The 56,365-nt window shown below is 67.4% G+C and carries 52 protein-coding genes and 1 pseudogene (2 of these 53 cut by a window edge); 22 read left to right on the top strand and 31 right to left on the bottom strand.

Annotated elements, in window-relative coordinates; translation table 11 throughout:
- From BUE42_RS22750 to BUE42_RS22735, 4 genes are all read left to right on the top strand, one after another.
- Positions 1–961, top strand: partial view of an FG-GAP-like repeat-containing protein gene (locus BUE42_RS22750; protein WP_083614427.1) — the final stretch only. Its footprint begins 2,444 nt before the window's first position; only the last 961 of its 3,405 coding nucleotides appear in the window; its start codon lies off the left edge, out of view; it ends in the stop codon at positions 959–961.
- Positions 962–1,049: 88 nt separating this feature from the next.
- A complete protein-coding gene (locus tag BUE42_RS22745) occupies positions 1,050–5,048 on the top strand; it encodes an RHS repeat-associated core domain-containing protein (protein ID WP_159445478.1) in 3,999 nt (1,332 codons plus the stop codon).
- Positions 5,045–5,299, top strand: coding sequence for a DUF3027 domain-containing protein (locus BUE42_RS34320; RefSeq protein WP_073467569.1), 255 nt, complete (start codon positions 5,045–5,047; stop codon positions 5,297–5,299). The genes BUE42_RS22745 and BUE42_RS34320 overlap by 4 nt, the downstream gene beginning before the upstream one ends.
- A 351-nt stretch (positions 5,300–5,650) precedes the next feature.
- Positions 5,651–7,966: a peptidase inhibitor family I36 protein gene (locus BUE42_RS22735; RefSeq protein ID WP_073467596.1), complete on the top strand. Its 2,316-nt coding sequence runs from the start codon at positions 5,651–5,653 to the stop codon at positions 7,964–7,966.
- Here the strand turns inward: BUE42_RS22735 and BUE42_RS22730 are convergent.
- A complete protein-coding gene (locus BUE42_RS22730) occupies positions 7,953–8,951 on the bottom strand; it encodes a LysR family transcriptional regulator (RefSeq protein WP_073467568.1) in 999 nt (332 codons plus the stop codon). The genes BUE42_RS22735 and BUE42_RS22730 overlap by 14 nt on opposite strands.
- Positions 8,952–9,040: 89 nt before the next feature.
- On the opposite strand from BUE42_RS22730, the gene BUE42_RS22725 reads away from it, so the two are divergent.
- The 12 genes from BUE42_RS22725 to BUE42_RS22670 all read left to right on the top strand — a co-directional run bounded on the left by BUE42_RS22725 (position 9,041) and on the right by BUE42_RS22670 (position 19,922).
- A complete protein-coding gene (locus BUE42_RS22725; protein ID WP_073467567.1) occupies positions 9,041–10,507 on the top strand; it encodes a form I ribulose bisphosphate carboxylase large subunit in 1,467 nt (488 codons plus the stop codon).
- Positions 10,508–10,531: 24 nt separating this feature from the next.
- A complete protein-coding gene (locus tag BUE42_RS22720; protein ID WP_073467566.1) occupies positions 10,532–10,966 on the top strand; it encodes a ribulose bisphosphate carboxylase small subunit in 435 nt (144 codons plus the stop codon).
- Between the two features lie 49 nt (positions 10,967–11,015).
- On the top strand, positions 11,016–11,876 hold the full coding sequence (gene cbbX, locus BUE42_RS22715) for a CbbX protein (protein ID WP_235002548.1): 861 nt from the start codon (positions 11,016–11,018) through the stop codon (positions 11,874–11,876).
- Positions 11,873–12,625 carry an HAD-IA family hydrolase gene (locus BUE42_RS22710; RefSeq protein WP_073467564.1) on the top strand — a complete coding sequence of 251 codons (753 nt, stop codon included), beginning with the start codon at positions 11,873–11,875 and terminating at the stop codon, positions 12,623–12,625. The genes cbbX and BUE42_RS22710 overlap by 4 nt, the downstream gene beginning before the upstream one ends.
- A complete protein-coding gene (gene rpe, locus BUE42_RS22705) occupies positions 12,622–13,323 on the top strand; it encodes a ribulose-phosphate 3-epimerase (RefSeq protein ID WP_073467563.1) in 702 nt (233 codons plus the stop codon). Before BUE42_RS22710 ends, rpe begins: the two co-directional genes overlap by 4 nt.
- Positions 13,323–13,994 carry an HAD-IA family hydrolase gene (locus tag BUE42_RS22700; protein WP_073467562.1) on the top strand — a complete coding sequence of 224 codons (672 nt, stop codon included), beginning with the start codon at positions 13,323–13,325 and terminating at the stop codon, positions 13,992–13,994. The genes rpe and BUE42_RS22700 overlap by 1 nt, the downstream gene beginning before the upstream one ends.
- Before the next feature lie 15 nt (positions 13,995–14,009).
- A complete protein-coding gene (locus BUE42_RS22695; protein WP_073467561.1) occupies positions 14,010–15,083 on the top strand; it encodes a class 1 fructose-bisphosphatase in 1,074 nt (357 codons plus the stop codon).
- Positions 15,084–15,093: 10 nt separating this feature from the next.
- Entirely contained in the window at positions 15,094–15,972 is an 879-nt protein-coding gene (locus BUE42_RS22690; protein ID WP_073467560.1) for a phosphoribulokinase, read from the top strand.
- Positions 15,973–16,236: 264 nt separating this feature from the next.
- Complete coding sequence (locus BUE42_RS22685; RefSeq protein ID WP_073467559.1) at positions 16,237–17,163, top strand: alpha/beta fold hydrolase; 927 nt, start codon at positions 16,237–16,239, stop codon at positions 17,161–17,163.
- Complete coding sequence (locus BUE42_RS22680) at positions 17,160–18,530, top strand: histidine kinase (protein ID WP_073467558.1); 1,371 nt, start codon at positions 17,160–17,162, stop codon at positions 18,528–18,530. The genes BUE42_RS22685 and BUE42_RS22680 overlap by 4 nt, the downstream gene beginning before the upstream one ends.
- Positions 18,527–19,156, top strand: a complete 630-nt coding sequence (locus BUE42_RS22675) for a response regulator (RefSeq protein WP_073467557.1) — start codon at positions 18,527–18,529, stop codon at positions 19,154–19,156. The genes BUE42_RS22680 and BUE42_RS22675 overlap by 4 nt, the downstream gene beginning before the upstream one ends.
- 154 nt (positions 19,157–19,310) lie before the next feature.
- The gene (locus BUE42_RS22670; RefSeq protein WP_159445477.1) at positions 19,311–19,922 is read left to right on the top strand and encodes a M48 family metalloprotease; all 612 of its coding nucleotides are present in this window, start codon (positions 19,311–19,313) and stop codon (positions 19,920–19,922) included.
- On the opposite strand, the gene BUE42_RS22665 is transcribed toward BUE42_RS22670, so the two are convergent.
- The 9 genes and pseudogenes from BUE42_RS22665 to BUE42_RS22625 form a co-directional block, all read right to left on the bottom strand.
- Positions 19,906–21,036 carry a methyl-accepting chemotaxis protein gene (locus BUE42_RS22665; RefSeq protein WP_073467555.1) on the bottom strand — a complete coding sequence of 377 codons (1,131 nt, stop codon included), beginning with the start codon at positions 21,034–21,036 and terminating at the stop codon, positions 19,906–19,908. The genes BUE42_RS22670 and BUE42_RS22665 overlap by 17 nt on opposite strands.
- A 36-nt stretch (positions 21,037–21,072) precedes the next feature.
- Complete coding sequence (locus tag BUE42_RS22660; RefSeq protein ID WP_073467554.1) at positions 21,073–21,741, bottom strand: HAD family hydrolase; 669 nt, start codon at positions 21,739–21,741, stop codon at positions 21,073–21,075.
- Positions 21,742–21,766: 25 nt separating this feature from the next.
- Positions 21,767–22,969: pseudogene (gene pabB / locus BUE42_RS22655) on the bottom strand (aminodeoxychorismate synthase component I); the annotation flags it as partial.
- 6 nt (positions 22,970–22,975) lie between these two features.
- The gene (fae, locus tag BUE42_RS22650; RefSeq protein WP_073467553.1) at positions 22,976–23,509 is read right to left on the bottom strand and encodes a formaldehyde-activating enzyme; all 534 of its coding nucleotides are present in this window, start codon (positions 23,507–23,509) and stop codon (positions 22,976–22,978) included.
- Positions 23,510–23,529: 20 nt separating this feature from the next.
- Complete coding sequence (locus tag BUE42_RS22645) at positions 23,530–24,342, bottom strand: formylmethanofuran dehydrogenase subunit C (protein WP_073467552.1); 813 nt, start codon at positions 24,340–24,342, stop codon at positions 23,530–23,532.
- Positions 24,339–25,253 (bottom strand): formylmethanofuran--tetrahydromethanopterin N-formyltransferase, encoded by a 915-nt coding sequence (gene fhcD / locus BUE42_RS22640; protein ID WP_073467551.1) that lies wholly within the window; start codon positions 25,251–25,253, stop codon positions 24,339–24,341. The genes BUE42_RS22645 and fhcD overlap by 4 nt, the downstream gene beginning before the upstream one ends.
- The gene (locus BUE42_RS22635) at positions 25,250–26,932 is read right to left on the bottom strand and encodes a formylmethanofuran dehydrogenase subunit A (protein ID WP_073467550.1); all 1,683 of its coding nucleotides are present in this window, start codon (positions 26,930–26,932) and stop codon (positions 25,250–25,252) included. Before BUE42_RS22635 ends, fhcD begins: the two co-directional genes overlap by 4 nt.
- Positions 26,929–28,194 carry a molybdopterin-binding domain-containing protein gene (locus BUE42_RS22630; RefSeq protein ID WP_073467549.1) on the bottom strand — a complete coding sequence of 422 codons (1,266 nt, stop codon included), beginning with the start codon at positions 28,192–28,194 and terminating at the stop codon, positions 26,929–26,931. The genes BUE42_RS22635 and BUE42_RS22630 overlap by 4 nt, the downstream gene beginning before the upstream one ends.
- Before the next feature lie 431 nt (positions 28,195–28,625).
- Positions 28,626–29,327 carry a HisA/HisF-related TIM barrel protein gene (locus tag BUE42_RS22625; protein ID WP_073467548.1) on the bottom strand — a complete coding sequence of 234 codons (702 nt, stop codon included), beginning with the start codon at positions 29,325–29,327 and terminating at the stop codon, positions 28,626–28,628.
- A gap of 22 nt (positions 29,328–29,349) precedes the next feature.
- Between BUE42_RS22625 and BUE42_RS22620 the strand changes: the two genes are divergently transcribed.
- Genes BUE42_RS22620 through BUE42_RS22610 form a run of 3 tightly spaced genes read left to right on the top strand, consistent with a single transcriptional unit; the run spans position 29,350 to position 32,007 of the window.
- Positions 29,350–30,336: an ATP-grasp domain-containing protein gene (locus BUE42_RS22620; RefSeq protein ID WP_073467547.1), complete on the top strand. Its 987-nt coding sequence runs from the start codon at positions 29,350–29,352 to the stop codon at positions 30,334–30,336.
- On the top strand, positions 30,329–31,399 hold the full coding sequence (locus BUE42_RS22615; protein WP_073467546.1) for a hydantoinase/oxoprolinase family protein: 1,071 nt from the start codon (positions 30,329–30,331) through the stop codon (positions 31,397–31,399). Before BUE42_RS22620 ends, BUE42_RS22615 begins: the two co-directional genes overlap by 8 nt.
- Entirely contained in the window at positions 31,399–32,007 is a 609-nt protein-coding gene (locus BUE42_RS22610) for an amino acid kinase family protein (RefSeq protein ID WP_073467545.1), read from the top strand. The genes BUE42_RS22615 and BUE42_RS22610 overlap by 1 nt, the downstream gene beginning before the upstream one ends.
- A 147-nt stretch (positions 32,008–32,154) precedes the next feature.
- On the opposite strand, the gene BUE42_RS22605 is transcribed toward BUE42_RS22610, so the two are convergent.
- Positions 32,155–32,871 (bottom strand): FadR/GntR family transcriptional regulator, encoded by a 717-nt coding sequence (locus BUE42_RS22605; protein ID WP_073467544.1) that lies wholly within the window; start codon positions 32,869–32,871, stop codon positions 32,155–32,157.
- Positions 32,872–33,112: 241 nt separating this feature from the next.
- Here BUE42_RS22605 and BUE42_RS22600 point away from each other — a divergent pair, with 241 nt between their 5' ends.
- Positions 33,113–35,671 carry a glycosyl hydrolase family 28 protein gene (locus tag BUE42_RS22600; RefSeq protein ID WP_073467543.1) on the top strand — a complete coding sequence of 853 codons (2,559 nt, stop codon included), beginning with the start codon at positions 33,113–33,115 and terminating at the stop codon, positions 35,669–35,671.
- A gap of 24 nt (positions 35,672–35,695) precedes the next feature.
- Here BUE42_RS22600 and BUE42_RS22595 read toward each other — a convergent pair whose 3' ends face one another.
- Positions 35,696–36,715, bottom strand: a complete 1,020-nt coding sequence (locus tag BUE42_RS22595; protein ID WP_083614415.1) for a tripartite tricarboxylate transporter substrate-binding protein — start codon at positions 36,713–36,715, stop codon at positions 35,696–35,698.
- Between the two features lie 7 nt (positions 36,716–36,722).
- Positions 36,723–37,586 (bottom strand): class I SAM-dependent methyltransferase, encoded by an 864-nt coding sequence (locus BUE42_RS22590; protein WP_073467541.1) that lies wholly within the window; start codon positions 37,584–37,586, stop codon positions 36,723–36,725.
- A gap of 64 nt (positions 37,587–37,650) precedes the next feature.
- On the opposite strand from BUE42_RS22590, the gene BUE42_RS22585 reads away from it, so the two are divergent.
- Positions 37,651–38,562, top strand: a complete 912-nt coding sequence (locus BUE42_RS22585; RefSeq protein WP_073467540.1) for a LysR family transcriptional regulator — start codon at positions 37,651–37,653, stop codon at positions 38,560–38,562.
- On the opposite strand, the gene BUE42_RS22580 is transcribed toward BUE42_RS22585, so the two are convergent.
- From BUE42_RS22580 to BUE42_RS22530, 11 genes are all read right to left on the bottom strand, one after another.
- The gene (locus BUE42_RS22580; RefSeq protein ID WP_073467539.1) at positions 38,559–38,996 is read right to left on the bottom strand and encodes a TA system VapC family ribonuclease toxin; all 438 of its coding nucleotides are present in this window, start codon (positions 38,994–38,996) and stop codon (positions 38,559–38,561) included. The genes BUE42_RS22585 and BUE42_RS22580 overlap by 4 nt on opposite strands.
- Positions 38,993–39,226 (bottom strand): CopG family transcriptional regulator, encoded by a 234-nt coding sequence (locus BUE42_RS22575; RefSeq protein ID WP_073467595.1) that lies wholly within the window; start codon positions 39,224–39,226, stop codon positions 38,993–38,995. Before BUE42_RS22575 ends, BUE42_RS22580 begins: the two co-directional genes overlap by 4 nt.
- 107 nt (positions 39,227–39,333) lie before the next feature.
- Entirely contained in the window at positions 39,334–40,101 is a 768-nt protein-coding gene (locus BUE42_RS22570) for a DUF6088 family protein (RefSeq protein WP_235002539.1), read from the bottom strand.
- A 383-nt stretch (positions 40,102–40,484) separates the two neighbouring features.
- Complete coding sequence (locus BUE42_RS32525) at positions 40,485–41,312, bottom strand: hypothetical protein (protein WP_143171694.1); 828 nt, start codon at positions 41,310–41,312, stop codon at positions 40,485–40,487.
- Positions 41,313–41,336: 24 nt separating this feature from the next.
- A complete protein-coding gene (locus BUE42_RS22560) occupies positions 41,337–43,391 on the bottom strand; it encodes a nuclease-related domain-containing protein (protein ID WP_073467537.1) in 2,055 nt (684 codons plus the stop codon).
- 349 nt (positions 43,392–43,740) lie between these two features.
- Positions 43,741–44,394 carry a hypothetical protein gene (locus BUE42_RS22555; protein ID WP_143171693.1) on the bottom strand — a complete coding sequence of 218 codons (654 nt, stop codon included), beginning with the start codon at positions 44,392–44,394 and terminating at the stop codon, positions 43,741–43,743.
- Positions 44,395–44,578: 184 nt separating this feature from the next.
- Positions 44,579–45,271: a (5-formylfuran-3-yl)methyl phosphate synthase gene (locus BUE42_RS22550; RefSeq protein WP_073467535.1), complete on the bottom strand. Its 693-nt coding sequence runs from the start codon at positions 45,269–45,271 to the stop codon at positions 44,579–44,581.
- Positions 45,271–45,849, bottom strand: a complete 579-nt coding sequence (locus tag BUE42_RS22545; protein WP_073467534.1) for a DUF447 domain-containing protein — start codon at positions 45,847–45,849, stop codon at positions 45,271–45,273. Before BUE42_RS22545 ends, BUE42_RS22550 begins: the two co-directional genes overlap by 1 nt.
- Positions 45,849–47,264: a DUF6513 domain-containing protein gene (locus tag BUE42_RS22540; protein ID WP_073467533.1), complete on the bottom strand. Its 1,416-nt coding sequence runs from the start codon at positions 47,262–47,264 to the stop codon at positions 45,849–45,851. The genes BUE42_RS22545 and BUE42_RS22540 overlap by 1 nt, the downstream gene beginning before the upstream one ends.
- Positions 47,249–47,914: a flavoprotein gene (locus BUE42_RS22535; protein WP_083614411.1), complete on the bottom strand. Its 666-nt coding sequence runs from the start codon at positions 47,912–47,914 to the stop codon at positions 47,249–47,251. The genes BUE42_RS22540 and BUE42_RS22535 overlap by 16 nt, the downstream gene beginning before the upstream one ends.
- Complete coding sequence (locus BUE42_RS22530; RefSeq protein ID WP_073467532.1) at positions 47,847–49,910, bottom strand: sigma-54-dependent Fis family transcriptional regulator; 2,064 nt, start codon at positions 49,908–49,910, stop codon at positions 47,847–47,849. Before BUE42_RS22530 ends, BUE42_RS22535 begins: the two co-directional genes overlap by 68 nt.
- A gap of 141 nt (positions 49,911–50,051) precedes the next feature.
- Here BUE42_RS22530 and BUE42_RS22525 point away from each other — a divergent pair, with 141 nt between their 5' ends.
- Positions 50,052–50,540, top strand: coding sequence for a dihydroneopterin aldolase (locus BUE42_RS22525; RefSeq protein WP_073467531.1), 489 nt, complete (start codon positions 50,052–50,054; stop codon positions 50,538–50,540).
- Between the two features lie 13 nt (positions 50,541–50,553).
- Here the strand turns inward: BUE42_RS22525 and fae (BUE42_RS22520) are convergent, their stop codons facing one another.
- The 7 genes from fae (BUE42_RS22520) to BUE42_RS22490 form a co-directional block, all read right to left on the bottom strand.
- A complete protein-coding gene (gene fae / locus BUE42_RS22520) occupies positions 50,554–51,063 on the bottom strand; it encodes a formaldehyde-activating enzyme (protein WP_073467530.1) in 510 nt (169 codons plus the stop codon).
- A gap of 88 nt (positions 51,064–51,151) precedes the next feature.
- Positions 51,152–52,042, bottom strand: coding sequence for a triphosphoribosyl-dephospho-CoA synthase (locus BUE42_RS22515; protein ID WP_073467529.1), 891 nt, complete (start codon positions 52,040–52,042; stop codon positions 51,152–51,154).
- Positions 52,039–52,986, bottom strand: coding sequence for an ATP-grasp domain-containing protein (locus BUE42_RS22510; RefSeq protein ID WP_073467528.1), 948 nt, complete (start codon positions 52,984–52,986; stop codon positions 52,039–52,041). Before BUE42_RS22510 ends, BUE42_RS22515 begins: the two co-directional genes overlap by 4 nt.
- Complete coding sequence (mch, locus tag BUE42_RS22505; protein WP_073467527.1) at positions 52,986–53,963, bottom strand: methenyltetrahydromethanopterin cyclohydrolase; 978 nt, start codon at positions 53,961–53,963, stop codon at positions 52,986–52,988. The genes BUE42_RS22510 and mch overlap by 1 nt, the downstream gene beginning before the upstream one ends.
- Positions 53,960–55,105: an ATP-grasp domain-containing protein gene (locus BUE42_RS22500; RefSeq protein WP_073467526.1), complete on the bottom strand. Its 1,146-nt coding sequence runs from the start codon at positions 55,103–55,105 to the stop codon at positions 53,960–53,962. Before BUE42_RS22500 ends, mch begins: the two co-directional genes overlap by 4 nt.
- Positions 55,102–56,025 (bottom strand): NAD(P)-dependent methylenetetrahydromethanopterin dehydrogenase, encoded by a 924-nt coding sequence (locus tag BUE42_RS22495; protein WP_073467525.1) that lies wholly within the window; start codon positions 56,023–56,025, stop codon positions 55,102–55,104. The genes BUE42_RS22500 and BUE42_RS22495 overlap by 4 nt, the downstream gene beginning before the upstream one ends.
- A gap of 31 nt (positions 56,026–56,056) precedes the next feature.
- A protein-coding gene (locus BUE42_RS22490; protein ID WP_073467524.1) for a beta-ribofuranosylaminobenzene 5'-phosphate synthase family protein crosses the window boundary here: on the bottom strand, positions 56,057–56,365 show its 3' portion. Its footprint extends 690 nt past the window's final position; the window shows 309 of its 999 coding nt (coding positions 691–999); the start codon falls outside the window, past its right edge; it ends in the stop codon at positions 56,057–56,059.

Below are 56,365 nucleotides of genomic sequence, written 5' to 3'. Positions count from 1 at the left end.
TCCTAATGCGCTGTATGTGAAGAGTGATCCGGTGCCACCGGACACGTTGCTCAGCGTGAGCAACATGGGCGTGGTGTCATCGATGACCTACGTGCCCCTCGCGAATTCGCTGCTGGAGGGTGACCGATTGGGGCCGCGGTATGTCGGCGATCGCGGTACGCCCAATGTGGCGGTGCTGCCCAAACAAGACATTACTCCGCCGTTGTACGTAGTCGCCACGTTGCAAACAGACGATGGTGTTGGCGGCACCTTCAAATCCGAGTACAGCTATGGCGGGATGAAGACCGATACCACCGGCCGAGACAACCTGGGGTTCCGCTTGATGCGCCGCCAAACCGTGGCACCGAATGGTGCACCTCGCACCAGCGAAATCCGGATGTTGCAAGACTTTCCGTACATCGGAATGCCTTCGACCAACACTGTCTATCGCAGCGCACTGAACACGAGTTCGGCCAGCAACCTTTTTAGTAGCACCACGACCATCTACTGCGACCAGACTTCCGTGGCAGGAGCGGATTTCGCAGCCATTGCCAATGGTGTGTCCTGTCCGTCTGGCCAAGTCATCAAGCGGCCTTATGCCGCTTGGTCGCGGAGCACAGGCGTCGACCTCAAAGGGATTGGGATGCCGACAGTTACCACGCAGGCCACCGTGAATGCAAATGGCGATCCCATCAATGTGACGGTAACCACCACGTTGACCAATGGGCCCGACGACACCTATACGCAGGTCGCCTCGACCGAGTATTGGCCCGACAACACCGGCTGTGCAGATACGCAAACCTGCACCTGGATTCTGAGCCGTGTCAAAAGGAACGCCGTGCGGGCGGCCTCGCCTTCTGCGATTTTGTCCGCATCGCCCGGCACGTCCGCCAACGCGACTGCCACGGCGGGCAACAGTGCGACCCCAACTCTGACCCCGGCGCTGATCAATCTCATCTTGCAGATACTGCTTGATGACTGATCACGCAGCATCCCGCCCCGCAAGATCCACCGACGAAATGAAGGCGTCACCCGCGAGGTGGCGCGACATCTGCCCAAAGGGAAGCTCCATGACTGGGTACATCCAGATCAAGACATCAACCTTCACACGGCACATCCGGGTGCTGCTGTCGTGGATGGCACTCGTGGCATGCTTGCCGCAGGCCGCGGCGCAGACACGGCCAGACGTGCCAGCCAATCCGTTCGACTACACGCGCACCACGAGCGCGATCTACAACGCGAATGGCACCCTGCAAAGCTCTACCGTTGAACCCGGCATCGGGCCTCTGTGCGCCACGACGAGTTATTTGCGTGATCTGGTGAACGGCAATATCACCGACACGACGGTGGCAAACTGCATCGGTGCCGGTGGCCGCTCCCTGTTCGCACCCCGCACAGCAAAGGCCGACTACGACGGGGGATCCCAGGGCATCACGACCAATGGCTCGTTGACGCCGAACATGACGGTGTATGTGCCCGGAGGGCTCTTCATGAGCACTTCGGAGAACGCGCTGCTCCAGCACGACCAGCGGCTGTACGACCCACGCTTCGGAGTGGCCACTGAGGTGAGGGACATCAACGGGCTGACAGCCAGTGTTGTCGTCGACGACTTCGGTCGCACGATCAAGTCGTCGCTGGCGGACGGAACCAGCATGTTGACCTGGCACTGCATCACAGGTGCCGGACTGAACGCGAGCAGCAACACGGTGATCTCTGGAGTTGGCTGTCCGGCGCCGGCTGCCAACGAGCTGCCCGTGCTGGCCGTGCGCTTCGTGCACAGCGAAGCGCGGGATGCGAGCGGCGCAAAGATGAGTGCCTTCGCTCGCACCTACTACGACAAGCTGGGTCGCGCGATCCGCACGTCGACGGAAAGCTTCGACGGACCCGGTCAACCGGCCGGCCGCAACGGCGCGGTGATCGTTGCCGACACGGTTTACGACGCCAACGGCACGAAGGTGATCGAGACCCAGCCGTACTTCCTGGCGAGTGGCTCGGCGGCGACAGGCGGCAGCGCCAGTGTGGGGGCGGTGCTGACCGTAGTGGATGAGCTGGGTCGCACAGCCGCCGTTTACACCGCCGATCCCAATGCGGGTGCATCGCAAGGGCGGAGTTTCGGCGGCAGCGGCCCGGTGGCCTACGGCAACTACGGCTCCATGCTGGCTTCGACCACCACTTACGCCTACAGCGGGTTGGTCACGACCACCATCAATGACAAGGGCCAAGTGCGTACAGAGGAGAAGAGCGCCCGCGGTGACATCCTGCGAGTGACGGACGCCACCGGTGCCCAGATTTCCTACTTGCCGGATGCCTTCGGCAATGTCGTGAAGACGCTGGACGCATTGCAGAACAGTGTGGTCGCGCTGTATGACTTCAAAGGCCGGAAAGTGGAGATGCGCGACCCGGACAAGGGTGTCATCAGCTACTGCTTCGATCCCCTGGGCCAACTCAAATCGCAGCAGAACTCGAAGATGCGTGGTGGCCATGCGGCCGCAGCCTGTCCCGAAAGCAACGACAGCGGCATCACCGCCACGGCCGTCGTTGGCTGGGCGACGCTGGCCTACGACAAGCTGGGCCGCCTGACACAGCGCATCGAGCCCGAGTTCTCCAGCACCTGGAGCTACGACCGCTACGCCGGCGGCGCGGATTGCAACAAGGGCGTCGGCAAGCTGTGCGAGGTGGTGACAAGCCATGGCATTGACAAGAAGATCGCCTATGACAACCTGGGCCGCGAGCTGAGCAACCGCACTGACGTGAGTGGCGGTCCCAGCTTCGCCAGCGCGGTGAGCTTCGATGCCGCCACCGGCAGGCTGTCGACCAAGACTTTCCCCACCGGGCTGCAGATTGGCTACAACTACAGCATGCGCGGCTTCCTGCAAAGCGTGTCGCTGAAGACCGCGGCCACGGTCGGTCCCTTGCCCAATGCGCAGGGCCAAGTGGCCGCTAGCATGAGCTTGCCGGCCAACACGGTGCTGTGGCAGGCCAATGTGGTGGACGCCCGCGGCAATATCGAGCAGGACCGCCTCGTCAACAACGTCATCGACGTGACCACCTATGAAGCGGCGACCGGCCACGTTCTTGCCGTGATTGCCGGCGTGAATGGCGGCGCCGCCGTGCTGAGCCACCAGTACGTCTGGGACAGCATCAACAACCTGAAGAGCCGCACCGACAACAACGGCGATGGCACGGGCGCGGCGGTGAGCGAGACCTTCGGCTACGACGGGCTGAACCGTCTGACGCAGTACACCGTGGTGGCACCGGCGATTCCGCAGTTGAGCCGCAGTGTGGACCTGAAGTACAACGCGCTGGGCATGTTGTTGAGCAAGAGCGACGTGGGCAACTACGCCTATGGCACGCAAGGCGCCAATGCGCTGCAGCCGCACGCGCTGAAGAGTTTGAACAGTACGACGTACGGAACCGACCTCGACGGCAACGTGACGGGCGCAACCGGCGGCAAGTACACGCAACTCGCATACACCAGCTTCGACAACGTCGACACCGCCACGGGGTCGGGCGGCGCGCAGTACCGTTGGCAATATGACGAGAACCACGCACGTATCCGCGAGACGCGCGTGTCAGGCGGCAACACGCGGGAGCTGTGGTACCTGCACCCGGACAACGTGGGCGGCCTAGGCTTCGAGAGCGAAATCGACAGCAGCCCTGCGACGCAGAGCAACCGGCATTTCATCAGCGCAGGCGGCAAGATCGTGGGCGTGCTGGTATCGACGGGCGCGACGCAAGCGTTGACCGCAGGGCAACTGGCGCCGACGGTGCTGGGCAGCATCGTGCTGAACAAGGTCGAGTACTGGCACAAGGATCACCTGGGCAGCCTGAGTGCGACGACCGACCACTTGGGCAACGTGACGCAGCGATACGCCTACGACCCGTTCGGCAAGCGGCGATTCACGAACGGACGCTACGACGAGTTCGGGAGCGTGGTGGTGGACTGGAACCCTGCACTGAACGCGGGCACGGCACGCGGGTTCACTGGACACGAAGGGTTGGACGACATCGGGTTGGTGAACATGAACGGCCGCCTGTACGACGCGACGGCGGGGCTGTTCATCCAGGCGGACCCGCACGTGACGAACCCGCTGAACCTCCAGAACTACAACCGCTATGGGTATGTGCTGAACAACCCGCTGAACTCGACGGATCCGAGCGGGTTCGATCCGTCGAGCTTCAGAGGCAACGCGGGCGCCGGCAGTGGTGGACTGTGGGACGACTTCCTGAGGTGGCTACGCGGTGGGGATGGGGGCGATCCCGGCAAGGCGGCGGGCACGGGGAAATCTGACGGCAGTGGGGCAGATGGAAATTCCTCGGGCGAAGCCGGGCAGGATGGCGGCAAGCCCGGCGGCGATGACAAGCCATCGCACAAACCGCCGAAGATCCAGTGTCCGCGCGGGTCGTGGTGCGCGGTGATCTCGGTGAGCGACGAGGCGATTGCCCATGCACAAGAGAACCGGCAGGCGCGTATGTCTGCGGCGGCATCGGAGCTCGATGGAAATAATGGCAATGATTCAGTTTGGGGGGGGCTGGTTGCGCGGTGGAATGCGTCGCTAGAGGAAAACCAAAAAAAATATGATAAATATATTGCTGAGGGAGGTGACCCTGCGGCATTGGATACCCTGCCTCAAGACATACTCCCCACTGGCGCAGGTATGGCACTCGCGCGCGGCTTACTGGGGCGACTGTCAGCAAAAGCGGTCGTCCGGGATACCGCGGAGGTGGCAAATCTGACCAAGACACTGGCGCAAGTGTTGCGTCAGAAGTCTGGTTTCGCGGACGGAGGCAAGGCGATCATTCTTGACGTTAATCTTGAAGCCAAGGGCATGGTTGAAGCCCTTAGGGCTCAGGGATACAACATTCGCTCGGTGCATGAGATATTTGGAAGTGGAAAAATCGCCGACCAAAAAATCCTCGAACTTGCAAGAACTATCGATGCGCGAGTTTTGACAAGAGATGTAGGTCGGCAGCTTGATGGTGGTTTCTTTGAGCGTGCAATTCATGTTGATGATCGAATTCGCTCGGCTGAAGGTGTTGGAAGAATTCTGTTGGAGGCCTTTAAATGAGTGATCTCTCTAAATCTCCTGGGCACTTTGATGAGACCCATGAAAGATGGCTTGGGGAAACCAATCGAGACCTGTCGGAGGCAGAAAAGCCCGATGAATGGGTCTGGAATCAATGCGAAAGCTGTCAATATTGGATACCTCTTTCTGGGGTATTCAGCACAGACTGGGGGGCCTGCTCAAACAGCAAATCTGCGTCTGATGGGGTGGTCAGGTTTGCCCATGATGGGTGTGATCAATTTAGTCAAAAGTGAAATTGACCGATCGAGCTGGATAAGAGCTCTCCACTCGGTAGTCACCCGTAGCCACTTACACCCCGCCACAACCCCGCACCGTTGTTTCGGGTTTCCCTCTATCTCCAAGCGCACGATCTGCACTAAATTCCCAGCTTGGAACCGGTTCCAAGTGGTCTGAAGAGCAACTACAGCCGTCAAATTCCGCCGCACGCATCCACACCGTGCCGGTTCCTCATGCGGCGGGCGCAGCCTCTGCGCCCGTGAATTCCGCCGGCCCTTCGCGGCCGGCCTTTGACGGAGATCGACATGTTGATTTCAACAGGGATGCACCACGTCCCCCGCCCGCGCGCGACCCGCGCCGGAGCGTGGGTGACGCTCTTCTTGTGGGCCTGCGCCGCGCTGCTCGCGGCCATCGCCCTTCCGGCCCGCGCGGCCGACTACACCCAGGGCGTCGCCGTCTCGGGCAGCACCGCGACCATCTGGTTCAAATCCAGCGTCGCGACGACCTGGGTCGACACCCACTACACCGTCAACGGTGGCGGCCAGCAGAACGTGCGCATGACCTTCTCCAGCGCCAACGCGCGCTGGGAGCAGGCCGTGGGCAACGCCGCACAGGGCACCGTGCTCGGCTACTCGTTCACCTACAACAACGGCAACCCGGCCTATGACACGCCGGCGTTCAGCTACACCGTGGGCGGCACGACCCCGCCGGTCGACCCGGTTCCCACCGGCATCGCCTGCTTCTACGAGAACGCGAACTACGCCGGCGCGGTGACCTGCGCCGATGCCGACAGCAGCTGGGTCGGCGGCACGTGGAACGACCGCTTCACGTCGGTGAAGGTGCGCGCCGGCTACAAGGTGCAGCTCTTCAACGACATCAACTACGGTGGCGGCTCGGTCACGCTGACCGGCGACACGCCGAACCTCGGCACGGTCGGCTTCAACGACCTGGCCTCGTCGTTCAAGATCACGACCAACGGCACGACGCTGCCGACCTCGGACACGCCGGACTTCGGGCCGAACGTCTCGATCTTCGAGCCGTCGACGCCGATCGACACCATCCGCACCAAGGTCAACAGCGCCTTCGACTCGATGAACAAGAGCTCGACCGCGCAGTTCGGCGGCCAGCGCTTCACCTTCCTGTTCAAGCCGGGCACCTACAACGACCTGTGGATCAACCTTGGCTTCTACACGACGGTGGCCGGCCTCGGCCAGAACCCGGACGACGTGCGCTTCCAGAACGGCGCGCTCAACGTCGACAGCGGCTGGAACCTCGGCGACGAGAAGAACGCGACGCAGAACTTCTGGCGCTCCGCCGAGAACCTGTCGATCGTGCCGAACGGCGGCACCAACCGCTGGGCCCTCTCGCAGGCCGCACCGATGCGCCGCATCCACGTGCTGGGCAACATGACGCTGGGCCCGTCCAACATGGACGGCGGCCAGGGCTATGCCAGCGGCGGCTACATCGCCGACAGCAAGATCGACGGCCAGATCAGCTCCGGCTCGCAGCAGCAGTGGTACACGCGTGACAGCAACCTCGGCAGCTGGACCGGCGGCGTCTGGAACATGGTGTTCTCCGGCGTGCCGGGCGGCCCGGCCGCGACCACCTTCCCGCAGCCGGTCTACACGGTGCTGCCGACCACGCCGTTCTCGCGCGACAAGCCCTACCTGTACATCGACAGCGCCGGCAAGTACCGCGTGTTCGTGCCGTCGCTGCGCACCAATGCGTCCGGCGCGAGCTGGGCCAACGGCGCGACCGCGGGCACGTCGATCCCGATGAGCCAGTTCTACGTGGCCAAGCCGGGCGACAGCGCCGCGACGCTGAACCAGGCGCTGACACAGGGCCTGAACCTGTTCTTCACGCCGGGCACCTACCAGCTGAACGACACGATCCGCATCACGCGGGCCAACACCGTCGTGCTGGGCCTGGGCTTCCCGGCCCTGGTGCCGACCGGTGGCGTCGTGCCGATGAGCGTGGCCGACGTCGACGGCGTCAAGGTCGCCGGCCTGCTGTTCGATGCCGGCACCGTGAACAGCCAATCGCTGCTGACGGTCGGCCCGACGGGTGCTGCGAACAACCACGCGGCCAACCCGATCAGCATCCACGACATCTTCTTCCGCATCGGCGGCGCGGTGTCGGGCAAGGCGACCAACAGCCTGATCGTGAACAGCCACAACACGATCGTCGACCACATCTGGGCCTGGCGCGCCGACCACGGCATCGCCGCGACCGGCTGGGGCATCAACACCGCCGACACCGGCGTGGTCGTGAACGGCAACGACGTGCTGGCCACCGGCCTGTTCGTCGAGCACTACCAGAAGTACGAAGTGATCTGGAACGGCCAGAACGGCAAGACGATCTTCTTCCAGAACGAGTTCCCGTACGACCCGCCGAGCCAGGCCACCTGGCGCAGCGACGCACTGGGCTATGCCGCGTACAAGGTGGCCGACTCGGTGACGACGCACGAGCTGTGGGGCGGCGGTGCGTACTGCTTCTTCAACATCAACCCGCAGATCCACGCCGGTCGCGGCTTCGAGGTTCCGGCCACGCCGGGCGTCAAGCTGCACAGCGTGATGACGGTCTCGCTGGGCGGCGTGGGCGTGATCGACCACGTGGTCAACAACACCGGCGGCCCGGCACAAGGCGTGTCGACGATCCCGGTGAACGTGATCAACTTCCCCTGATCGACTTCACTCGATGAAGGCCCGCCGCTGCAGAGCGGCGGGCTTTTTTCTTGGTGCCGACGGACAGCGCCTGCAGCTGCGCGTCGATCAAGGCCTGGCCCTCGTCTTCGAGGAACTGCCTGAAGGCCGCGCTGACCCGCGGCAGGCGGCGTGTCGCGAGGTGCATCACGTACCAGTCGCGCTGCAGCGGGTTGCCGGCCATCGGCAGCAGGTCCAGCAGGCCGGCCTCGAACTCCAGCGCGCAGGTGTGCAGCGACAGGAAGGCCACGCCGAGGCCGGCCGCGCACATGTGCTTGATGGCCTCGTTGCTCGACAGCTCGGAGCCGATGCGCAGCGGCACGCCGGCCTCCTTGTAGAGCCGCTCCAGCGTCGTGCGCGTGCCGGAGCCGCGCTCGCGCGCCAGCAGGTTGGCGTCGACCAGGTCGGCCAGGGTCGGCCGGCGCCTGGCCATCAGCGGATGCTTCGGCGACGCGATGAAGGCCATCGGGTGCCGGGCGAACGCCACGGCGCTGGTCTTCAGCTCGGCGGGGGGCCGGCCCATGATCGCGAGGTCGACCTCCTGCCCCGCCAGCATGCGCACGATCTCGTCGCGGTTGCCGACCTGCAGCTTCATCTTCACGTCCGGGTGCTGCCCGGCAAAAGTCACCAGCAGGGGAGGCAGCAGGTACTCCGCGGTGGTGACCGCGCCGACGCGCAGCGTGCCCGAGAACAGGCCCTGCTGCGCCGCCATCTCGTCGCCGGCCTCGCGCCACAGGTCGAGGATGCGCGCCGCGTAGCCGGCCATCAGCTCGCCCGCCGCCGTCAGGCGCACGCCGCGGCCGGCCTTCTCGAGCAGCGGTGCGCCGGCGGTCTCTTCGAGCAGCTTCAGCTGGATCGACACCGCCGGCTGCGTCAGGTGCATCTCGCTCGCGGCACGCGACACGCTGCCCAGGCGCGACACGGCATGAAAAGCGGCGAGTTGGCGGAAGGTGGCGTTCTTGAGCATCAGTGGAAGCTTATGGGTCGACGAAAAGAATTCACTTTTCTGAATGCGTTGCGGTTCCTACAGTCGGTCCATCAGCAAGGAGAGTGCCCATGGGCCACATGAAAGATGCCACGCAGATCACCGACGCGAAGAAGCGCTATTCGGCCGGTGTCCTGAAGTACGCCCAGATGGGCTACTGGAACGCCGACTATGTGCCGAAGGCGACCGACATCCTCGCGCTGTTCCGCATCACGCCGCAAGACGGGGTCGACCCGATCGAGGCCGCCGCCGCGGTGGCCGGCGAGTCGAGCACCGCCACCTGGACGGTGGTCTGGACCGATCGTCTCACCGCCTGCGACATGTACCGCGCGAAGGCCTACCGGGTCGAGCCGGTGCCGAACAACCCCGGCCAGTACTTCTGCCACGTGGCCTACGACCTGAGCCTGTTCGAGGAGGGCTCGATCACCAACGTCGCCGCGTCGATCATCGGCAACGTGTTCAGCTTCAAGCCGCTGAAGGCCGCGCGGCTCGAGGACATGCAGTTCCCGGTCGCCTACGTGAAGACCTTCGCCGGCCCGCCGACCGGCATCGTGGTCGAGCGCGAGCGGCTCGACAAGTTCGGCCGGCCGCTGCTCGGCGCCACCACCAAGCCCAAGCTCGGCCTGTCCGGCCGCAACTACGGCCGCGTGGTCTACGAAGGCCTGCGCGGCGGGCTCGACTTCATGAAGGACGACGAGAACATCAACTCGCAGCCCTTCATGCACTGGCGCGACCGTTTCCTGTTCGTGATGGACGCCGTCAACAAGGCGAGCGCCGCCACCGGCGAGGTCAAGGGCAGCTACCTGAACGTGACCGCCGGCACGATGGAGGAGATGTACCGCCGTGCCGAGTTCGCGAAGTCGCTCGGCTCGGTGATCGTGATGATCGACCTGGTGGTGGGCTACACCGCGATCCAGTCGATGAGCCACTGGTGCCGGCAGAACGACATGATCCTGCACCTGCACCGCGCGGGCCACGGCACCTACACCCGCCAGAAGAACCACGGCGTCAGCTTCCGCGTGATCGCGAAGTGGATGCGGCTGGCGGGCGTCGACCACATCCACGCCGGCACCGCGGTCGGCAAGCTCGAAGGCGATCCGATGACGGTGCAGGGCTACTACAACGTGTGCCGCGACACGCACACCGTGGTCGACCTGCCGCGCGGCATCTTCTTCGCGCAGGACTGGGGCGCGCTGAAGAAGGTGATGCCGGTCGCTTCCGGCGGCATCCACGCCGGCCAGATGCACCAGCTGCTCGACCTGTTCGGCGACGACGTGGTGCTGCAGTTCGGCGGCGGCACCATCGGCCACCCGCAGGGCATCCAGGCCGGCGCCACCGCCAACCGCGTCGCGCTCGAGGCGATGGTGCTGGCACGCAACGAGGGCCGCGACATCGCGAACGAAGGGCCGGCCATCCTGGCCGAGGCAGCCCGCTGGTGCGGCCCGCTGCGCGCCGCGCTCGACACCTGGGGCGAGGTCAGCTTCAACTACACGCCGACCGACAGCTCCGACTACGTCCCGACCCTCGCGGTCGCCTAGCCGCTCCCCCCTCCGGAGACCCGCATGCGAATCACCCAAGGCACCTTCTCGTTCCTGCCCGACCTGAGCGACGCGCAGATCACCGCCCAGGTCGAGCACGCGCTGCGCCAGGGCTGGGCGATCGGCATCGAGTACACCGACGACCCGCACCCGCGCAACACCTTCTGGGAGATGTTCGGCAACCCGATGTTCGACGTGTCGGACGCGGCCGGCGTGATGCTGGAGCTGCGGCAGTGCCGCAAGACCTTCCCGGACCACTACATCCGCCTGGCCGCGTTCGACTCGACGCACGGCACCGAATCGGTGGTGCTGTCCTTCATCGTCAACCGGCCGAAGCACGAGCCGGGCTTCCGGTTGATCCGCACCGAAGAGGCGGGACGAAGCTTGCGTTACAGCATCGAAAGCTACGCCGTGCAGCGCTCGCCGGAAGGCGAACGGTACGGACTGCGCCAGGAGTGACCACCGCATGAACGAGGACCGCGACAGTCTGTGCCAGCCGCCCGGCGAGATGCCGGAGGCGTCGGCGGCGCGCGCGATGCTCGACCAGCTCGACGCCGAGCTGATCGGCCTCGCGCCGGTCAAGGGCCGCATCCGCGACATCGCCGCGCTGCTGCTGATCGACAAGCTGCGCGCCGCGCAGGGGCTGCAGTCGCAGCCGCCGTCGCTGCACATGTGCTTCACCGGCAACCCCGGAACCGGCAAGACCACCGTCGCGCTGCGCATGGCCGAGGTGCTGAAGCAACTGGGCTATGTGCGCAAGGGCCACCTGGTGGCGGTGACGCGCGACGACCTGGTCGGCCAGTTCATCGGCCACACCGCGCCGAAGACGCGCGAGGTGCTGAAGAAGGCGATGGGCGGCGTGCTGTTCATCGACGAGGCCTACTACCTCTACAAGCCGGAGAACGAGCGCGACTACGGGCAGGAGGCGATCGAGATCCTGCTGCAGGTGATGGAGAACCAGCGCGACGACCTGGTGGTGATCCTCGCGGGCTACCGCGACCGCATGGACAGCTTCTTCGGGAGCAACCCCGGCATGGCCTCGCGCATCGCGCACCACATCGATTTCCCCGACTACAGCGAGGCCGAGCTGATGCTGATCGCGCGGCTGATGCTGACGCGGCTGAACTACCGCTTCGACGACGGCGCGGAGCCGGCCTTCGCGCGCTACCTGAGCCTGCGCCGGCAGCAGCCGCATTTCGCGAATGCGCGCTCGATCCGCAACGCGCTCGACCGCATCCGGCTGCGCCATGCGACGCGGCTGTTCACGGCCGACCTTCGCCTGACGCGCGAGCAGCTGTGCACGCTGCAGGCCGAGGACGTGCTCGCGAGCCGCGTGTTTTCCGGCACTGGACAAGGAGCATCGCCATGAGCGTGGAAGCCCTGATCTTCGACGTCGACGGCACGCTGGCCGACACCGAGGAAGCGCACCGCATCGCGTTCAACAGCGCCTTCGAACAGCACCGCCTGGGCTGGACCTGGACGCGCACCGACTACCGGCAGCTGCTCGAGGTGCCCGGCGGCAAGGAGCGCATCGCGTCGTACATCGCGTTGCTGCCGCTGGGCGCGGCCGAGCGCCAGCGCCTGCTGGCCCTGGTGCCGCAACTGCATGCCGACAAGACGCGCTTCTACGGCGAGGTGGTGAACGACGGCGGCGTGCCGCTGCGCGACGGCGTCGAGCGCCTGCTGAACGAGGCGCTGGAGCAGGGCTGCCACCTGGCCATCGCCAGCACCACCACCGCCGCCAACATCCATGCGCTGCTCAACGCGACGCTCGGCCCGCGCGGGCTCGACATGTTCGCGGTGATCGCCTGCGGCGACCAGGTGCGCGCGAAGAAGCCCGCGCCCGACATCTACCGGCTCGCGCTCGACACGCTGGGCCTGCCGCCCGAGCAGGCGCTCGCCGTCGAGGATTCGGCGCACGGGCTGCGTGCCGCCACGGCCGCCGGCCTGTGGACGCTGGTCACGCCGACCTTCTGGACGCAGGACGGCGATTTCCGCGCGGCCGGCCTGCTGCTGCCGGACCTGGGCGAGCTCGGCTTCGACGAGCTGGTCCGCATCGCCCGCCCGGCCCGGCCGGTGTCGCCGGTGCAGGCGCTCTACCGCGAGACCACCCGATGAACCCCGCCATCCGCATCGCCCCCAGCCTGTTGTCGGCCGATTTCGCGCGCCTCGGCGAGGAGGTGAGGGCGGTCATCGACGCCGGCGCCGACCTGATCCACGTCGACGTGATGGACAACCACTACGTGCCGAACCTGACGATCGGGCCGATGGTGTGCCAGGCGATCGCGCCGCACTGCCGGCGCGGCGGCCAGCCGGTGCCGATCGACGTGCACCTGATGGTCAAGCCGGTCGACGCGCTGATCCCGATGTTCGCGCAGGCCGGCGCGTCGATCATCTCGTTCCACCCGCAGGCGAGCGAGCACGTCGACCGCACGATCCAGCTGATCAAGTCGCTGGGCGTGAAGGCCGGGCTGGCGCTGAACCCGGCGACGCCGCTGAACCTGCTGGACCACGTGCTCGACCAGCTCGACCTGGTGCTGCTGATGAGCGTCAACCCGGGCTTCGGCGGCCAGGCCTTCATCGAGGGCGTGCTGCCGAAGATCGAAGCTGCGCGCCGCCGCATCCAGGCGAGCGGGCGCGACATCTGGCTCGAGGTCGACGGCGGCATCAACGCGAAGAACATCGCGCGCGTGGTGGCCGCCGGCGCCGACACGCTGGTCGCCGGCTCGGCGGTGTTCAGCGGCGGCAACTACCCGAAGGCCATCGCCGCGTTGTGCGTCAACGCGCAGCGGCGCGATCTTGCCGAGAGCCCGTGATGACGGTCGCCGCACTCTGCTTCGATCTCGATGGCACGCTGGTCGACAGCGCCGCCGGTGTCGCGCTCGCGCTCAACACCGCGCTGGCCGAGGACGGCTTGCCGCCCTTCGAGCTGGCGACGGTGCGCGGCTGGATCGGCGACGGCCCTGACGCCTTGATCGTGCGGGCGCTCGACGCCAGCGGGCTGCACGAGCTGCCGGCGCTCGCGGCCCGCATGCGCCTGCGCTTCGATGCCGCCACGCTGGCCACGCCGTCGGCGCAGGGCCAGGCCTATCCGGGCATCGCCGCGCTGCTGGCACGGCTGGCCGGGCGCTACCCGATGGCGGTGGTGACGAACAAGCCGACGCCGCTGGCGCGCGCGGTGCTGGACGCCGCCGGGCTGCTGGAGCATTTTGCGCAGGTGCATGGCGCCGACACGGCGGCGCAGCGCAAGCCCTCGCCGCTGCTGATCCAGCAGGCGGCGCGCCGCTTCGGCATCGCGGCCGCCAGCGTGCTGATGGTCGGCGACGGCCCGGCCGACCTGGCGTCGGCCAGTGCCGCCGGCAGCCCCGCCGCGTGGGCCGGCTGGGGTTACGGCCCCGCCCCGGTCGCGCTCGCCGGCGTGTGGCGCCTGGACGCGCCCGCCGACCTGCTCGCCCGCCTGCCCGTGCGCACACCGATCCACCAGTAAACCAGGAGACACGCCATGCTCACCGGAGGACGATCGACCCTGACCCAGTTCCTGATCGAGGAACGCCGCCACCACCCCGAGGCCACCGGCGACCTGAACGCGCTGATCACCGACGTGTCGCTCGCCTGCAAGACCATCGCGCGCAAGGTCGCGTATGGCGCGCTGGACGGTGCGCTCGGCAGCGCCGGCACCGGCAACGTGCAGGGCGAGGAGCAGAAGACGCTCGACGTGCTCGGCAACGCGCTGTTCCTGCGCGCCACCGAGTGGGGCGGTCACACGGCCGGCATGGTGTCCGAGGAGCTGGAGGCGCCGTACACGCTGCCGCCGGAGCACCCGCGCGGCAAGTACCTGCTGCTGTTCGACCCGCTCGACGGTTCGTCGAACATCGACGTCAACGTCTCGGTCGGCAGCATCTTCTCGGTGCTGCGCGCCGTCTCGCCGGGGCAGGATCCGCAGCCGCAGGATTTCCTGCAGCCGGGCACGCAGCAGGTCTGCGCCGGCTACGCGATCTACGGGCCGTCGACCATGCTGGTGCTGACGCTGGGCCGCGGCACGCATGCGTTCACGCTCGACCCGCTGCTCGGCGAATGGGTGCTGAGCCACCCCGAGCTGCGCATCCCCGAGAAGACCTGCGAGTTCGCGATCAACGCGTCGAACAGCCGCTTCTGGGAGCCTGCCGTCAAGCGCTACGTCGACGAATGCCTGGCCGGCCAGACCGGCACGCGCGGCGCCGACTTCAACATGCGCTGGATCGCGTCGCTGGTGGCCGAGACGCACCGCATCCTGATGCGCGGCGGCGTGTTCCTGTACCCGCGCGACAGCAAGGATCCGGCGCGCGCCGGCCGGCTGCGGCTGCTGTACGAGGCGAACCCGATCTCGTTCCTGATCGAGCAGGCCGGTGGCGGCGCGAGCACCGGGCGTTCGCGGCTGATGGAGGTACAGCCGGAAGCGCTGCACCAGCGCATCGGCTTCGTGTTCGGTTCGCGCCACGAGGTGGCGCGCATCGAAACCTACCACCGCGACGAACCGGCCGCCAACTACGACTCGCCGCTGTTCGGCAAGCGCGGCCTGTTCGCGGTCACCGCCTGAAGGACGCGCCATGTCGGCCAGGCACCCCATCATCGCGATCACCGGCTCGTCCGGCGCCGGCACCACCTCGGTCACGAAGACCTTCGAGAACATCTTCCGCCGCGAGGGCGTGGCGGCCGCCATCGTCGAGGGCGACAGCTTCCACCGCTACGACCGCGAGGCGATGAAGGCGGCGATGGCCGAGGCCGAGCAGCACCACCAACCGCACTTCAGCCACTTCGGCGACGACGCGAACCTGTTCGCCGAGCTGCAGGAGCTGTTTCGCAGCTATGCCGAGACCGGCAGCGGGCAGAGCCGCAAGTACCTGCACAACGAGGACGAGGCCGCACCGTACCAGCAGGCACCCGGCACCTTCACCGCGTGGGAGCCGCTGCCGCCGAGCAGCCTGCTGTTCTACGAGGGCCTGCATGGCGGCGTGACGACCGACAAGGTCGACGTGGCGCGCTTCGCCGACCTGCTGATCGGCGTGGTGCCGGTGATCAACCTGGAGTGGATCCAGAAGATCCACCGCGACCGCAGCACGCGCGGCTACTCGACCGAGGCGGTGACCGGCGTGATCCTGCGCCGCATGCACGAGTACGTGGAATACATCTGCCCGCAGTTCACGCGTACCCACATCAACTTCCAGCGCGTGCCGGTGGTCGACACGTCGGACCCGTTCATCGCGCGCACCATCCCGACGGCGGACGAGAGCCTGGTGGTGATCCGTTTCGCGAACCCGCGCGGCATCGATTTTCCGTACCTGCTGTCGATGCTGCACGACTCGTTCATGTCGCGCGCCAACACGCTGGTGGTGCCGGGCGGGAAGATGGAACTCGCGATGCAGCTGATCTTCACGCCGATGATCATGCGGCTGGTGGCGCAGCAGAAGAACCTGCTGGCAGCGTGAATACCCCCCATTTGCCCCGAGCCCAAGAGGTCCTCGAAGGGACCGGCAGTCGAAAAGAAACCCCGTTCGCCCTGAGCCTATCGAAGGCCTTGCGCGCGCTGGGTACAACCCTTCGACGGACGGGCCTTCGACAGGCTCAGTCCCTGCTCAGGGCGAACGGAAGTGTGCTGTTTCTTGAGAGCCTCCCGAAGGGCCTGCTCGCATCGAACCAGGGCTTCGACAAGCTCAGCCCGAACGGGAATCTCCGTTTACGATCCCCCCGCCATGCTCTACACCGAAACCGCACCGTACGGCGTGCACGCGCTGCGCGTGTCGGGCGGCCACGTGCTGCATGTCGAGGAAAGCGGCCACCCGCAAGGCATCGCGGTGGTGGTGCTGCATGGCGGCCCGGGCTCCGGCAGCTCACCACTGCTGCGCCGCTTCTTCGATCCGGGCCGCTTCCGCATCGTCAGCCCCGACCAGCGCGGCGCCGGCCGGAGCCGGCCGCGCGGCAGCATCGTCGACAACACCACCGTCCACCTGATCGCCGATCTGGAAACGGTGCGCGAAACGCTCGGCATCGACCGCTGGCTGGTGGTCGGCGGGTCGTGGGGCGCCACGCTTGCGCTCGCGTATGCGATGGAGCATCCCGGCGCCGTGACGGGGCTGTTGCTGCGCGCCACCTTCCTTGCGCGCGAGCAGGACATCGACGGATTCTTTCAAGCAGGCGATGGCGAGCATGCCGAGGCGTGGACGCAATTCGCTGCCATCGCACCAGCCGACCAGCGGCACGCGCTGCTGCCCTTCCTCGCACGCGGCCTGGCCGCCGATGCCGACACGGCGCGCCGCATGGCGCTGGCCTGGTGGCGCTGGGAAAGCACGCTGGCCACCGGCACCGTGGCCCAGCCGGAACCCGCGGGTGCGTCGCTCGACGCGCAGGTCGACCGCTACCGCGTGCAAAGCCACTACCTGCTGCACCGCTGCTGGCTCGACGCACCACCGCTGCTCGACCGCTGCGATCGCCTGCCCGCCGTGCCGACGCTGCTGCTGCACGGCACCGAAGACCGCATCTGCCGGCCCGAGGGCGCGGTCGCGCTGCACCAGCGCCTGCCACACAGCCGCTTGCGCCTCATCGACGGTGCCGGCCACGACCCGACCCATCCAGCGATGGTGCGGGCCATGGTCGAAACCCTGGACGCCTGGGCGTCATGAGCCTTCGACTCAAGATTCACCTGATCGTCGGCCTGCTGACGCTGCTGTTCCTGGTCGTGATGCTCGGCCTGCAGCTGCGCAGCATGCGCGAATCGGTCAACGAGGAGGTGGTGGCCGCCAACCGCGTCGCGTCGCAGTTCCTGAACCGCACGGTGTGGCGCTATGCGGCCCAGGGCACGCCGGCGGTGCTCGGCTTCCTGCAGGGCATGGGGCGGGTGCGTTCCAACGACATCACGCTGCTCGACAAGCAGGGCACCGTGCTCTACACCTCGCCCAGCTCGCCCTACAAGCCCGGCCGCGATGCGCCCGACTGGTTCGATGCGCTGGTTGCGCCGCCGCCGGCCCTGCAATCGCTCGACCTGCCCGACGGCAAGCTGACGGTGCAGGCGAACGCCTCGCGCGCGGTGCTCGACGCCTGGGACGAGGCCATCGTGCTGGTGTTCGGCGCCGTCGTCACGCTGGTGGTGCTCAACCTGCTCGTGTACGCACTCGTCGGCCACACGGTGCGGCCGTTCGGCCGCATCGTCGACGCGCTGAACCAGCTCGAAGCCGGCCGCTTCGATGTCGTGCTGCCGCCGCTGCCCGGTGCCGAGGCCGGCACCATCGGCAAGGCCTTCAACCGCATGGTCGGCATGCTGCAGGGACACATCGAGACCGAGCGCCGCGCGGTGCGTGCCGAGCTGCAGCTGTCCGAAAGCCGCGAACTCACACGCTGGGTCGACCACCAGATCGAGCAGGAGCGCCACCTGATCGCACGCGAGCTGCACGACGAGCTGGGCCAGTCGGTGACGGCGATGCGCAGCATGGCGCTGTCGATCGCGCAGCGCATGCGCACGCTCGACCCGCAGGCCGAGCAGGCGGCGCGCCTGATCGCCGAAGAAGCCTCGCGCCTGTACGACGCGATGCACGGCATCATCCCGCGCCTCACGCCGCTGGTGCTCGACACCTTCGGCCTCGCCGAAGCGCTGGCCGACCTGGCCGAGCGCACCCGCCGCAGCCACCCCGGCGCGCAGATCGCGCTGCAGGCCGACATGGCCGGCGTGCTGCTCGGCAGCGAAGCGGCGCTCGCGCTGTACCGCGCCGCACAGGAGGGGCTCACGAATGCCTTGCGTCACGGCCGGGCGCAGCGGGTCGATGTGCGCCTGCAGGCGACGGCCGACGGCATCGTGCTCGAACTGGTCGACGATGGCGTCGGGCTGGCCACCGACTGGGCCGACAAGAAGGGCCACCATGGCCTGCGCTGGCTGGCCGAGCGCGTGCAAGGACTGGGCGGCAGCTTCGAGCTGCTGCCCCATTCACCCCAGGGCGTGCGGCTGGCCGTGCGCCTGCCGATGCCCGCTCCCCGAACCGAGGTAGCCCCCGAATGATCCGCGTGATGCTCGTCGACGACCACGCGCTGGTGCGCATGGGGTTCCGCATGCTGCTGGCCGATGCAGGCATCGAGGTGGTGGCCGAGGCCGACACCGGCGAACAGGCCTGTGCCGACTACCCGAAGCTCAAGCCCGACGTGGTGGTGATGGACCTGTCGATGCCCGGCATGGGCGGGCTCGAGGCGGTGCGGCGCCTGCTGGCGCAGGACCCCAAGGCCCGCGTGCTGGTGCTGTCGGCGCATGAGGACACCGCCCACCCTCGGCGGGTGATGCAGGCCGGCGCGCTCGGCTACCTGACCAAGCGCGGCGCGCCGGAGGCGCTGATCGCCGCCGTCACTGCCGTGGCCGGGCATCGCCCCTACGTGGACGCGCAAACCGCCCAGGTGCTGGCGCTGGCCCAGATGAAGGGCGACACCAACCCGGCCGAAACGCTCAGCGAGCGCGAGTTCTCGGTCTTCATCCAGCTGGCGCGCGGCTTGGGCGTGGCGCAGATCGCGGCCAACCTGAACCTGTCGCCCAGCACGGTCGGCACGCACCTGTACCACGTGAAGCAGAAGCTGGGCGCGAGCAACCAGTCGGAGTTGACGCTGGTGGCGCTGCACTGGGGCTTGATCCAGGCTTGAGGCAAGACGAATGGCACCGCGTTTGCCCGTGCATTCCGGCACGGCGCCCCCCGGTTCGCGGGCGACATCCGGGTAAACCCTTGAATCAGGCCCGGTTCTTGCGCCGTAATCCTGACAAGGGTCTGCGCAGGAGCGACACGGCATGCGGTGGTGGATGTTGATCGGAGTGGCACTGGCGGCGAGCAGCGCGCGTGGCGAAGACATCACGCAGGTGCTGGAGCGCTCGCAGAACGTGCGCCTGGAGCGGCTCTCGCCGGCGCCGGTCGAGAGCGAACGCGCGCAAAAGGTGCGCGACAGCTTCGACAGGCTGGTGCACACGCTGGGGCTGGAGGGCGCCGCCGAGCTGCGCGTGGTGCGTGGCGACACCGTGGCCGAGACGCTGCGAGGCCGCGTGGTGATCGCCAACGAGGGCATGGGCGACTGGCCCGAAGAGGGGCGCTTGTTCGTGCTGGCGCACGAGTTGGGTCACGTCGCGCTGGCGCACTGGTCGCAAATGGGCGTGATGTACCAGAAATGGGTGCCCGGCAGCGTCACCGCCGACCAGACCGACCCGGTCGCCGGGCGCTTGGGGCGCGAGGCCTCGGCGCTGGCCTACCAGCAGGAGTACGAGGCCGACGCGTTTGCGCTGCGCACGCTGGAGGGCCTGGGCGTGCAGCGCGACGCGGTGTTCTCGGCCTTGATGCGCCTGGGCGCTAGCAAGGACACCGCGACCCACCCCGGCACGCACCGGCGCCTGGCGGCACTGCGCGCTACGCAGTCACCCTGAAGGAGCTCATCGCCTCGGTGAGCCGCTCCGACTGGCCCTTCAGCGACTGCGCCGACGCCGCCAGCTCCTCCACCAGCGCCGCGTTCTGCTGCGTCATCGTGTCGAGCTTCGACACCGCCTGCTGCATGCGGCCGATGTCGCTGCCCTGCGATTCGCCCGCCTGCGCGATGCCGGCGATCAGGCTCGCCACCTGGCCCACGCTGTCGACGATCTCGCGCATCGTGCGGCCCGCATCGGCGACCAGCTTCGATCCGGCGGTCACCTTCGCGCTCGAGTCGCCGATCAGCGCCTTGATCTCGCGCGCCGCGGTCGAGCTGCGCTGCGCCAGGCTGCGCACCTCTTCGGCCACCACCGCGAAGCCCCGGCCCTGCTCGCCGGCGCGCGCCGCCTCGACGGCCGCGTTCAGCGCCAGGATGTTGGTCTGGTAGGCGATGCTGTCGATCACGCCGATGATCTCGGCGATCTTGCCGGCGCTGGTGTTGATCTCGTCCATGCGCACGATCACGTCCTGCATGGTCTGCGCGCCGCGCGCCGCGATCTCGCTGGAGCCGGTGACCACGCTGCGCGCGTCGCGCGTGCTGTTCGAATTGCTGCTCACCGTGGAGGCCAGCTGCGCCATCGAGCTGACGGTCTGCTGCAGCGCGCTCGCCTGCTGCTCGGTGCGGTTCGACAGGTCGGTGTTGCCGCTGGCGATCTCGTCCGACGCGGTGTTGACGCTCTCCACCGTCTGCCGCACGTCCATCACCATCGTGCGCAGCTTCTTGCGCATGCCGTTCAGCTCGGCGCGCAGCCACGAGATCTCGTCCTTGCCCGACGACGTGATCTTGGTCTCGAGGTCGCCACCGGCGATGCGGATCACGCACTGCACGGTCGACTCGACCGACTCCTTGATGCTGCCGCGGATCAGCCAGCCGGCCAGCAGCGCGATGCCGCAGCCGGCCGCGGCGCACACCATGAACCACCACGCGGCCGCCTCGGCATCGAGCTTGGCGCCGGCGGCGAGCTGCCGCACCGTCCAGGCGGCGGCGCCGCCCAGCAGCAGCACGATCACGCCCATCGCGACGAAGCCGATCATCACCCGCCTGACCAGGCTGACCTGTCGAATCCATTCCATGGTTTGTCTCCTTGTTGTTGTGAGAAAAGCCCCCCGTCACGGGCCCTGGTCGAGCACCGGCCAGCCGGCCCGCAACGCGTGCTCGCGCAAGGCCGGCTCCGGCCTGACGGCCACCGGATGCGACACCGCCTGCAGCAGCGGCAGGTCGCTCGCGGCGTCGGAATAGAACCACGACTGTTCGAACGCCCGCAGGCCGCCCGGGCTCGGCAGCCAGGTGAGTATGCGGCTCAGCTTGTGTTCGCGGTGGCAGGGCTCGCCGTCGATCTCGCCGGTCAGGAAGCCGTCGCGCCACTCGGCTTCCGTCGCCAGCACCTGCGGGATGCCGAACAGCCGCGCGAAGGGTTCGGCGATGAAGCGGGTGGTGGCGGTGACGATGGCGCAGCGGTCGCCGGCTTCGTGGTGGCGCGCCACCAGCGCCCGCATGTCGCGCGGGATTTTGGTTGTCATCTCGGCCGCCATCGCGACCTCGAACGCCGCGCTCCAGGCCTCGATCTGCGCACGTGGATGGACCGCCAGCGGTGCCACCGTGATGCGGTGCATCGCGCGGATGTCAAGCGCACCCGCCACGTACTGGTGGCAGCAGGCGAGGTAGGCCTCGGGCGCCTCGGGCGGCAGCACGCCGCGTGCCGTCAGGAAGCGTGTCCAGGCCATGCCGCTGTCGAACGGAATCAAGGTGTGGTCCAGGTCGAACAGCGCCAGGTTCATGCGGTCCTCACGCCGCCACCCGCTCAGGCGCCAGCCCGGTGAGGAAGCGCGCCTTCAGCAGGCACTCCTCGAACTCGTCGTCGGCGCGGCTGTCGAGCACGATGCCGGCCCCGATGCCCAGCCGCGCCGGCCGCAGCCCGCCGGCCTCGGCACCGAGCGTCAGCGTGCGGATCGCCACGCTGAGGCAGAAATCGCCGATGCGTGCGTCGCCCTCCGGCGCATCGACCCAGCCGATCGCACCGCAGTACAGGCCGCGCGGGGTGGTCTCCAGGCCGGCGATCAACTCCATCGTGTGGTGCTTCGGCGCGCCGGTGATCGAGCCGCACGGGAACACCGCCCGCAGCAGCTCGGCGAAGCCGACCTCCGGCCGCACGCGCGCGGTGACCGTCGACGTCATCTGGAACAGCGTCGCATACGGCTCGATCGCGAACAGCGCCGGCACCTTCACCGAGCCGGTCTGCGCGACGCGGCCGAGGTCGTTGCGCAGCAGGTCGACGATCATCAGGTTCTCGGCGCGGTTCTTGATGTCGAGCTGCAGCAGCCGCGCGGTCTCGCTGTCGCTTTCCGGCGCGGTGATGCGCGGGGCCGTGCCCTTCATCGGCCGCGCAGTCAGCAGGCCGGCGTCGTGGCGCAGGAAGAGTTCGGGCGAGCGCGACAGCACGTGCGTCGTGCCGCGCCCGTCGTCCGGCGGCACGATCAGCGCACCGAACGCCACCGGCTGCCGGGCGCGCAGCCGGCGGTACAGGTCCACCGGCGAACCGTGGGCATCGCCCTGCAGGCGGTAGGTGTAGTTGACCTGGTAGGTCTCGCCGTTGCGGATCGCCTCGTGGATGCGGTCGATCGCCCGCGTGAAGCCCGGCCGGTCGACGCTCGGCTTCAGGTTCGCCACGCCGCTGTCGCCTTCGCCGCCTTGCGCAGCCAGCCAGGCGTCCACCTCGTCGCTCGACAGGCGCGCGAGGTCGCGGAACATCAGCACCCGCAGCGACGACGCATCGTCCGGCCGCAGCGCCGCATGCCCGGCCTGCATCAGCTTGGCGCCCCATTCGTAGTCGGCCAGCAGCACCGCATGCAGGCCGGCGCGCAGGTCGGTGTCGACCGCGGCCCACACCGCATCGAGCCGCAATGGATCGACACAGCGGTGCTCGCGCTCGAAGCCGGTGTAGAGGCGGCTGAGCGGGTTGCCGCGCGTCGCGTGGCAGTCGTCGAGCAGGGCGCAGATGCCGTTCACGCCGGGTCAGCTCCAGTCGTCCATGTCGTGCTTGATGGTGTGGCGGTTGGCGATCAGCTCGTCGACCGACGGCTCGTTGTTCAACGCACGCTTGATCGCCAGTTTCGTCGCTTCGTGGTTGGTGCGGTACATGTCCTTCTTGTCGAGGTTCGGGTCCTTCGCGCAGCGCGGGTCGATCCACACCAGGCTGATGATGCACAACTCGTTGGCGATGTCCTTCGGAATCGTGCCGTCGATCAGGCAATCGATGATCGCGTCGGCGGTGGCGCTCTGCACCACGCCGCCGTAGAGGTCGATGTTGGCGAAGTCCTTCAGCGTGACCTTCGGCACGATGATGGTCGCCGGCCGCACCAGCTGGTTGCAGGCGCGGATCGCGAACATCGCGGTGTGGCCCTTGCTCTGCGCCATCATGTTCGCGAAGGCCTGGCCGACCGGGCCGTCGGTGCGGCCGATCAGGATCTCGGGCATCGCGTCGGTGAACTGGCCTTCGCGCGCGAACACGGTCGCCTCGCCGGCGTGGAACAGGTAGGTCTTGGTCATGGAGGCTCTTTCTCGGGTGCTCAGGTTGCCAGGATCAGTTCGCCGCGGCCGTCGGATGCGAGGTCGCCCAGGTGGCGCGTGATGGCGCGTGACGGCAAGGTCTCGAAGGGCCCGCCGTGACGTGCGAGGTCGCGGGCCAGCAGTTGCCAGAACACCCATGCGTCGGCCACCGCCGGCACGAAGGTTGAAGCGATGCTCGGCGCCGATGTCGCGAACACCACGCTGCCGCGCCGCATGCCGTATCCCACGTGCGCGCCGGCCTGCCCGCCGATGCCGATGGTGCCGGCCACCATGCGCGACGCGAGGAAGTCGCCCGCGTTGCCGAACACCAGCGCGGTGCCGCGCCGCATGCGGTCGCCGAAGCGCGCACCGGCGTTGCCCTTGACGACCAGCGTGCCGCCACGCATGCCGTCCATGCTGCCGGGCAGCGTGCTGGCCGCGAAGTCGCCGGCATCACCATCGACCGTGAGCTGTCCGCCCGCCATCTCGCAGCCCGCCAGCAGGCCGACCGCGCCGTTCACCCGCAGCTCGCCGCCTGTCATGCAGCCACCGGCGTAGTGGCCGGCCGCGCCGTCGACGCTGAGGCGTCCGCCCGCCATCATCCAGCCGACGCGGTCGAAGCGCGACAGGTCGCCCTCGAAGCGCAGCGCGCCGTCGTCGCCCTCAGGCCGGACCGCGAAGAACTCGCCCAGCGGCACCAGCGCCCGGCCATGCCCGACACGCAGCTGCTCGACCTGCGCCGCCGACAGCCTCGCCAGCGCCGCCGGCAACACGCCGCGCAGGTCCACGCGCACGGCAGGCGCGTGTCGCAGCGTGAGGCGCCAGCCGCTCATGGCGCAGCCTGCGCAGCGAGCAGCTTGCGCAGGTGAAAGTGGAAGGGCCCGAGCTTGCCGCCGTAGTTGCCGGCCGAGATGCGCAGCAACCCGCCCGCGGCACCGATCGCGATGCCGGCGCGCATGCCGGCGCGCATCGCTGCGCCGACGTCGGCCTCGGTCAGGCCGTCGATCACGATCTCCATCACGCAGCGCGTCTGCGGCGTGATCTCGCTGCGCGCCGCGAGGCCGTGCAGGCTGGGACAGAACGCATCGTTGGTCGATGCGCTGAGCGCGGCGTACTTGCTGCCGACCTTGGAGCCCGAGCGCACCACGCCGCCCGGGAACGGCATGATCACGTTCGGCAGCGCCTTCATCGCGGCGACCGCGGCTTCGGCCACCGCGAGCGCGGCATCGGTGTCGCGGCACATCAGCAGCAGGTTGCCGCCGCCGACGCACTTGACCACGGCCGTCGTCTCCTGCGCGACGAACTCGCCGTCCATCACCGGCACGCGCCAGTAGCGAATGCCGTTGATGACTTTCGAGATCTGCCAGCCGTCGCCGAAGAAGCGCAGGTTCTTGCCGAGCGGAATGGCTTCGCCTTCAGCGATGCCGGCGAACACCGCGGTGGTCGGGCAGGTCAGCACGCACTGGCCGACGCGGCGCTCCACCTGCTTCGCGAGCTCCTTGCCCGACATCGAGAAGATCAGCACGCTGACGCCGGGCCGGCCGTCCGGCGTGTCGGCGGGGTCCAGTTCGCGCTCGATGCCGGCCTCGCAGCCGCAGGCGATCACCGAGGTCGCGAAGCCGGTGGCCGACACCGCGGCGTTCAGCGCCCACGTCAGGTTGTGCGCGGTGATGATCAGCCGCGTGGCCTTCATCGGAAAGGCCTCGGCGAAGCTGTCGTCGATCGCGACGCCGTTCTCGATCATGTGATCGACTCGAAAAGGGCGGCCGGCAGCAAGCGCCCGCCATTGCAGCAGGTGCACAGCTCGTCGCGATCGATCGCCACCGCGTCGAAGTTCACCGACCCATGCGCCGCCATGTGCTGCCGCAGGTAGCGTTCGATGCCGCGGTCGTACTCGGGCTCGACGAAGTGCGTGCCGCCGGCCGGCACCGCGGTGATGCGGCCCGCGTGGGCCACCAGCGTGCCGTCCTTGTAGACCCGCTCGGGGGTGCTGAACATCGCCTCGCGGTCGGGGTGGTCGCGGTATACGGCGATATCGGCCGCTGCCCCCACGCCGAGCTGGCCGCGGTCGCGCAGGCCGAGCAGCCGGGCCGGGCCGGCGCGCGTCATGATCGCGATCTCGTGCAGGCTCAGCTCGCGCGTGATCGTGCCGAGCGCGCTGTTCGCCGCCACGTCGGGGTGGATCCGCGCCAACTGCTCGTTGCGGAAGCTCCTGTCCATCAGCAGCCGGATCAAATGCGGGTAGCTGGTGAACGGCCCGCCGTTCGGATGGTCGGTGGTCAAGGCCACGCGCCACGGGTCCTTGACCAGCAAAAAGATCTCCAGCCCGATCGCCCATTGCAGCGCGTTGACGTAGCTCTGCTCGCGGTAGCGGAACGGCACCACGCCGCAGCCGGCGTCGCATTCGATGTCGGCGCCGATCCACTTGCGCGGGCTCGCGAGCCCCGACTGCGCATGCTGGCGCATCGTGTCGCCCGACGAGGTGACGGTCTGGCCGAACATGATCTGGCCGACGTCGATGCTGATGTTCGGGTTCGCGTTCACCGCCTCGGCCAGCAGCAAAGCGGCCGACGAGAACTTCTTCGCGCCCTCGGTGCCGTAGGCGTGGAACTGCACATGCGTCAGGTGCGCCGGCAGGCCTTCGAGCGCGGCGATGGTGTCGAGCGTCGACTGGATGTTGCCGGCCACGCCGAGGTTGCTGCCGTGGATGTGCAGCGGGTGCGGCACGCCGAGTTCGCGCAGCGCGCGCGCCAGCGTGTGCACCACCTGCCGCGGCGTGACCTGCCAGTGCACATGCTGCTCGTCGACATCGAGCTTGCGCTGGTTGAACTTGAAGGCCGAGATGCCGGCCGGGTTGACCACCTTCACGCCGAGCGCCTTGGTGGCATGGATCGTCCAGGCCATGTAGTCGCGGAGGCGCTCGAAGTCCTGTCCCTCGGCCAGCATCTGCAGGAACAGCTCGTCGTTGCCCAGCATCACGTAGGCGCCGTGGTCGAGGATCGGCGTGTCGCCCATCTCCATGTGCGTGTGGCGCGCATTCGAGGCCATCATCGCCGGCTCGAAGGCCGCCGTGTAACCCATCTCGACGTAGCGGTAGCCGGTGGCCAGCGTGCCCGGTGTGCAGCCGCCGCACGAGGCCAGCTCCAGCGGGTTGGTCGGCAGTGCGAACGGCTCGGCGCCGCGGCGCTGCATCTCGGGCAGCAGCAGCCGCGACAGGTTGACCTTGCCGCCGCCGATGTGGGTGTGCATGTCGATGCCGCCGGCCATCACGACGCAGCCGCTCGCATCGACCTCGTCGTCGACCGCTTCGTGCGAGGCGAGCGCGGCGATGCGGCCGTCGCGCACGACGACATCGCGTAGCGTTGGCGCGCTGTCGTTCGCCGGGTCGATCACCAGGCCGCCGCGCAGGCGCAGGCTGCTCATGCGAGGGCCCCCGCGATGCGGTCGACCACGGTGGCGAGCGTCGGCAAGCCGTCGTCATGGATCGCGAACAGCGGCAGCATCACCGAGCCGTCGGCGCGGAACAGGTGCCCCGGCGAGCCGATGCCCGGCGTGGACACCGGGATGAACACCGACGCGGGCGACGCGGCGAGATCGGGGTGGCCCAGCACGACGGTCGGCAGCGCGGTGCGTGGCGGGGCCAGCTCGGGATCGAAGCTCGACACCCACAGCAGGCTGTCGACCGCCCGCTCGTCCAGCAGGCGCTGCGCATCGAAGCACAGCGGCTCGTGTTCGAGGCCCAGCGGCCCGGCGCGCGAGCGCAGCGGCAGGCCCGACAGCCAGGTGAACACCTGGTTCACCGTGCCGGCGCCGTTGCCGCCACCCAGCCACAGCGCCGCGGCGCGGGTGTGCCGGTTCAGCGTGTTGACCATGCGATGCAGGCCTTCGACGATCAGCGCGCCCTGCAGCGGCAGCCGGCGGGTTTCGCCGACGATCACCGCATAGCGCGCCTGCCGCAATTGCGTCGCCAGCGACTGCAGCGCGGCCGGCGCGTCGCGCACCGCGCGGCCGGCCACCAGCGCCGACAGCAGCGCGACGGTGGCGAACAGGTCGCCGTGCAACGGGATCGACGCCGCCGTGACGCCCGGCCGCGTGCGCAAGCCGGCCAGCACCGCGTCGTCGGCCGCGCTGCCGCCGAGCACCACCACCTGCCGCTGCGGCACCAGCGCTTCGCCGACGCCGCAGCGCTCGAAGAATTCCGGCGCCTGGTCGACCGGCGTGCCGCCGACGCACAGCAGCAGGTCGGCGCGCGTGCGCACTTCGGCCAGCGTCGTGAAGAAGCTGCCGCGGTCCTGCGTCGCGCGCAGCGTGGTCATCAGCGCCGCGCCTTCGGCCGCATCGCTGATCGCGCCGGTCTTGCAGGCCAGGCGGTACAGCGCGCGGGCGCCCGACACATCGGTGCCGAGGCCGCCGAACAGCGGTTGCCGGCTGGCGGCGAGCAGGCGGGCCGCGGCCGCGACGGCCTGGTCGAGGGAGCAGTCCTGCCCGTCCACGCGCGGCGAGGCCGTCGACGGCCGTGCCGTGAAGCGCGCCAGCGCACGCCGCGCGCAGGCACAGCCGGGCCCCGACAGCGTCAGCGCGCCCGACGCGTCGACCTGCACGGTGGAGGTGTCGCACAGCAGCAGGCAGAACGGGCAGGTCCAGCGCGTGGCGCCGGCGCGCGTGGGCACGGAGGTGTCGGTCATCGCCCGTTTCAACGCAAGCGATGTGCCACGAGCGAACACCGTGCAAACCTCTGTCCGGCAGCTGCTGCGCCAGTCGGAAGCGAGACACTGTGTCGCGTTTCTGGCGGGCAGCACACACCCGTTCTTCTGGCGGGCAGCACACACCCGTTCGCCCTGAGCAGGGACTGAGCCTGTCGAAGGCCCGACCGTCGAAGGGTTGTGCCCGAAGCGCGGGGGCTTCGACAAGCTCAGCCCGAACGGGGAGTGGGCTCAGCCTACCCTTCGACAGGCTCAGGTCCTTCGACAGGCTCAGGATGATCGGGCCCTTCGACAAGCTCAGGGCGAACGGAGTTTCTCGGTCCCTTTCGCTTGGCACGAAACGTGATGTGTCGTCTCGTCATGAACGCCACTGCTTCATTCGGGCCAGCCGCGACGGTCCTTGACAAAACCCCTCAGGTCGACATCCGCGGCAGCTTCCGGTCGTGCAAGGCGCTGGCCACCAGCCAGGCCGACGCGCCGGAGGCCCGCGCGAGCGCCAGATCGGCCTCGCTGCCGATGCCGCCGGCGCCGATCAGCTGCGTGTGCGGCGCGCGGGCGGCGACTTCGCGCAGGGTGTCCACGTCGGGCCCGTTGCCGGCGCCGACGCGCTCCAGCGTCATCACGATGACGCGTGGCGGCCACAGCGCGGGCGACTCCCAGCAGCCGGCGGCGTCGAGGCGCTCGCCGTCGCGGCGGTCGAGCGACAGGATGCCGCGGCCCGGCGGCGTGAAGCAGGCCGCGAGCGCCGCGCGCGAGCGCAGCGATTCGCTGCCGAACACCGGCACCAGGCGTGGTGCCAACGGCCCGAGCGCTGCACACAGCGCCTGGGCTTCCGACACGTCGGCGAAGCCGGCGTCCAGCCACAGCTCGAGGCCCGGCAAGGCTTCGAGCAGTTGCCGCACGACGGCGACGTGGCCCACACCGCCTTGCAAGGCATCGAGGTCGGCGACGTACAGCTGCCGCGCCGCGCAGTGGTCGCACAGGATGCGCGCGACGGTGAGCGGCTCGCTGCTCGCGCACAGCGCCGAGACGATCGGGCGGTAGTGCTGCCGGTCGCCCCGCAGTGCGCGCACCACCTGGCCTTGCAGCAGGTCGATCACGGGAATGACAGTCATGTCGAATGGATCGGGAGCATCGATGAAACGCGTGTTCGTGTACGAGTATCTCAGCGGCGGCGGGATCATCCCGTCGGCCGGCGACGCATCGGTCAACGACGACGCGGCGGCCGCCGAGCTGCTGCCCTTGGGCCTGTCGATGCGCGATGCGCTGGCGCAGGACCTGCTGCAGGTCGACGGCGTCTCGGTGTCGGTGGCCGCCAGCCCGCGTGCGCCGCGTGTGCCGGGCAATGCCGAGCCGGTGCGGCCGCGGGCCGGTGAATCGGCCTTCGATTTCGTTGAGCGCCAGGCGGCCTTGCACGACGTGGCCTGGATCGTCGCGCCCGAGACCGGCGGCCTGCTGGCGCGCATGCAGCAGGTGGTCGGGCCCGCCCGCTGGCTGGGCTGCTCGGCGGCGGCCATCGCGGTGGCATCGGGCAAGCGCGCCACGCTGCTGCGCCTGGCCGGGCATGGGGTCGCCACGCCGCTCGCCTTCGAGCACGTGCCGGAGGTGGAGCGCTGGGTGGTGAAGCCGGATGACGGTGCGGGCGGCGTCGCGACCCGCGTGCACCGCTCGCAGGAAGACGCGCTGGGCGACTGGGACCGGCGCTCGACCGCCGGTAGCCCGATGGCGATCGAGCCGTGGGTGGACGGTGAGCCGCTCAGCGTGTCGATGCTGTGCACCGCCGACCGCACCGAGCTGCTCAGCGTCAACCGGCAGCGCATCAGCGTCGACGGCGCGGGCGCGTTGTCGTTCGACGGTGTCGACGTCAACGCGATCGCGGTCGACGGCGAGCGCGGGCCGGTGCTGTCGCGCCTCGCCAAGCAGGTGGCGAAAGCCATCCCCGGGCTGCGCGGCTTCGTCGGCATCGACCTGGTGTGGCACCCGCGTTGCGGGCCGGTGGTGATCGAGGTGAACCCGCGGGTCACCTGTGCGTACGTGGGGCTGTCGGCGTCGCTGGGCCGCAACCTCGCCGCCGAACTGCTGCACGACCACGCTGTCGTCCGCGCGGAAGGCAGCGATGGCTGAGGCCACCGTGATCGGCTGGGACATCGGCGGCGCACACGTCAAGGCCTGCCTGCTGCAGCAGGGTCGCGTGATCGACGTCGCGCAATGGGCCTGCCCGCTGTGGCAGGGGATCGAGCACCTGGAGCGCGCGCTGCAATCCGCCGGCGAGCGCTGGCCCGCGGCCGTGCAGGCCCGGCACGCGGTGACGATGACCGGCGAGATGGTCGACCTGTTCGAGCACCGCGAGGAAGGCGTGCAGCGCATCGCGGCGCTGCTGTGCGATGCGTGGCCGGGTGCGCAGGTGCAGTTCTTCGCCGGGGACCAGGGCTGGTGCGGCAGCGAGCGCGTGGCGGCCGAGTGGGAGCACATCGCATCGGCCAACTGGCTGGCCACGGCGATGCATGCGGCGCGCGAACTCGGCGACGGCGTGCTGGTCGACATCGGCAGCACCACCACCGACATCATCGCGTTCAAGCACGGGCAGGTCGTCACGCAGGCGCGCAGCGACGTGCAGCGCCTGGCCACCGGCGAGCTCGTCTACCAGGGCGTGGTGCGAACGCCGTTGTGCGGGCTGGCGCGGCAGATTGCGTGGCGCGGTGAGCAGCTCAACGTGATGAACGAGTACTTCGCGACCGTGGCCGACGTGTACCGCCTGACCGGCGAGCTGAATCCGGCGCACGACCTGTACCCAAGCGCCGACAACGCACCGAAGGACCTGCCGGCCACGCGCAAGCGGCTGGCGCGGATGATCGGCATGGACGCGCGCGATGCGTGCGATGGCGAATGGCTGGTGTTTGCGCAGGACTGGCGCGCCGCGCAGGTGGCCGAGCTGGGCGGACAACTGCGCCGCGTGATGGCGATGCATGCGCTGTCGTCGGATGCCGTCGTCGTGAGTGCGGGCTGCGGCGACTTCCTGGTGCCGGACGTGCTGGCCAGCGCGCACGGTGCCGCGTGTGCCTGCCGCTCGTATGGCGCCGACCTGGCCCGCATCGGCCCCGGCGCCGCACCCGGCGTGGCCGGCTGGGCGCAGGTGTGCGCGCCCAGCGTGGCGGTGGCGATGCTGCTCGACATGGAGCTGCGCTGATGTGGATCGTCAAGCTCGGCGGCAGCCTGTGCGCCGACCCGGTGTTGCCGCAGTGGCTCGATTTGCTGGCGCAACTGGGGGGCGGGCGGGTGGCGCTGGTGTGCGGTGGCGGCACCTTTGCCGACGAGGTGCGGCGGCTGCAATCGCACTGGCAGTTCAACGACCTGGCCGCGCACAACATGGCGGTGCTGGCGATGGCGCAGACGGCCTACCAGCTGAACGCGCTGAACCCCGCGCTGCAGCTGGCCACCAGCCGCAGCGACATCCGCCGCGTGCTGCACAAGGGGCAGACGGCGCTCTGGCTTCCCTTTGAATTGCAGCGCGAGCACGCCGACGGGCACACCAACTGGGAGGTCACCTCGGACAGCATCGCGCTGGACCTGGCGCGGCGGCTGAATGCGGAGCGGCTGGTGGTGGTGAAGTCGTGCCGGGTCGATGGGGCATCGAGCCTTGCGCAGCTGAGTGAAGACGGCATCGTTGATCAGCGCTTCGCGTCGCTCGCGGACGGGGCGGCGTTTCCGATCGAGATCATCCACAAGGATGATCTGGAGGGGATGCGGGCGTTGTTGTTTGGGGAGAATCCGGTGCTGGGGGCGAGGGGGTTTTAGTTGTCCGTCGTTGCGATTTGAGCCTCTTCATTCGGCGCTTGACCTGGAGTGACTCCCTGAAGTTGAACCGGTCATTCGACAAGTCGCAACTCGAGCGACTGGACTGCCTCTTCCGCTGCCGCACCTCGCGGGCCTCCGTCGTGCATCTCAGGGCAACAACGTCCTCTCGAAGATGCGCCGCTTGGCATTCAGTATGTGCACACGGGTCGCCTCGGCCGCCTCGGTCGGCGCTCGCCGCGCGATGGCCTCGAGAATCGCCAGGTGCTCAGTCTGGTTCATGTGCACGCGTTCGACGCTCTTCTTGTCGGTGACGCTGCGCGCCAGCTCCATGAACTGGCGGATCGGCGCAATGCTGGTCTCGACGGTGGCAACGAAGAACGGGTTGTGTGACGCACGCGCGATCGCCATGTGAAACTTGACGTCCTCGTCGATGCCGGACTTCCCGCTCTCCATGGCCAAACTCAGCGCGTCGAAACTGGCGCGGATGGCCGCCAGGTCGTCGGCATCGTGGAATTCGGCGGCGCCTGCTGCCGAACCGCCCTCGACGCAGCAGCGAAAAACGTAGTAGTGCTCGATATCGGCAAGGCTTTTGATGGGTGTCGCACTCGGCACCAACGAGCCCGGCTGACGCACGACACGGCTGCCGGAGCCGCGCCGCGAATCGATCAAGCCATCGGAGCGCAGGCGCGCCAGCGCTTCGCGAATGGTCGGGCGCGAAACGGCAAATTGGCTCGCCAGCTCGCCTTCGGTCGGCAGTTTGCCGGTCGCCGAAAAGTCGCCCCGCAGGATCGCTTCGACAACGTGGGCATAGATGCGGTCCGGGAGCGAGCCGGCACCACTGATTTGCAGGATGGAGTCGCTCATCGAATTGCGGGTGTGGCGAACTGTGTCGCGCGGGCGTCGGCACTTGCAATGGGGGAGCGGCAATGCTAACAGGCCCGCAAATATGCCAGACAGCTTTGGTATTTTCCCTATATTTGTTTTACAAATTGGCAGCGAATAATAAAGTTGTCAGACATGTTGTGCCGCCGCCCAAGGCAACACCCCAGCGCTCGCATCACTCGGTGCAGGCCTCGTCCTCGCCCACATCGTTGCAAGGAATCCCATGCCACAGTTCACTCGTCAATGCCTGCTCGCCCTGATTGCGCTCAGCTTTGCGCTGACCGGCTGCGGTGGTGGTGGTGGGCGTTACGCCGACGATACGAACCTGCCGGACGCGCCAGAACTGCCGCAAGGCAGCCAGGTCTGCGCCACGCTGCAAGCCAGCAATTCCCTGGTCAAGAATTCAGACGGTTCGCTTCCTGGCAGCGCGGACCCGACCCCGGCGACATTGGGTGGCGCCAGTACGGCGCTGAACAATCCCGATCAAGCCAGAATCCAGGCTGCGCTGGATGCTTGCGGTGTTGCCGTGGACGCCCAAGTCGGCACCGTGATCGCGATAGCCGATAAATTGGCGGCCAGCCTGCAAACTGCTGCGAACCAGCCGCTGGTCAACATCGCCGGCGCTTCCGGCGAGGCGCTTTCCGCGCTGAAGCCGAAGCGTTTCGCGGTGCGACTGGTCAAGAACGGCAGTGGCGCGGGCAACGCCTTTCTCTCCGGTCCGCTGGTGTTGCCCTCGGGCGTGACACTTTGGGTTGATGACGGCGTCACGCTGTTTGCCAGCCGCGACGTGGTGTTGTATGACAAGTCTGCGCAGGATCGTCCCAACCCCATTACCTGCGGCGCCGCCATCAACAATCCGGCCGGCTTGCCGGCACCCGCTGGCACGGTGAACGCGGGAGACGCTACGCTTGCTGGCGTCAGTGGCATGCAAAACTGCTACGCCTTCATTCGCGGCAGCTACACCGTCAATGCAGCGATCGTCGGCACGGGCTCGATTGACTCGCGCGGCTACATGCCCTTGATCAGTTCATCGCCTCTGTATCCGCTCATTCGCTGGGCCACCGGGACGACGGAGAGCTTCACCTATTCCGGCAGCAACATCACCGGCGTGGTCACACCGAAGTTCAGCTGCACCAACACGATTGCCGCGTACCGCAGCGGCCAACTCGCGCCCGAAGGCACCGCGTGCGACGTCGTCACTGCCATGGGCAAGACCATCGTCACGACGCCGGCCATCGCCTACGTGGTGAACCGGCAAGCCAGCAGCGTCCCGAATGGCGTGACGGTGACAAGCCCGGGCTGCACCAGTGCGACGCCGGCTTGCGCACGCTGGGTGACATCCAACTGGTGGGACATTTCTTACCATGGCAACAAGGACATTGGCGGCGGCCCCTACAGTTTCCAGGGCAACCCCGGCATGGTCTGGATGCAGCATTCGAAGAACCTGACGCTCTACCAGATCACGCTGCGCAACAGCACGTTCTTCACGTTCGAGGCGGATGGCGTGGACGGCCTGACGGTGTGGGGCATCAAGATCAAAACCCCATTGCTGCCAGATGCGGCGAATCAAGCCGGCGTCGGCTTGAACAACGACGCCTTTGATGGTGTCAGCGGTTCCTACACCAAGCTCTACACAGGCGCCACCATCGACGCCAGCTCGACGGGTGTGAAGAACACCGATGGCGTCGACCCCAGCGTGGCCAGCGGCCCGGCATTCGCCAAGCTCCAGACTGGCAGCGGCACGTCGTCCAGCGGCTCCGTCCACTTTGACGGCTACGTGAAGAACGTGGCCATCGTCTACAACTACCTCAGCCCGTCCGATGACAACGTCGCCTTCAAGGGGGGGCTGGCCGACCCGCGGCCTCAGGCCGCGCAAGGTGCTGCGAGCGGTGCCAGCAAGCTGTGGGGCATTGATGGCGATCGCGATGTTTCTTCCAACCGGACCTTTGGCATCGTGGTCGCCCACAACCACAACTACACCGGTCACGGTCTGTCCATCGGGAGCCCGACCAACGCCGGCGTTCGCAACATTCACATTTACGACAACTATTTCGATGGCGGCTACGACGGCAACAACGCGGCAACCGACATGGGTCTCGTTGGCCTGCGCATCAAGAGCGGGCAAGCACGCGGTGGGGATGTCAGCAACATCTACTACGACGGCGCTTGCATGCGCGGGATCAAGGACTTTCTGATCTTCGAGCAGTACTACACAAGTCCTGCGGCGGATCCCTACCCGGGTCTGGGTTGGCTGGTTCCCAATTTCCATGACATCGTCATGAGCAACGTCCGGATGATGAACATCCCCAGCAACAAGTCGGCAGGATTGGTCGGCGCCGGCAATCTCACCTTCCGTGGCTTGCACGCCGACACGGCGTATGCCAATACGCAAAGCATCATTCAGATGACTCTGGACAATGTGGTCGTCGACAGCGACGTGAAAATCAGCATCGCCAACCTGAGCAAGGGCGTATTGAATCTGGGCGCCCTCGACGGCTCGACACAATCCAAGGCTGCCAATGCCAATCTGACACTGGGCGCCAATGTCAGTCTGCTGGGGCGATCCTTTGCCCATGGCACGGGTGGCATTCTGACCAATGCCACGAGCGGTGCCGGCGCATACACCGCGCCCGTCAATACCTTGAACCTCACCGTGACCGGCAGTGACGACGCAGGGGCTCTGACCGATCCGAATCCTGCAGCGACCATCGTTGCGCAGAATCCGAAGCTGTCTCTGTGCGACAACCCTGCATCCTGGCCCGCGTTTCCCGACGTCAAATAGTCATCAACTTCACCGCGGCGGCCGCTAGTCGGCGCGAATGCCGTAGGCGCGAAGCATCGGCTGCCAAAGCCGTTGCTCGACCGCGATGCGGGCCGCAAGCGACGGCGGTGAACTGGATGCCGGCGTCATTCCTGCCTGTGCAAACGCCGCCAGCACGGCGGGGCCGGCAATCGCCTCTTGCAGCGCAGCCGACAGGCGCGCGAGGGTGTCCTTCGGCGTTCCGCCCGGCGCGAAGAAGGCAAACCATTCCTTGACCACGAGCTGCGGATGCCCTTGTTCGACGAACGAAGGCACCTCCGGCAGGTATGCGCTCCGAGCGGCGCCCGAGGTCGCGAGCACCCGGATGTGTTGGCTGGCATGGTGCTGCCGCAGCAAGCCTTCGGGCAAGACCAGCGCGGCGATCTGCCCGCCGAGCAGCTGGGTCAGCGCCGGCGGTCCGCCGGGGTAGGCGATGTGCTGCCAGGTACACCCTGTCTCGTGGAACAGCATGGCCTCCAGCAGATGCGGCAGCGTGCCGGTTCCGGGTGAGCCGATGTTCGCCTCCGCCGGGTGTGCCCGCATCCAAGCGATGAAGTCCGCGAGCGTCGCCACCTCCGCGGGTACCGCCGGGCCCACCGCGAGGCCAAGCGACATCTCGCCGGCCAGCGACACGGGCTGCAGATCCACGGCCGCGTCGTAGCCGAGCCTGCTGTAGAGAAACGGGTACACGGTGGCGATCGCGCCCTGCGCCAGCAACAGCGTCGAGCCGTCTGCTGCTGCGTTCTTCAAGGCGCCGACGCTGAGCTGGCCCGCAGCACCGGGGCGGTTGTCGACGAGCGCACGCAGGCCGAGCGTGGCGGGCAACTGGTCACCGATGGCGCGTGCCACCAGGTCGGGGATGCTGCCAGCCGGTCCGCTGCACAGGATGCGCAGGGTCCCATCGCGCGCCGCATGCACCCGGTGCCCGAGCGACAGCGCGGCGACGATCGTCAGGCCTGCACGCAGCATCCGGCGGCGCTGCGCCCCAAGGTCTGCATGCATGAGAGGTGGGGTGAAGTCAGTCATGGGGTCCTCAGGGCCGGCGCGCCGCCGTGATCAGCAGTTCGTTGGGGCCTTCCCAGCCCGTGGGGGTGTCGAAGGCCCGCAGTCGCTCCCGGATGTCGTCCCATGCGGCCTGGGCGCGGGCCGGGCTCAACCCCGCGAGGATCTGGAGGATCGGGCTTGCCGAGCTGCGCACGAACGCCAGGTAGTCGTCGACCGAAGGCATGCGGAACACCGCATCCATCGCCGTGGTCGCGACATCGCGGAACCCGGCTTCCACGAAGAGCGCGTCGATGCGGCGGGGACTCCCCAAGCTGAACAGGCTGCCGGGTGCGTAAGGGTCGCGGACGGGCAGCCCGGCATGCCTGAAGGCCGTGGCCACGAGGATCGCGACGCAGGGGTTTCGCTCGGGGGCCGAAAACACCACGGTGCCCACGCCACCGCCGGGCCGCAGCGCGCGGTGCATTTCGCGCAGGCCCTGCAGCGGGTCGAGAAACAACATCAACCCGAGCCGACAGACAGCCGCGTCGAAAGAGGCAGCCTCCACCTGCAGGTCCTCGCCGTCGGCCACGCGACAGTGCACCTGCGTGAAGCCGGCACCTCGTGCGCGGTCTTCGGCGAGTGCCACGATGGCCGGCGACAGGTCGGTGGCCACCACGGCGCCGGCAGGCCCGACGCGCTCCGCGATGTCGAGCGTCTGGTCGCCGGCCCCAGCGGCCACGTCGAGCACGCGCGCACCGCGCTTCACGCCGGCCATCGCGATCATCGCGTCGGTCGCACCGCGCAACCAGGCGCGGATCTCCGGCGAATGCGCATCCCAGCCCCGTGCCGCGGTGTCCCACTGCGCTCGCACCAAGGCCTTGGCGGCCTGGCTTCCTGTTTCGGATGAGTTCATGCCGTCCAGCCTACGAGTCGGGACGCTTCGGCGTAAGCCGCAAAGCTGCAGAATGGGAGCCGCAATGGCGCATACCCCTCAAGACTTCGACTGGGACGACCTGAAGCATCTGCTGGCCGTGGCGCAGCACGGCAGCACGCTCGCGGCGGGCCGCGCGCTCGGCCTGGACCAGTCGACGGTGCAGCGGCGGCTGGCCGAACTGGAACGCCGCTTCGGCCAGGCCCTGGTGCAGCGGCAGCCCAGCGGCTACCGTTTGACCGAGTTCGGGCAAGCCTTGCTGCCGCATGCCCAGCGTGTCGAGGACGCGGTCGCGGCGCTCAAGCAACACCTGGTGATCGCTGCCGCCGACGTGGCGGGTGTCATCCGCGTGACCTGCCCGGAGCCCATCGTCTACCGGATCACCCAGTCGACGCTGCTGCAGCGGTTCAGCGAGCGCCATCCCGCGCTGCAGGTGCACTTCGTGATGAGCGACAAGTACATCGACCTGGCCAAGGGCGAAGCCGACGTGGCGCTTCGCTCGGGCGACACCGACGATGGCGGCCTCGTCGGGCGAAAGATCGGCGATTCGGTGTGGGCGGTCTACGCCAGTACGAGCTACATCGAACGCCACGGGCGCCCGCAGCGCGTCGAAGACCTGGCCCAGCATGCCCTCGTCGGGTTCGACGACACGATGGCCAAGCACCGCATCGCGGGCTGGTTGCGCAAGGTCGCGCCAGACGCCGTGCTCGTCGCACGCAACAACAGCGTGCTGGGCCTGGTCTATTCCGCCAAGGCGGGTATCGGCGTGGCTCCGTTGCCGATCGCCCTGGGCGATGCGGAACCCGAGCTCGTCCGGGTGATCGAGCCTGTCGCCGAACTCACGCGCATCTGGCGCATGCTGACGACCCCGGAGTTGCGCCACACCCCGCGCGTTGCTGCGTTCTTCGATTTCATCGTGAGCGAGATCGACACGCTTCGCCCGATCATCACGGGCTAGATACGGATGAGTTCGAGCGCCTTCTTCCCGCCAGGCACGACTTCTGTCGCCAGCTTCTGGTCCATCGTGGCGAGACGCCCGCCGTGTGCGTAGGCGAGCGCGAGCAGGTAGCTGTCTGTGACGCGCGAGTGACTTGAGAGCAACTCGGGTGCAAAGAACTCCTCGTCAGCGATGCTCAAATCATCGGGCCAGAACTTGTGGCCAGCGAGGCTGCGGATCGCCACCAGTGACTGGAGCGCCGTGCTTGGGGGACCTGGCGAGTTGGGGTACTTCGGGTGGCCGATGATCCGTATAAGGCCGTTCTCGGTGAGCGGACAGGTTGCAAAGGCTTTGCGCCCCACCCGAGCGAACCAATCGTGCGCTTGGTCGTGCTGGATGTGCTCGGGATCGACAAGCGCAATCAGGACATTGACGTCTAGCAGATAAACCGTCACGGCAGTTCGTCTCGCAACTGGTTGACGAGTTCTGGTGTGACGGTGGTGGCGTCATGGCGACTCGGCAGCAGCGGCACGCCGTTTCGTTCAGTTCTTGCTGCGCGTGCTGATCGCGTGAGGCCTTGCCGAGCGAGGTCGGAAATGACTTCTCCCACAGTCTTGCGGTCTCGCTCTGCGAGATGCTTTGCCGTCACCAGGATGTCGTCGTCGATGGAAAGAGTCGTTCGCATGATTCGCCTCTGATGCGTTGCATCATACATCTCGCATCACTCCCGCTGACAATGGTGCAAGCCGCCTACCAGCCGAACGCGCTGAGGTCGCGGTGCCGAGAAACAGGTCACGCCGCTCGGAGTCGCTGGCGCCGATGACGGCTTTGAAGGCTGGGTTCAACGAGTGTTCTCCGCGTGCTTGCCGGTCTGCGACGTGCGACCGGCTTTCCTATGTCGTCTGGCAGCGGTGAATCGTTCCATGCCGCTTGCGGATCGCAGCCGGGCAGTTCGCGAACCAGGCTTTGCATCCATGCGGGCAGCACGCTGAAGCCGTCGAGCAGATCCTGGCCGATCGCGCTTCCGTGGGTCGGGTCTGCGAGCACCTTGGAGAGTCGGCCCAGGATGCGGTCGTGATCCGAACTCAGCGTGTCTTTCAGCCAGTACAGCGCCTGCACGACGCGCATGGCGGGGCGCCCGGCCCAGTAGAGGCGGCTGGGCGCCGTGTGCTTGAACTCGATGTTCAGCTTGTCGAGCTGGATGGCGCGCCGGCGAGCGTCGGTGTGGATGGTCACGCGGGCCGGCACGGCGTCGGTGAGGCCGAGGTCGTTGGCGGCGGTCATGCCGTCCACCAGCAGGCGCAGATGGTCGCGGCGGGCGATGGCCTCCACCACGGCACGGTAGTCCGGCGAGGTGGGGCGCTTCGTCAGCTTGTTGAGCACCGGCCGGTCGTAGAGGCCGCGGTCGATGCGGCGCAGTTCACCGGCCTGAACCATGCGCTGCAGTGCCTTGTCGACGGCGTCGCGGCTACCGAGTTGGACGAAGTCTGTCGGCACCCAGACCTGGCTGGGCCCGGTGGCGTCGACAAGCGCGGAGATGCGGGTTTTGAGATCGGACATGGGGTGGCGGTTTGTCCGATATTCGTAGGTGTTTTTCGGACAAATGGCAAGGCTTGTTTGTCCGAAAAATTTGGATTCATTTCGGACAAGTTGTCGAACTCGTTAAGCTGGGCGCAAGTGGCAACGACGTGCGGCGCGTGCTGCACAACGGGCAGACGGCGCTGTGACTCCCGTTCGAGCTGCAGCGCGAGTAGTCGGGCGGGCAGACGACCTGGGGAGTGACTTGGGACAGCATTGCGCTGGAGTTGGCGCGCAGGCTCAACGCGGAGCGGCGGTTGGTGGTGAAGTCGTGCGGGGTCGACCTGACGTCGGTACTAAGCAGAGGGTGCTGCGGCGCACTCGTGCTGTGAGCGGCGATGGGCGGTGACGCACCGTGGGTCCGTTCATTGACCTTCGCCGCCCTTGCTTTCCCCGGGTACATGATCCCGGCCGCGCTGCAAGACCGCTGCGCTCTTCTCAAGCTCTTTTCTCTGTTCGATCGAGAGCGGTCGAGACCAACCAAGATAGATCCAACGAGAGTTGGCAGTCCAAATGCTGCCGAGCGGACCTGTGGGTTTCATCGCGTACCAGAAGTAGATGTGGAGAAACGAGAAGTAGGTCGACCAAGCGTACGAGCGTTCGTCGTCGACGCCCGCATCTGCAGGAAGGTAGGTGAGGCTGCCGATGCCAGCAGAACGATCTTTCACGTCGCGCAGCAATAGTTTGTCTTCGTTAACCGCGAAGGTGATGAACAGGCGGGTACGGAAGTGCTCTTTATCGAGCAACTCTCTCAGATCCAGAGGGACAGGTAAGTCATGGCTGCTGAGGTCGCAGCCAAACAGCTTGACCAAGTACTTGTACAGATTCCGTTGACCAAGCTCGAAGTCTTCACCATACACGTCCGAAAAGTCGATGACGCGGCGGTCGATAATCTCATTTTCTCGACGCAGAACAAACTGAAAAAACTTGTCGTAGGCATGATCGAAAGGCTGAGACTGGTGGTTATTGCATGCGCTACATAAACAGTTCGTGTACTTGATTAATTCCGACCCCGGTCCTTGCAAGCTGCGAACTTGACCATCTTTCACGTGAGAGACGGCATTCGATCGACGATATGCGCCTTCGCCGTGCAACGCCACTAGCAGCGATTTTTTGATCTTGTGCTCACCTGAATCAGCAGCTGCGCCGCACATCCAACATTTCTTCATCATCTTGGCTTTCTGTCGGCTCATGAATTCTTGGTATTTACGTTGCTCCTATGGCCTTGGTAACTCGCCTGCCAAATCGGCTTGGCGAAACGCTTCATCAGCATCCTCCATGTCGATGTGTGGAATGCAATCCAAGGCAAAATACATGCCCATCCAATCTTCTTCGTTAATCGGATGGATCGGAATCCAGCGTTTGCGAATACCCGCCAGCAAAGGTTTCATCTGGGGCGGACTCATCAGGAAGCCTTGGATCGCTTCAATACCGTCTTCGGCTGAGGTGTACAACACGCGTTTGCGGACAGTATTCAGTCCTGCTTCGGAGGTGTGCACGGCCAGTTCATCGAACTCACCTCGAAAGAAAACGCCCAAGATGTATTCATCAACGACCGGCACTCCATCGACCGGAATTCCTGCATGGAATGCCGAGTTAAGAACCACCACCGGGATGACGTCAAAGTCATCTGGAAGGGTGATACCGACTTGCTTGGCGCGAACCTTGAACGCCGTCTTGTTGGAATCCACGGCGACGGCTTTGCGCTTTACCTGAGCGACGGCGTCCAGAACCTTGTCGCGATGCCTTGCAATCTGCTTCGGCTCCGTCGGTTCAAGAAAGCACTTTGCTTCGACCACCAGCACCTTGCGCCCGACCACGATGATCAGATCGATCTCTTCTGAGCGCTTCTCTGGAGGCGTGAACGTCAGCCCTTGATCCAGGCAAGTTGAAACCTCGCTCAAGAGCGGCGAGGTTTCGATGTCGTGCCGGACATGGCCTCGGATGTAAGTTTCAAATGCAGGCCCACGCACATCCAGTCGAACGTCGAGCTGCCACATCCAGACGTCGACTAGGCGGCGCAGGTTTGGCGATGTTGTCGAGGCGAAGATGGGAACCAGTGTGTCCTTGCTCACTGGCAGTAGAGGCTGTGCCCACAGCTCCTGATCGGACGCACCTCTGAATACAAGAAACTCCGCCAGCGCCTGAGTCTGTTCGAAAGAGGTTGAACAAGCCGCGGCAATCGCCTCGTTCAAGGCTTTGCGCTGTAGCACAGGGGCGAATCCTGGCAACCAAGTCTTCGGGTCAGTCGAGTTCACGGATTCTCTTGCTTCGACTTCCTGCCTCAGCAGATGTGCGGCCTTGCTCACAATAGCCCATGTGGTCAATAGTTGATTCAGGGTCGCGCCCTTGAGCTTAGGCTGGACCTCATTCAACAACTCGGTGTAGTAGGGCTCGCTCGCGTAGCCGCGCATCGCCAATAGCCAACCACCCTCTTTGGATCGGAGATCCATGGGGGCTAGACGCAAGGACTGCCGACCGGCCATTTTCGTCAAGCACGTGACATCAACCAGCCCAACGTCTGCCACCATTGCTTGAAGCAAGGGGCGTCGATGGATCTCCATGGAATGCAATGCAAACTCACGCGCCAAGCTGGCCATCCTGAGTCGGCTGACCACAGCGCGTATCTGCCAGGAAGGGTTCTGCAACTTAAACGTGACCCGACGTTCGTCCCGCGACGGCAAGTAGCCGTTCCATAGGCAGTCATCCCATAGCGCTTCGATGTGGGAATACAAGTTGCTTCTCGCAAAGTCTCCAAGAAGGCCATCGAAATCGAGCTTGCCGAACTCTGCGTTTCCGGACAGATCTGGATCCTTCTCCAGCACTCGCTTCAAGGGCACCTGAATGCCATCAACCATGCTTTGGATCAGTTCCTCCGGGGCAAACTCGGCTCCTTCTTCGGTCTTCAGCTTTAGCGCGGCGACTTCATGCATCATCACCGGCATTCCAGGCCGCTTCTCGATCTGCTTCTCTGCCGATTCCTGCATTGCCGATCGGGTCTTCTTGTCAATCAAGACGAAGTTGTAGTTTGCTAAGGCCGCAAAGGCGCGCAATTTCGTTGTGGGGCGAAGATCGCTGGAAAACGTCACCTTGAGTGACGCGCGGATGTGATTCGCCTTCTCGAAAATCAGACAGCCAGCTTCATACAGGTGCCTGTCCGCCTCATCCTCACCCTTTTGCTTGAAGGACGTTTCCCATCTCGCGATCTTGAACCCCGAACGTAACGGGCCTGAGATCGACTCGGCGCGAACCTCCTTGCTGAACTGTCCCATCGTGTTGAGTTCCTAAGGCGCTAGCGCACCATTCATTACCGCGGTTTTGAGGGCGGGTAGGATGATTCTGATCCGCATCGCCTGACAGGCGAGTTGAAGGTGCTAGTTTGCCCAGACCCCGACCAACGAGATATCGTTGGCCAACTTAAAAAGTCTGCAAATCGATCTTTCTAGAATTTGAGCCAAGCCATAAGAGCCATGCCAATGATGAGCAGCAGCACCAAGGAACCGAACGGATTCTTTTCAAGGGTGGTGACCAGTGCAACCAGATCGAGGAGCTTCGGAGGGCGGATCACAGTTGGTGCCTCATTTGTGTAAGCGGTGCATGCACGATAGTGCGGGGCGTCTTTCAGGACAGCAGTTTTCGCCGTTTCTCCAAAAACCGCGGCAACGTGTCGGTCTTCCCGAGGAACTGCGCTTGACTCGTGTCGATCATCAAGACGAGCTGCTTTGCCTTGGTCCTCGCGACGCCGTATTTCTTGCTCTCAAGCAATCTCGTGACCGCGCCGTCAAATGACGTGATCGACTCGTCCTTCACAACGATGGCGCAGATATCACGCCAAAGAAGCCCCCCGAGCTGCCAGTCCTGACGCGCTTGCGCGGCCTTCTTGGGCGAGTTGGTTGGCATCCCTTTGCTGAAAAAAACGTCGTCGAGCGAGGGCGGTGAACCAGGATGCCCGAAGGCTGTCATCCGCTGATGAAATGACTGCGCGAGCCACTCTGGCATTGGCAGATTCTCCTCCGCACACATGCTGATTGCCTGCAATAGAGAGAGCGTGTCTCCTTCCTCGAAACGCTTGCGGTAAACGTCGAGCATCCGATGCACTTCCAGCAAGGACATGCAGCGCATGGAGTCCGGTCCGTGCCCTAAGCGATGGCCCGTACGAAAGAAGAGCGCTGCCTTGCCCCATGCAGGTTCAAGAGATGCGAGATCTCGCTCTCCTTCGTCCCACGGGTCGCCCAGGTCAAACGGCAGTTCGTTCATTCGCTTCAATGCGGCCATTTGCGAGGTCCTTTCGAAAAAGTTCTCTTCTACAAGCCAGCCTACAGCAGTTTGTATTGGGAAGAGACGATCCGCGACTCGGTTGGCCGCGCGCTGCAGCGATCTGTCGCACTTGCAGTCACGGGCAGGGTGACATCCGCATGCGGGTCACGAATTTCAGGATGATCCGAATTGCCGGTGCGCTTCAGAGTAGCGTCACTGGAACCTGACCCAGCAGTCCAGCTACCCCTCGCACCTTCTGCACATCGAGCGCAGACGCCCGATCGCCATCACACACCGCGCTGCGAAACCCCGCGAAGTCGGGTGCGAGTTGCCGCAGCGTTGGAAGGTCCGGCAGGCGCAGGGCACCGGCCAGCCCGACCAGCTTGCCGGCCTGCCGTACCGTTGCGACGAAGCGCTGCAACTCCGGCATCGCCACGCACGCGAAGAGGCTGCCCGCGCGCTTGTCGGCGGTGTCGGCCATCACGGCCGGAAAGCCGAGCCGGCACGCCTGCGCGATCAACTCGACGTCGAGCCCGGCGTCGGCGATGAACACCGGCACCACCGCGTGGCGACTGCCACCCAGCATGTCGAGCACCTCCGCGGCATGTGTCGAACGCTCGATGCCGACCTTCACATAGTCGACCCCGCACGCGCCCACGTTCTCCACACGAGCCGCGATGAGGCCGGCCTGATGCATCCCCACATCGCCGATCGTCGCGCTGATCGGCAACGCGATTCCACGCCCGCGTAGCACCTGGACGATCGCGCGGATCGTCGCCATAGGCAGCCCGCCCAGCGCTCCCTCACGCGGCTCCTTCAGGTCGATGAAGTCGGCTCCACCCTCCGCCGCAAGCAACGCCTCGACCGGGCTCCTCACACTGACCAGCAGCCGCATCACCCCACCTCCTTCAAACCCGCACGATGCCGCTGCACCGCCTCCCGCAACCACCCCCAAGCCTCCCGCTCTTCGTCACCGGCAGTCTTGTCGATCGCAATCTGCAGATACCCCATCTCCGCATCGATCTTCTCCGCCGCCAGCATGTGCAGCCGGCTGACCAGCACCGCCCCTTCGATCACCGCCGCCTGCGCGCGGTTGAATCCGATGAAGGGCGCATGCGTCACTTCGTGCACCCGCGCCATCAGCAGCACCGGCCGCTGGGCGTCGTCGCGCCGCTCGGCCAGCCTCAGCTCCACATGCCCGAGCGCGCTCGCCAGTCGCTGGCCGGGGATCGTCTCGGCCGCCACCAGCGGCCACACCTTGCGCCCCGTCACGCATCCCGCAAACACCCGAGTGTCCGTCAGCAGGTTCAACACCGCATGGCCCGTCGCGATGATGTTGTCGTGCGTCGCCGACGGCTTGAACGGCATCAGCACCACCTGCCCACCCTGATACCGCACGCCCATCGGCGCCACATGCGGCACGCCCTCGGCCGACACCGTCGTCACCACCGTCTCGTAGATCACGTCGTTCATCAGCTGCTTCCGTTGCGGGCCTTGCCGGTGGCCATCGTCGTGCCTGGCGCGCACCAGCCGCTCAGGTCCTGCGCGCCCGTCTCAACCGCCGCGCCCCAGTCAAGCGGCTGGTCCTGCACGTAGCGCTTGCCCAGCTTCCACGCGATCTCGGCATGCGCCAGTTCCACGCCCATGTAGAACGCATGCGCCGCATCGTCCTCCAGCTTCAGCTGCGGCCACAGCTCGAAGGCGCCTTGCCCGAGCCGCAGCCCGTCGCGGTTGTACACATGCAGCCCCAGCGGTGACACCTGCACGCGGAAGTTCGGGTCGCGCACCTGCGCCGCCGTCTCGGCGATCTCCTGCGGCGTGTCGGGAAACGGGTGCTTCGCATGCACCGTCATCAGCGCATCGCTGATGCCCTTCGGCAGGCTGCCGTGGCTGGCCGCGGCGTGCATGATGCGGCGCGCCCAATCGGCCTCGCGCACCGCGCGGCGCGCATGCTGGCTCACCTGCGTGGTCAGCACCGCGGCCACGTTCAGCTCGGCGGCGATGCCGAACAGCAGTGCGTTGATGCCGCTGGTGTCGGCCTCGGTCAGCTCGGTCACGTTGCCGATACCCATCATGATCGGCGCGTCCGGAAAGCGCTCGTGCAGCCGGTGGTAGCGCACGATCGAGGCCGTCAGCCCGAACGGGATCGGGTCGAGGATCGAATCGGCGAAGTACGGCTTGCCGCTCGCCTGCATCTGCGCCACGGCCTCGTGCAGCGAAGCCTCGTCGGCCGGCGTGCGCGGAATCAGCACCGGCACCGCATCGACCTCATCCGCCACCCACAGCGTGTCAATCGTCAGGCTCAGCAGATAGTCCGCCCCGGCGCGCCCGCCGCGCAGCAGCTCCTGCGCATCGTTCGAGTCGACGCTCACCGAGAAGCCTTCGGCCTTCAGCGCCTGCACGCTGTCGGCCAGGTGGTCGAAGCGCGTCGCCGGCAGGCTGCCGAGGTCGATCACGTCGGCGCCATCGGCACGCAACTGCCGCGCGCGCGCGACGATGCCGTCGACCGACAGCTTCGGTGCGTCGACGATCTCGGCAAAGATCGCGACCTCGTACTCGCTCAGGTCCATAGTCTTCGCGGCGCGGTTGAAGAAGCGTGGCAGGTCCTTCAGCTCCTCCGGCCCGCGCTGCACCGGGATGCCGTAGTGCTGCGTCAGCGCGTCGAGGTCGCCGCGGCAGCGCCCCGGCACCAGCATGCGATCCGCCTGCACCGGCCCGGGCACGCGGCGCGCGATCATCTCGGCCGTCATCAGCGCTGCCACCTGCAGCCCGAGGTCGCGCACCTCCCACGTGAAGGGAGCAGCGTCGATGCCGCCCAGCACCCGCTCCAGCGCCGGCCGGGCCAGGTGGCCGGTCAGGAAGACGATGTGTTCTACGGGCTGGTCCATGCGAGGGCGAGCTCCTTCAGGCGCGCGTCGAGCGCGGCCTCCAGTTCGGCGGGGGAGCACACCACATGGCAGAAGTCGATGGCACGAAGGCGGTCCACGTTGTCGAGTTCGATGCGCCGCGGCCGCAGCGTCACCCAGTCGTGCGGCGATTTCGTCACCACCACCGGTTCGGTGTCGCATGCAAACACGATGCCCGGGATGCCGAGCTTGCCGGCCTGCGCGAACATGTTGGTCGGCAGCGTGTCGCTGAAGCCGAACGCGCACTTGGCCACCGTGTTGCTGGTGGCCGGCGCGATCACCACCGTGTGATAGACGTCGTCGTACAGCATGCCCACCGGCACGCCGCTCGCGGTCTTGTCACGAAAGATCCGAAACCGCTGCTTCAGCTCGTCGAGCGGCATCTTGTAGATAGCCAGCACCTCTTCGCCGGCGGCCGACAGGAACAGGTCGCAGGCCGGCAGCCGCGCGGCCAGCGCGATCGATTCGTCCAGCCCGTGGCCCGAACCGGTGATGCACCACGCAAAGCGCGAGCGCGGCGCCGCATCGACGGGCGCCGCGTCGTCATCGCCCTGCGGCGGCGCATCACTCGGGATGCGAGATCTCGATGTGGAGCTTGTGGAGCTTGCGGTAAAGGGTGTTTCGGCTGACATCGAGCGCCTTGGCGACATTGCTCACGTTCCAGCGGTGCTGCTCCAGCATCTGCAGCAACACCTGCCGTTCGTTCGCCTGGATCGGATTCAGTTTGTAGGGCACCGCCGGGTGCTCGGCGCCTGCCTGTGCCGCCGATCCCACGGCCGACCCCGCCGGTGGCAGCGCCGGCATCGTCGTCACCGGTGTCGGCAACGCGAGCGGCGCGGTGCTGGCCGCCGCATGCATCGGCGCTGCCGCCACGGCACTGTCCTGCAAGGCCGGCAGGTGTGCGCAGACGATGGTGTCGCCGTCGGCCAGCGCCGCCGCGGTGCGCAGCACATGGCGCAGCTGGCGGATGTTGCCGGGCCAGGCGTAGTCCATCAGCATGCGCTCGGCCTCGGCGCTCAGCGTGGTGCCGCGGCCGCCTTCGGCTTCGAGCACGCTGCGGATCAACTCGCGCCGGTCGCTGCGTTCGCGCAGCGCCGGCAGCACCAGCTCGATGCCCGACAGCCGGTAGTACAGGTCTTCGCGGAAGCGCCCTTCGCGCACCAGCTCGGGCAGGTGCTGGTGGCTGGCGCTGATCAGCTGGAAGTCCACCGCGTGCGTCTCCTCGGTGCCCAGCGGCGTGACCTGGCGCTCGTCGAGCACGCGCAGCAGGCGGGCCTGCAGGTCGATCGGCATGTCGGCGATCTCGTCGAGGAACAGCGTGCCGCCGTCGGCCTGCAAAATCTTGCCGCGCCGGCCGGTGCGCTGCGCGCCGGTGAAGGCGCCGGCGCGGTAGCCGAACAGCTCGGATTCGATCAGCGTCTCCGGCAGGCTCGCGCAGTTGATCGCGACGAACGTGCCGCCCGCATGCGGGCTCGCTTCGTGCACCGCGCGGGCAAACACCTCCTTGCCGGAACCGGTCTCGCCGCACAGCAGCACCGGCGTCTGGCGCGCGATCACGCGGCGCGCCGTCTCGAAGTGGGCGGCCAGCCGCGCGTCCTTGAAGGTCGGCGTCTGCGCGGCCGGGCGCGGCAGCGCGGTGCGGGGCGCGAGGCGCGGCACGGTCGTCGTGGCCAGCGCCTGCGACGGCAAGTCCGATTCGGTGGCCGGCCGCCGCGCGACCGCGAAGAAGCGCAGCGCCGCATTCGCGCGGAAGGTCACGATCGGGTGGAACGACGACTGCGTGCTGCGCCGCAGCATGTCTTCGAGCGAGTTCTGGAACAGGTCCTCGATGTGGCGCGAGCGGATCTCGTCGACCGACTGCAGCCCGAGCTGGAACAGCGCGCTGCGGTTGGCCGCGAGGATGCGGCCGTCGTCGCCGACCGCGAGCTTGCCCTCGTGCAGCGTGTAGACGAACTCCGGCCGGCTGTGGAAGTGCAGCGGGTGCGCGTTGCGGAAGCGCCGGTCGATCAGCCGGTTCTCGATCATCCGCGCCGTCATGCCCAGCAGCACCAGCAGGTGCTGCTGCATCATGCTGGAGCGGCTGCTGACGTCGAGCACCGCGGTGATGTGGCCCGACGGATCGAACACCGGCACGGCCGAGCAGGTGAGCTGGGTGAAGTGCGTGAAGAAGTGGTCCTCGCGCCGCACCGAGATCGGTGCCGCGGCCGCCAGGCAGGTGCCCATGCCGTTGGTGCCGGCCTCGGTCTCGCTCCACATGCCGCCGGGGCGCAGGCCGAGCGGGCCCATCTCGGCGGCGAACTCGGTGGAGCTCACCATGTGCACGATCACGCCGTCGATGTCGGTCAGCACCACCGCCGAATCGGCATCGGCGAGCTGCTGGTACAGCGTGGTCATCTCGTAGCGCGCGCAGTCGATCACGTCGGCCTGGCGCTCGCGCCGTTCCTCGAGCGCGGCACGGCTGATCACCGCCGGCTCGCGCGCCTTGTCCGGGTGCAGCCGGTACTCGTTGAGGCAGCGGCTCCACGACTGCGTCACCACGTCGTTCGCCGAATCGTGGATGCCGCTTCGCACCACGTCCATCACATGTTCGGCGTGGCGATCGTCGCCTGTTCGCAAGACCAGCGTCATGTGGGCTCCCTGGTAACGCAGGACCCCGATTCTGGTGCGATCCCGGGCCCTGCATACCGGGTGAAACGAGGGGGCCCGCTCGTGGCGCGTTTTTTGCGGCGGGCTTGTCGGATCGACTCACCCCACAACACCGGAGACCCGATGACCCATCCCAGCCGCACCCCGAGCGCCGCCCCGGACGCGCCGCTCCCGCTCGACCTGATCTTCATCGAAGGCCTCACCGGCGAAACGGTCATCGGCATCCACGAGTCGGAGTTCCACCACCCGCAGCCGCTGGTGATCGACGTGCATGCCGGCGTGCCGCGGGCACGCGCCTGCGACACCGACCGCATCGGCGACACCATCGACTACAGCGTCGTGCGCGAACGCCTGCTGCGCCTGCTGGCCGAGCACCAGCTGAAGCTGCTGGAGGCGCTGGCCGAGGCGATCGCCGACATCCTGCTGGGCGAGTTCGGCGCCAGCTGGGTCCGCGTGAAGGTCGTCAAGCCGCGCAAGTTCGCCGACGTGGCGTCGGTCGGCGTGCAGATCGAGCGCGTGGCAAGCCCGGTGCCGATGATCGGCCGCTCGGCGACCGTCGTGCAGTTGCTCGGTTCGGGGATGGTGCCGGACACCACCCCCCGCTCACCCTGAGCTTGTCGAAGGGTCAGGCCGCAGCGAACGGGTGCGCGCTCGACCCCTTCTTCGCGACCACTTCCTCGGCCGTCGGCGAGCCGGCCACCGCGCGCTTGATCGACTCCTTGACGGCGCGGTAGTTGTAGTCCTGGATCTTCTTGTCGTCTTCGGCCAGCCAGTGGATGAAGACGCCGACGCAGATGAACAAATTGTCGGCTTCCGCCATCGGGATGGTGCCGTCCTCGACGCAGTCCGCCACCGCCATCGCGACGCCGCGCTGGGCCGGACCGAACATTTGCACCGCCTGCTTGGCGCCCTTGATGGTGACCTTGTTGAACATCACGGTCGCGGGCTTGGTCAACAGGTTCGGGGCCACCACTGCGAGCAGCGACGTGAAGCCGTCCTTGTTGTTGGTCAGTGCGTTGGCGAACGCGCTCTCGGCAGGGCTGCCGCGCGGCCCGATGAGCAGGTCGATGTGGGCAACTTCATTGCCGTCTCCGACGAGCGACTCCCCGACCATCATGCGATCGATCTTGGCCATGGCTGTGTCATCTCCTGTTTGCGTTTCTGGGGGACGTGACTGGGGACGTTCCCGACATTGGCGAGGCGCCAATGCTTCACGGCTGTTATCACGTTCCGTGCCACCGCGCCGCGAGGCCGGCGATCATCAGCGTGACCACCGTCAAATCGGCGCTGGTACCGGGGTTGATGCCCCGTGCCTTCAGCGATTCGTCCCAGGCTGCCCAGGCCGGCTCGCCGTCCATTGCGGCGGCGCCGCGCCAGCCGTGCGCCGCGGTCATGACAGTCTGTGCCACCGCCTCGCCGTGTTTGCGGACAATGTGTGAATCGAAAAAGCTGCCGAGCAGCGCGATGTAGAGCCGCTGCACCGCCGCCGTCGTGCTTGCATCGGGCGACATGCAACCGGCCCCCTGCGGGCATGCAAAGCCCGGACCCAGCGCGGGCAGCGCGACACCGAACACGTCGGCATAGCCGTCGCGGTACTGCCGCGCGATCAGGTCGTGCCCGGCCGACAAGGCCATCGCGGCGCGCAGGTCGATGCTGGGCGCGGCGCGCACGTCTTCGGCTGGTGCCTTGCCGAGGCCACCGGGGTTGGCGCGGGCGATCGCGCGGTAGGCGTGTGCGGCATCGGCCAGGCTCAGGCCCGCCAGCACCTCGCCGATGGCATCGCACAAGGCCGCCGGCGTCACTGCATCCGGCCATCGCTCCACCGCCACCGCGACCGGCGCGCACAACAGCAGGATGCCGAGGTTGGTGTTGCAGTGCGCCACCGACCAGCTGGCCTCGACCGCGGCCTCGATGCGCTCGCCAACGCCTGCGCCGCGCCTGAACAGCGGCCCGGCGGCGGCCGTGGCGCTGTCGATGAACAGCGACGCCTGCATGCGGTGGCCGCCGGACTGCAGGCTGACGTTGCCCGGCTTGCGCACCGCCACGTCGAGCGTGCAGGCGCACAGGAAGGCGGCCTTCGCCCGCGCCACCGCCGTCGGCAGGTCGACGCTCACGCCGCGTCGCCGAGTGCGCGCTGCGCCGCGTGCTGCACCGTGTTTTGCACCGCGCACTTGCGGTCGAGCAGGTCGTCGACGATCGCCCGCGCGATGCTGAACCCGGTCACCCGCTGCAAGCCCTGCCAGGCCGCGACGCCGTTGACCTCGATCACCTGCGTGCCCTGCGCCGACGGGATCAGGTCGACACCGGCGTAGTCCATGTCCAGCGCCGCCGCGGCCTGCTCGGCCAGTTGCGCGAGGCCGGGCGTCAGCTCGGCCGGTTCGCAGCGCGCGCCTTGCGCGACGTTGTGGATCCAGTGCGAACTGACGCGGCGCATCGCGGCGATCGCGTTGCCGCCCACCACCAGCACGCGCCAGTCGAAGCCGGGCGCCGTGGTCGCCGGCACGAAGCGCTGCAGGTAGGCGAGCGAACCGAAGCCCTTGTCGAGCGGCGGCAGCGCGTGGTGCACGCCGTCGACCTCGCCGACCAGCTGCAGCCCCTTGCCCTGCGAGCCGAACAGCGGCTTCAGCACCAGCGCATGGCCGGCCGCGCCTTCGCGCATCGCGATGCGTTGGGCCTGCGCCTGCGATTCGGTGGCCCAGGTGGGAGGCGTCGGCACGCCGGCCGCATGCAGCAGCAGGCTGGTCATCGACTTGTCGACGCTGCGCTCGATGGCCCGCGCATCGTTGTAGACCGGCACGCCGAGTTCGCGCAGCGCATGCAGCACGCCGAGCCGCTTGGTGACCTGCTCGAAGCTGCCGCCCGCCAGGCCGCGCACCAGCACCGCGTCGGGCAGCGCGCGGCCGAAGCCGGGCAGCGACAGGCCGTGCCACGCGAGCGTGGTGTCGATGTGGCAATCGGCGAGGTCGATGCAGCGCCCGACCGCACCGCGCGCACGCAAGGCGCCCTGCAACTGCCGGGTGTGCCAGCCGACCTCGTCGGTCATGATCGCGACGCGCATCACGCCTCCTGCAACCAGAGCTGCCGCAGCAGCGCCATGTTCAGCGCACCGCCATGCCAGGTGTTGCCGCTGTCGAGGTTGCTGACCCACACCTCGGCCGGCGCGAACAGGCCGGGGTCGATCTTGTAGAAGTCGTAGCCGGCCTCCTTGAAGATGTCGGCGAACGAGCGGCCGTGGTCGCGCGAGTTGGTGGACGGCAGCGCCAGCGCCAGCGCGCGCGCCGCCGCATCGTCGCCGCGCACCGCCAGGTGCACCTGGCCGCCGTACAGGATCGCGTCGTTCGTGCGGCCCATCGCCTGCGCGCCGTCGGGCGTCGGCGACGGCAGCGGCGCAGTCGCCACGCCCTCGACGACGTGCGCCAGCGCAAAGCCCAGCGTGTGCGCCTTGTGCAAAGCGGTCTCCAGCACGCGCGCGACGATCTGCGTGGTGCCGGCGAGGCTGGTGGTCGGCGTCAGCACGATCGTCAACCCGTCGGCCTTCAGCGCGCAGTCGTGCAGCAGCTTGTCGACGATCACCGTCGGCGGCGGCCGGTCGACCTCCATCACCAGCACGCCGCAGTCGGCATGGTCGCGGTAGCCGAGTTCGTTGAACAGGTCTTCCTTGCCGGCCAGCGCGCGCGCCGGGCCCGAGCCGAGCGAGAAGAACTTCTTGCCGCCGGTCTCTTCCTTCGTCGCCGCGAGGCTCCAGCCGGCGTACTGGCTGCCCAGGCAGGCCAGCACCGGTTGCGAGCTGCGCACCTCGATCCAGGTCGGCCAGCCGTGCCGCTCGCCGGCCTGCAGCCCGACCTGGCCCAGCCCGCCCATGCAGATCTCGCCGACCAGCAGGCCGGCGGCGATGCTGCCGCGCACGCCTATGCCGGCATCGACGATGCACACGCCGCGCTCGTCGCGGCGCACCGCCACCTGCAGCGCGTCGGCGTCGCCGATGAGGCGCTCGACCAGCGGACGCGCCCGCGTGTTGACGCTGAGTTCGGTCATGGGCTTGTCTCCAGGGAATCCAGCAAGGCCTCGCGCGCCTGGTGCAGGGTGGCGCGCACCGCATCGGCATCGGCGCCGTGAGCGCTCAGGCTGCACAGCGGGTCACCGGCCGCGAAGCGCGTGCCGGCGTGAGGGTGGTCGTGCGTGTCGGGCCGGCTGGCGAGGCGCTGCGCCAGCGCTGCATCGACCTGCCCGCCGTGGCGCGCGAACACGATCTCCAGGCCCTCGACCCGCGTCGGCGTCGGAGGGGGCGGCAGCACGCCGTGCAGGCAGGCCTGCACATGGGCCGCCATCGCGCCGGCGCCGTACAAGGCCAGGCTGGCAGGTGGGCGCGGGTTGACCTCGAGCACCGCGATCTCGTCGCCATCGCGCATGAAATCGAGGCTGCACAGGCCGCGCAGCTCGAAGCCGGTGGTCAGCGCGCGCACGGCGGCCTGCACGCGCGAGGCGGCGAGGGTGCCCAGCGCAACCGGTCCGACGACACCGCAGAACACGAACGGCCGCGTGCCGAAGCGGCGCACCGTCAGCTCGTTGAAGCCGAGGATGACGGCCTGGCGCCCGTTCGCGACGAAGGTGGCCGACATCGGCACGCCGGGCGCTTCCTGCTGCAGGTAGTGCTGCGCCGGCAGCTCGGCCAATTGCCCCGGCGTCGCGACGCGCACCTGCCAGCCGCCGCTGCCGAGGGCGTCCTTCACCAGCCAGCGCGCGCCGTCGTCGGGCAGCGAACGCGCCAGGGCGCCGAGCCGCACCGGCGGATGCCGGATGCCGTGCGACGCGAGCAGGTCGAAGAAGAGCGCCGGGTCGCGCACGCGGCACACGGCAGACACCGGCGTGCCGATCAGCGGCAGCAGCTGCGCGCCTTCGGCCAGCAGGCGCGGCCGGCCTTCGAAGCCGCTGCCGGCGATCCAGCCGCTGACGTCGCCGCGGCGCGCCAGTTCGCGCAAGGCCGACAGCGTCAGCGCATCGTCGATCTCGAGCGACGCCGGCTCGCCGAGGCTGATCCACTGCGACGCGGCGGCGCGCGTGTCGGCATCGCCGAACAGGTCGAGCGCGACCACCTCGAAGCCGTCGCGCACCGCGGCTTCGGCCATCATGCGGGCGGACAGCGCGGCCACGGCGATCGTGTCCTGCACGCCCTTCACGAGGCGTCGCCGGCCGCACGCTCCGCGAGGAACGCGCGCGCGGTCGCGAACGCCTCCGGAAAACCGAGCACCAGCGCCTTCTTGTCGGACTCGCGCATCTGCACCAGCAGGCGGTGCTGCGTCTGGTACTTCACGTTGCCGACCGCGAGCGCGCCGATGCCGACCGCCGTGCTGCCGGCCAGCGCCTTGCCGTCGTCCATCACGCCGACACCGGCGATGCCCTCCGGCGGCACGGCGTTGACATCGGCCGCCACCTTCAGCCGGCGGGCCTGCTTCAGGTCGTCGGCCGAGACCACCTGCACGCCGGCCGCGGCGCAGGCGAGCACCACGTCGGCGTCGGCAAGCGATGCGCGCACGGCCGCAGGGTCGGCGCCCGAGACGCCATGCAGCGTGACGCCGAAGCGCGTGGCGGTTTCATGTGCGGCGGCTTCGGCCGCGGCCGCACCGCTGCGGCTGGACAACGAGACGAGCGCGCCGGCCTGCGCGGCGATCACGCCCGCGATGCGGCCCACCGGGCCCAGCCCGCCGAGCACCACCACGCGCAGGCCGGTCAGGCCGAACCCATGCTGCTTCTGCAGCGCGGCCTCGGTGCAGGCGACCATCGCCGCGGCCGTGGTGTAGGCGCCGCTCGGGTCGGCCATCACCGACACGACGAAGGGCTTGACCATCGCGGCGCGGGCGCGCTCGAGCATGTCGGTCGCAAGCATCGCGTTGCGCCCGCCGATGAAGAGGCCGGTGCGCGCGACACCCTTCGGACCGCGCGAGAAGATCGCGTCCTGCGTCAGCGCGGCGATGCCGTCGAGATCGACCTCGCAGTAGGGTGCGATCACCTGGTAGCCGGCGTCGGCCGCCATGTTGACGTCGAACGGGCTGGCCTGCCGGCCCGGGGTGAACAGGTGGAGGATGTAGGGACGTTCCATCGCGAGCTCCGGGGTCGTGCTGTCGATCGGGTCAATGCGGTTCGCAGGCGTGCTCGCTGAGCAGCGCGCCGCGGTTGAGGCCGGCGACGATGCTCAGCGTGAGGCCGGGTTCGAGCGCGCGCGTGGCTCGCAGCGCCTGCACCGCGGCCTCTGCGGCGGCCTGCGACGGCAGGATCGCGAAGCCGGTCGGCCCCCACGAGCTCTGGCCGATGGCGGCGCCGTCGATGGCCTGCACGATGCGGCCGACTGCGGCGCTGGTGTACGCGCCGCCTTGGGCCGGCGCGAAGTGCTCGCCGAGCAGTTGCTGCACGCGGTTGATGCCGGCCGCGAACAGCGCGAA

This window comes from Rhizobacter sp. OV335, assembly GCF_900142965.1.
Classification (GTDB): domain Bacteria; phylum Pseudomonadota; class Gammaproteobacteria; order Burkholderiales; family Burkholderiaceae_C; genus Rhizobacter.
Note: the sequence above shows the minus strand (reverse complement) of the source record. Positions and strands in the feature narration are given on the sequence as shown.

Bases quoted from the DNA above. Each gene is read 5' to 3' on its own strand.
- BUE42_RS22585 (WP_073467540.1), top strand. From the start codon at position 37,651: ATGGCGCATACCCCTCAAGACTTCGACTGGGACGACCTGAAGCATCTG.
- BUE42_RS22690 (WP_073467560.1), top strand. From the start codon at position 15,094: ATGTCGGCCAGGCACCCCATCATCGCGATCACCGGCTCGTCCGGCGCC.
- BUE42_RS22665 (WP_073467555.1), bottom strand. From the start codon at position 21,036: ATGGAATGGATTCGACAGGTCAGCCTGGTCAGGCGGGTGATGATCGGC.
- BUE42_RS22645 (WP_073467552.1), bottom strand. From the start codon at position 24,342: ATGAGCGGCTGGCGCCTCACGCTGCGACACGCGCCTGCCGTGCGCGTG.
- BUE42_RS22525 (WP_073467531.1), top strand. From the start codon at position 50,052: ATGACCCATCCCAGCCGCACCCCGAGCGCCGCCCCGGACGCGCCGCTC.
- fhcD (WP_073467551.1), bottom strand. From the start codon at position 25,253: ATGATCGAGAACGGCGTCGCGATCGACGACAGCTTCGCCGAGGCCTTT.
- BUE42_RS22530 (WP_073467532.1), bottom strand. From the start codon at position 49,910: ATGACGCTGGTCTTGCGAACAGGCGACGATCGCCACGCCGAACATGTG.
- BUE42_RS32525 (WP_143171694.1), bottom strand. From the start codon at position 41,312: ATGAGCCGACAGAAAGCCAAGATGATGAAGAAATGTTGGATGTGCGGC.
- BUE42_RS22600 (WP_073467543.1), top strand. From the start codon at position 33,113: ATGCCACAGTTCACTCGTCAATGCCTGCTCGCCCTGATTGCGCTCAGC.
- BUE42_RS22595 (WP_083614415.1), bottom strand. From the start codon at position 36,715: ATGACTGACTTCACCCCACCTCTCATGCATGCAGACCTTGGGGCGCAG.
- BUE42_RS22710 (WP_073467564.1), top strand. From the start codon at position 11,873: ATGAGCGTGGAAGCCCTGATCTTCGACGTCGACGGCACGCTGGCCGAC.
- BUE42_RS22700 (WP_073467562.1), top strand. From the start codon at position 13,323: ATGACGGTCGCCGCACTCTGCTTCGATCTCGATGGCACGCTGGTCGAC.
- BUE42_RS22725 (WP_073467567.1), top strand. From the start codon at position 9,041: ATGGGCCACATGAAAGATGCCACGCAGATCACCGACGCGAAGAAGCGC.
- BUE42_RS22545 (WP_073467534.1), bottom strand. From the start codon at position 45,849: ATGAACGACGTGATCTACGAGACGGTGGTGACGACGGTGTCGGCCGAG.
- BUE42_RS22685 (WP_073467559.1), top strand. From the start codon at position 16,237: ATGCTCTACACCGAAACCGCACCGTACGGCGTGCACGCGCTGCGCGTG.
- BUE42_RS22495 (WP_073467525.1), bottom strand. From the start codon at position 56,025: ATGGAACGTCCCTACATCCTCCACCTGTTCACCCCGGGCCGGCAGGCC.
- BUE42_RS22675 (WP_073467557.1), top strand. From the start codon at position 18,527: ATGATCCGCGTGATGCTCGTCGACGACCACGCGCTGGTGCGCATGGGG.
- cbbX (WP_235002548.1), top strand. From the start codon at position 11,016: ATGCCGGAGGCGTCGGCGGCGCGCGCGATGCTCGACCAGCTCGACGCC.
- BUE42_RS22660 (WP_073467554.1), bottom strand. From the start codon at position 21,741: ATGAACCTGGCGCTGTTCGACCTGGACCACACCTTGATTCCGTTCGAC.
- BUE42_RS22730 (WP_073467568.1), bottom strand. From the start codon at position 8,951: ATGCTCAAGAACGCCACCTTCCGCCAACTCGCCGCTTTTCATGCCGTG.
- BUE42_RS22605 (WP_073467544.1), bottom strand. From the start codon at position 32,871: ATGAGCGACTCCATCCTGCAAATCAGTGGTGCCGGCTCGCTCCCGGAC.
- BUE42_RS22680 (WP_073467558.1), top strand. From the start codon at position 17,160: ATGAGCCTTCGACTCAAGATTCACCTGATCGTCGGCCTGCTGACGCTG.
- BUE42_RS34320 (WP_073467569.1), top strand. From the start codon at position 5,045: ATGAGTGATCTCTCTAAATCTCCTGGGCACTTTGATGAGACCCATGAA.
- BUE42_RS22695 (WP_073467561.1), top strand. From the start codon at position 14,010: ATGCTCACCGGAGGACGATCGACCCTGACCCAGTTCCTGATCGAGGAA.
- BUE42_RS22555 (WP_143171693.1), bottom strand. From the start codon at position 44,394: ATGGCCGCATTGAAGCGAATGAACGAACTGCCGTTTGACCTGGGCGAC.
- BUE42_RS22625 (WP_073467548.1), bottom strand. From the start codon at position 29,327: ATGACTGTCATTCCCGTGATCGACCTGCTGCAAGGCCAGGTGGTGCGC.
- BUE42_RS22560 (WP_073467537.1), bottom strand. From the start codon at position 43,391: ATGGGACAGTTCAGCAAGGAGGTTCGCGCCGAGTCGATCTCAGGCCCG.
- BUE42_RS22670 (WP_159445477.1), top strand. From the start codon at position 19,311: ATGTTGATCGGAGTGGCACTGGCGGCGAGCAGCGCGCGTGGCGAAGAC.
- BUE42_RS22590 (WP_073467541.1), bottom strand. From the start codon at position 37,586: ATGAACTCATCCGAAACAGGAAGCCAGGCCGCCAAGGCCTTGGTGCGA.
- BUE42_RS22745 (WP_159445478.1), top strand. From the start codon at position 1,050: ATGACTGGGTACATCCAGATCAAGACATCAACCTTCACACGGCACATC.
- BUE42_RS22575 (WP_073467595.1), bottom strand. From the start codon at position 39,226: ATGCGAACGACTCTTTCCATCGACGACGACATCCTGGTGACGGCAAAG.
- BUE42_RS22535 (WP_083614411.1), bottom strand. From the start codon at position 47,914: ATGTCAGCCGAAACACCCTTTACCGCAAGCTCCACAAGCTCCACATCG.
- rpe (WP_073467563.1), top strand. From the start codon at position 12,622: ATGAACCCCGCCATCCGCATCGCCCCCAGCCTGTTGTCGGCCGATTTC.
- BUE42_RS22620 (WP_073467547.1), top strand. From the start codon at position 29,350: ATGAAACGCGTGTTCGTGTACGAGTATCTCAGCGGCGGCGGGATCATC.
- BUE42_RS22615 (WP_073467546.1), top strand. From the start codon at position 30,329: ATGGCTGAGGCCACCGTGATCGGCTGGGACATCGGCGGCGCACACGTC.
- BUE42_RS22570 (WP_235002539.1), bottom strand. From the start codon at position 40,101: ATGTCCGATCTCAAAACCCGCATCTCCGCGCTTGTCGACGCCACCGGG.
- fae (WP_073467530.1), bottom strand. From the start codon at position 51,063: ATGGCCAAGATCGATCGCATGATGGTCGGGGAGTCGCTCGTCGGAGAC.
- BUE42_RS22635 (WP_073467550.1), bottom strand. From the start codon at position 26,932: ATGAGCAGCCTGCGCCTGCGCGGCGGCCTGGTGATCGACCCGGCGAAC.
- BUE42_RS22610 (WP_073467545.1), top strand. From the start codon at position 31,399: ATGTGGATCGTCAAGCTCGGCGGCAGCCTGTGCGCCGACCCGGTGTTG.
- BUE42_RS22510 (WP_073467528.1), bottom strand. From the start codon at position 52,986: ATGCGCGTCGCGATCATGACCGACGAGGTCGGCTGGCACACCCGGCAG.
- BUE42_RS22630 (WP_073467549.1), bottom strand. From the start codon at position 28,194: ATGACCGACACCTCCGTGCCCACGCGCGCCGGCGCCACGCGCTGGACC.
- mch (WP_073467527.1), bottom strand. From the start codon at position 53,963: ATGACCGAACTCAGCGTCAACACGCGGGCGCGTCCGCTGGTCGAGCGC.
- fae (WP_073467553.1), bottom strand. From the start codon at position 23,509: ATGACCAAGACCTACCTGTTCCACGCCGGCGAGGCGACCGTGTTCGCG.
- BUE42_RS22720 (WP_073467566.1), top strand. From the start codon at position 10,532: ATGCGAATCACCCAAGGCACCTTCTCGTTCCTGCCCGACCTGAGCGAC.
- BUE42_RS22550 (WP_073467535.1), bottom strand. From the start codon at position 45,271: ATGCGGCTGCTGGTCAGTGTGAGGAGCCCGGTCGAGGCGTTGCTTGCG.
- BUE42_RS22540 (WP_073467533.1), bottom strand. From the start codon at position 47,264: ATGGACCAGCCCGTAGAACACATCGTCTTCCTGACCGGCCACCTGGCC.